We start from the raw sequence: 42470 nt of genomic DNA, 5'->3' as shown, positions 1-42470 counted from the left end.
TGTGTGAGAGGCCCCCAGCCAGACCACTGGGTTGATAGGCCGGATGTGGAAGCGAGGACTAACGACTCGTGAAGCTGACCGGTACTAATAGGCCGATAACTTACACCACACACCAATGCGTGAACGGCATTCAAAAGACGTTCACACCAATGCATTGGTAAAAAGAAACAAGACTGCTTGCGTCCACTATGTGGTTCCCAAACAACAAACCCGACACCACGGGCACGTTGCACAGGAACCAACAACTGAATAACAACACCACACCTGCCATCACCGGCAGGAGCATGTTGTAACCACAGATTTCCCACACACACCACTGGTGCGTGACGGGTAGAAGGGTTACGGCGGTCATAGCGTGGGGGAAACGCCCGGTCCCATTCCGAACCCGGAAGCTAAGACCCACAGCGCCGATGGTACTGCACCCGGGAGGGTGTGGGAGAGTAGGTCACCGCCGGAACATCATTAAGGTCGAGAGCCTCCAGACACAGTCTGGAGGCTCTCCCACTTTAACCACCCGCCCCCGCTGAACCCCCACGGTGAGGGAGCATCCACCCGAAACCCCCCCCAACAACCGCGAGAGGGTTGCTGGAAAAGCCGCATCAACTGCGAGAGCTTCCTGGGTGGGAAAATCGCCACGGCTGCCCCGCGGGTAAAGTTGCTGTCCATGGATAACCTCTTCAGCCACGCAAGTGGCCCCACCCAGGATCCTGCGGACACTCCGGACGCCCTGGACCCTTATATCCTCACGGTGATCGTTCCCGGCCACGTGGCCCAGGCCTTTGCCGGGTTCACGGACCACACGCACCTCTGGTGGCCGCTGGAGTCCCACGGCGTCTACGGAGCCGGGTCCTACGTGGAATTTGAAGAAAACCTGATCCTGGAAACCGCTGACGATGGCCGGACGTCGATCTGGGGGACCATCGACGACTGGCAGCCGCCCCTGTCGTTCCATGCGACCTGGCACCCCGGAACCACGGCGTTGTGGTCCACGGAACTGCGTGTGGCCTTCAGGGCCGTCGCTGAGGGCACTGAGGTCCGGCTGGTGCATGACGGCTGGGAGGGTGCCGAAGACCCGGCGCGTGCCCGGGCAGAGTACGCCGCTCGTTGGCCAATAGTGCTGGAACGGTACGTGCGCTTTATGGGCGGCACTCCGGTGGATACGACGGCGGAACAAGCTTAAGCAGGCGGTACGGCCGTACTTGTGCGAATAACCAGCTCCGTCGGGTACTCCCGGTCAGTTGCCCCGCGAGGAGTTGCGGCACCATCATTACCGGCGGCAGCGCCGGCGTCGAGTGTTTCCAGCAGGAGCCGGGCTGCGAGGGCCCCCTGGCCGCGGGCATCCTGGTTAATGGTGGTCAGCCCAAAGACCTCGCCGAGCTCGTGGCCGTCCATGCCGATAACGGACAGGTCGTGCGGAACCCTGAGGCCAAAGTCGCGGGCGGCGAGAATGGTGCCGATGGCCATTTCGTCCGACGCCGCGAAGACAGCCGTGGGCCGTTCGGTCCCCATGCCGAGGAGCCGGCGCGCACTTGCATACGCGCCTTGGATGGTGAAATCGGCTGAGATCTGCCATTCAGGGCGGACGGGCAAACCCGCGTCCTTCATCGCGGCCTCAAAACCGGCCTGGCGGATTCCGGGAAGCTTGAAGTCCTGGTTCAGTGCGGGATCACCGGTCAAGTGGGCTATGCGCGTGTGGCCCAGCTGGATCAGATGGTTGGTTGCCATCCGCGACAGTCCGGAATCATTGATCCGGATCGTCGATGCGCCGGCCAGCGCCCCGCCGATGCCCACGATGGGACGGTGGATGGCCAGGAGCTGCTGGATCTCGTCGTCCGTAAGTACTAAGGCAACGGCGATCACAGCATCGAGCCGTTTGCGCAGCAGGAAGTCGTTCAGGACGCTCTCGCGCCGCACCGCCTGGTCCCCCACGTTGTACAGGGTGAGGTCGTAGCCGGCATCCAGCAGCGTGGCTGAGACACCCTCCAGGACTGATGAAAAGTACCAGCGGTGCACGGACGGCAGCACGAGGCCAACGTTGTGGTTCCGCCCAGATGCCAGGCTTGAGGCATGGTAGGACGGCACAAAGCCAAGCTCCGCGGCGGCCGTTTTGGCCAGCTTGCGGCTCTTCGCCGAAACGTTGGCCTTCCCGCTGAGTGCCCGCGATACCGTGGCAATGGAGAGGCCGGCCCGGTCGGCAACGTCTTTGATGCCTGCCATGTGGTCTACTCCGTGTCGCCGCGCACCAATTGCAGCCAGACGGTTTCGCCGGAGGCGAGGAAGTGGCCGGACTCCGGATCCGCGCTGCGGAGGAGCACGTCGCCCGCGGGCATTTCCAGTGGCTCGTGGTTGAGGTTCATAAGCACCAGCGTAGTGCCGTTCACGAAACCAAGGGAGGAGCCCGTGCACCATTCCTCGGCCCATGCGAGGGAGCCGCGGCCCAAGCCCAGTTCCCGCCGCGCAGCCAGTGTGCGGCGGTACAGGTTCAGGTGCGACGACGGCGTGGCGGCCTGGACGTCGCGCGCCAGTTCCTTGAAGGAAGCCGGCAGGGGAAGCCACGGCTGCTGTCCGGAGCCGAAGCCCAGGTGCGGTTCCGCGGCACTCCAGGGCAGCGGCACACGGCACCCGTCGCGGCCCAGGCGTTCCCCGCCGGTCCTTGCGAACGTGGGATCTTGGCGCATGCCTTCCGGGATGTCGATGCCGTCCGGAAGCCCGAGCTCTTCGCCCTGGTACAGGTATGCAGCGCCGGGGAGGCCGAGCATAAAGAGGGAGGCTGCGGCCGCACGGCGCCGGCCCAGCTCCGTGTCCGGCTGCTGGTCCGCGGGGCCGATGCCGTCGCCGTCGCGGGGGCCGGAGCCGTTGTAACCGAAACGGCTGGCGTGCCGCACGACGTCGTGGTTGGACAGCACCCAGGTGCTGGGCGCACCAACGGCATCGAGCACTGTCAGGGAGTCCGTGATGACCGACCGCAGCCGGTACACGTCCAGGCCGGCGTGCAGGTACGGGAAGTTGAAGGCCTGGTGCATCTCGTCGGGCCTGACCCAGTGCGCCAGGCGGGGGAGGTCGACGCTGGCTTCGGCGCACAGGATCCTGTCCGGGCCGTATTCGTCCAGGATCAGGCGCCAGGCGCGGTAGATGTCGTGGATGGCCGGCTGGCCGAACATGGGGGCCTCGTGGCCCGGGAAGCCGTCCGAACTGCCACCGTCGGCCCGGCCGCCCCAAGCCGGAAGCCCCGGAGCCTTGACCAGTGCGTGGGCCACGTCCACGCGGAAACCGGACACGCCGCGGTCAAGCCAGAAGCGGAGAACGCGCTCAAACTCGGCATGCACGGCAGGGTTGTCCCAGTTGAAATCCGGCTGGGACGAATCGAAGAGGTGCAGGTACCACTGGTCCGGCTGGCCGTCGGGCCCGATGACACGCGTCCAGGCAGGTCCGCCAAAGTGGGACTGCCAGTTGTTGGGCGGCTCGTGCCCCTCGGGGCCGCTGCCGTCGCGGAAGATAAACATGTCCCGCTCGGGGCTTCCGGCGGGTGCGGCCAGGGCAGCCTGGAACGCGGCGTGCTGGTCCGAGCAATGGTTGGGGACCAGGTCCACGATGACCCGCAGGCCCAGGCGGTTGGCTTCGGCCATCATGATGTCGAAATCGCCCAGGGTTCCGAAGATCGGGTCCACGTCGCAGTAGTCGCTGACGTCGTAGCCGGCGTCGCGCTGCGGAGACCGGTAAAAAGGGGACAGCCAGACTGCGTCCACATCCAGGTCTGCAAGGTGCGGCAGTCCTTCGGTGATGCCGGCGATGTCCCCGATGCCGTCGCCGTTAAGGTCGCGGAATGACCGCGGGTACACCTGGTAGATGACGGCAGAGCGCCACCAGCCCGGAGCCTTATCGGCGTCGTGGATCAGGGTCAGCGGTCCAGCCAGCGCTGCTGTGGCGGAGATCACGGAATCAACAGACATGGGAATTACCCTAGACGAGCAGGCAAAGAAATGAAAACGCTTCCAGCCGAGTTCGGGCGGCCATTGTCCCCGCCTTCTGGGCGACCTGGGCCTGACCTGTGGAAACGCTTGCAGTCATCGTCGAAGTGGGATTATGACGCGGGCGCGTCATCCAGCCGGCCCTAGACTGGAAGGACATGTGCGACGACGGGACTGGAGGCTGCGTGGGCAGCATAGTTGAGGAGCTGGAGACTGCGCTCGGGCCGGGCAGGGTCAGTACGGAGGAGTCCACGCTCGCCCGGTACGCAGTGGACCAGGCACCCGTGCTGGACTTCCAGCTGCCGCTGGCGGTGGTTTTCGCTGAATCAGTGGCGGACGTCCAGGCCGCGGTGAGGTGTTGTGCCGGCCGGGGCATATCGATAGTTGCCCGCGGCGCCGGGACCGGCGTCTCTGGCGGCGCCCACGCCAGCAGGAATTCCGTGGTCCTGTCCCTGGAACGGATGGACCGCATCCTGGACCTTAATCCCGACGACGAGACCGCCGTCGTCGAACCCGGCGTGGTGAACGCCGTCCTGAACGAGGCGGCGGCCGCCCACGGGCTGATGTACGCGCCGGATCCGGCGAGCTTCCGCACATCCACGATCGGCGGAAACGTCGCCACGAATGCCGGCGGCCTGCGCTGCGCGAAGTACGGGGTCACGCGGGATTCGGTCCTCGCGCTGGACGTGGTGCTCGCGGACGGGTCCCTCATCCACACCGGACACCAGACGTTCAAGGGCGTGGCCGGCTACGACCTTACCGGGCTTATTGTGGGTTCCGAGGGCACCCTGGGAATTGTGGTGGGCGTCACGGTGCGGCTGAAGTACCTGCCCCGCGACGTGCACACCATCGCCGCGTTCTACCCCGACTTCAGGCAGGCCGCCGCCGGAGTCCTGGCCGTTGGCAGGGCCCGCGTCCAGCCGGCCATTATGGAATTGCTCGACGGCGGCACGCTGGCCCAGCTGGACAGCATCCACGGATCGGATCTCACCACGCGCGGACGCGCCCTGCTGCTCATCCAGACCGATGGCTTCGGCGTTGCCGCGGAGGCCGACGTCGTCCGGGCCGTGCTGGCGGACGGCGGGGCGTTGGTCACCACCGAATCCACCGCCGAGGCCGAGCAGTTGGTGGAGCTGCGCCGCAACAGCCGCGGTGTGGAGGTCGACGACGAATACCGGGTGGGTGAGGACGTCGCCGTGCCCCGCTCCCGCCTGGTGGACTACGTGGCCGCGCTGGAGGCCATCGCCGCTGCCCACGAGGTCAGCCTCAAGGTGGTGGCCCACGCCGGGGACGGCAACCTGCACCCGACGTTCTGGGTGGACCGGCTGGACGATGCCGTGGATGAGGGCGCCATGCAGCGCCTGAACCTCGCACTGGACGCGTCGATTGACGCCGCGCTGGAAATGGGCGGCACCATCACCGGCGAACATGGCATCGGGCAGTACAAACTTCGCTGGCTCGGACTGGAGCAGCCGGAACCGGTCAGAGAGCTGCAGCGCCGGATCAAAGCGCTCTTTGACCCGGCCGGCATCCTGAACCCGGGGAAAGCCATCTAGGCCTGCGCCCATCCCGGCTGATTTAACACAGCCGTGCTGCGACCGGCGGGCGGCTCCACGGGACCTCGTCAGTCGTCGACGTCCGGGTATTCGTCGATGTCTTCGTCGGCGCCGTACCTGGACTCCTCTGTTTCCACTTCGAGGATCTTCAGCATTTCCGTGTCCGGGTTCAGCATGATGGCTGCCTCGTCCCGGCGGTGCCGCAGGATGGAGTCGATGTAGGACTGCACTGCTTCCGCCAGCGGGATGTGCCGTTCCTGCTTCTCGGACATGTACCAGCGGTGTTCGAGCACCTCGTGGACGGCTTCGGCGGGTTCGAGCTTGCGGGACAGGTCCCGCGGGATGGAGCGGACGATCGGTTCGAAGACCTGGCTGACCCAGAGGTGGGCACTGTATTCCTCGTCCATCTTCGGGTTGTTGTCCGCCCGGAAGGAGTCCATGTCGTTGAGCAGTCGGCGTGCCTGGTTCTCCTGGGCGTCCAGCCCGGTCAGGCGCAGCAGCCGGCGCATGTGGTGGCCGGCGTCCACGACCTTGGGCTGGAGCTGGATGGTGGAACCGTTCTGCGTGGTTTTGATGGCGTATTCCTCGACGTCGAAACCCAGCTCGTTGAGGCGGCGGATGCGGGCGCCCACGCGCCACCGTTCGCCGAGTTCGAAGGATTCCTTCTCCGTCAGCTCGGTCCAGAGGCGGCGGTAGCTGTCCATGATGAGTTCGCTGGTGGCAACGGGGTCCACCTTCTCCTCGATCAGGCCGCCGTCCAGCAGGTCCATCAGCTCGCCGGCGATGTTGACCCGGGCTATTTCGAGGTCGTATTCGCGTTGCCCCGTGGACAGGTCCGGATACAGTTCGCCGGTCTCTGCATCCACCAGGTACGCCGCGAAGGCCCCGGCATCGCGTCGGAACAGGGTGTTGGAGAGCGAGACGTCGCCCCAGTAGAAGCCGATCAGGTGCAGGCGCACCATCAGGAGTGCCTGGGCATCGATGAGACGGGTGAGCGTGTCCTTGCGCAGCATCTGGGAGAACAAGGCGCGGTAGGGCATGGAGAACTTCAGGTGGCGGGTGACCAGAACGGGGTTCAGGGGCCGGCCGTCCAGCGTGGTCCGGCCGGTGATCACGGCTACGGGCTCGACGCAGGGGACGTCCAGCCGGGCGAGCTTGCGGAGCATGTGGTACTCGTGGCGGGCCACGTGCTCGGAGGTTTCCTTGATGGCGATGACGGAGCCGCCCAGGTGGGCAAAGCGCACGATGTGCCGGGAGATGCCGCGGGGGAGTGCTGCGAGGTTCTCGGCGGGCCAGTCCTCGAGCGCGATGTGCCAGGGGAGGTCCAGGAGCTCCGGATCGGCGGCGGCCGCCGTGATGTTCAGCGAGCTGGAGACCGCGGAGAGCTTGCTGTCATTGGCGCTGGCCGCCTCAAACCGGGGCAGTTTGCCGATCTGCGCGTAGTCGGTGGGTTCGTCGTGCCACTGGGCGCTGTTTTCCTCGGTCATGGGTCAATTCTTCCGTACATAGGGGCGGCTGGCCTAAACATCGTGGGTTAACGCCGACGGCGGCCCGTCCAGGAAGGAGGGCCGCCGTCGGTTTAGATCTCGACAGGCTCGATCACCTGTTTGATGTTAGTCGCCCAGGCGCAGACCGGTCTTGGTGTCGAACAGGTGCACGTGGCCCGACTGCGGACGGACGTGGATGGACTCGCCCTTCATCGGGGGGCGGCGGCCGTCGACGCGGGCCACGATGTCGTGGCTCTTGCCGTCCAGGAGGGTGTGGCCGTAGACGTAGGCGTCAGCGCCGAGCTCTTCGACGACGTCGACCTCAACCTGGAGGCCTTCGCCTGCGGCAACCTGCTCGAGGTCCTCGGGACGGCTGCCCAGGGTGACGGTGCTGCCGTGTGCTTCTTCGAGGACGTTGCGCGGCACGGGGTAAACCGTTCCGCCGAACTGGACGCCGCCGTCGACGACGGGCAGTTCCAGCAGGTTCATGGCGGGGGAGCCGATGAAGCCGGCAACGAAGACGTTCTTGGGCTTGTCGTAGAGGTTGCGCGGGGTGTCAACCTGCATGAGCAGGCCGTCCTTCAGCACAGCCACGCGGTCACCCATGGTCATGGCCTCGACCTGGTCGTGGGTCACGTAGACGGTGGTGACGCCCAGGCGGCGGGTCAGGGATGCGATCTGCGTACGGGTCTGGACACGGAGCTTGGCGTCCAGGTTGGAAAGCGGCTCATCCATGAGGAAGACCTGCGGGTTACGCACGATGGCGCGGCCCATGGCGACACGCTGGCGCTGGCCGCCGGAGAGTGCCTTCGGCTTGCGGTCCAGGTACGGCTCGAGGTCAAGAAGCTTGGCTGCTTCGCGGACACGCTCGGCGCGCTCTTCCTTGCTGACGCCGGCGATCTTCAGTGCGAAGCCCATGTTGTCTGCAACCGTCATGTGCGGGTACAGCGCGTAGTTCTGGAAGACCATGGCGATGTCGCGGTCCTTCGGCGGAACGTCGGTGACGTCGCGGTCGCCAATGAGGATACGGCCGGCGTTGACATCCTCAAGGCCTGCGAGCATGCGCAGCGAGGTGGACTTACCGCAACCGGAGGGTCCAACGAGGACCAGGAATTCGCCATCGGCGATGTCGATGTTGAGCTTATCGACGGCGGGCTTTTCTGTGCCCGGGTACAGACGCGTAGCGTTATCAAAAGTAACTGTAGCCACAGTTATCAATCCCTTCACCGGCAGGTACGTGCCGGACGATCCGTTGTGAATGGTTCATGTTTGTTCAGTTGTCCACGGTTTTTCAGCCGTGTACTCCCCGGCCGAAGCCGAGGAGTATCGCGTGACGCCGCACGGTGTCTGTGCGCCACATCACAAGCAAGAGTATGTCAGATGAATGGCGAAAAGAACCAAATGTTACGGACGTCACATATGAGCTTGGCTACTGTCCGTGTCCGCCGAAGTTTTCCGGTTCCTCTTCAGCCACCGCCAGGCTCCGTTCCTGCAGCAGGGCCTCCAGCAGTTCAGCGACGTGCACCGGAGCTTCCACCCTGAACTCGGCCTGGGTAAAGTCGAGCCCCACCTTCACGCCGACATCGCCGGACTCCAGCCGGGCCAGGGCGTCCTCGTCCGTGGTGTCGTCCCCGGCGAACAGGACCGCCGTTGCCCCGGTGATCTGCCGGAGGAAGGTCACGCCCTCACCCTTCGAGGCGTTAACAACGGACGTTTCGAGGACCTGCTTGCCGTTCTTGAGGAACACGCCACGGCGTTCCTGCAGCACGGCCCGGGCGGCTGCCACGGCGTCCTCGGCCACGTCCGGGGTGGCCAGCCTGGTGTGCAGGACGACGCCGGCAGGCTTGTCCTCCAGCAGCGTGCCCGGTGCCTGTTCAACGATCTCCTCCAGGATGCCCCGGACTTCAGCGAGCAGCGCGCGCTGGTCCTCGTCCAGGGTCAGTTCCGTGGATCCGGGACCGAGCCAGGCCTCGGCGCCGTGGCTGCCGATCAGCAGCGTGTCCACCGGGGGTGAAGCCACGGCGCGCAGGCTGGCGAGGGCGCGCCCGGAGATGAGTGCCGTCGTCGTGCGCGGCAGGGCGGCGAGCCCGGCAAATGCGGTGGCGGAGCGCGGCAGCGGGCGGGCGTCGCCGGCGTGGTCCACCAGCGGCGAGATGGTGCCGTCGAAGTCCATGGCCACCAGGAGGTGTTCGGTCCGGGCGATGCGCCGGACGGCCTCGAGGAGTTCAGGGGATAGCGTCAGCGGGCCTTTTGCGCGGCGGGCATCAGGAGTCATCGCGGACCACCTTTTCGTTGAGGGCCTGGAGGAAGTCCGCGGACCAGTGGTCCACGTCGTGTTCCAGGATCTGCTTGCGCATGGACCGCATCCGGCGGGCGGAATCCTTGGGGGGCAAGTTGACGGCCCGCATGATGGTGTCCTTCAGCCCGTCGATGTCGTGCGGGTTCATCAGGAGGGCCTGCTTTAGCTGGTCTGCCGCGCCGGCGAACTCGCTCAGGACCAGCGCGCCGTCGTTCTGCGTGCGGGCCGTGACGTATTCCTTGGCCACGAGGTTCATGCCGTCCCGCAGGGCAGTGACCAGCATGACGTCGGCGGCGAGGTAAAGCGCCACCATTTCCTCCACGGGGTAGCTGTGGTGCAGGTAGCGTACGGCCGTGTTCTGGATGGTGTCGTAGGTGCCGTTGATGTGGCCGACGGTGCCCTCGATCTCCTCGCGCAGGAGCCGGTACTGCTCCACGCGCTCACGGCTGGGGCTGGCCACCTGGATGAGTGTGGCGTCGCCGACGGTCAGCTTGCCCTCGTTGAGCAGTTCCTCGAAGGCCTTGAGCCGGTGCCGGATGCCCTTGGTGTAGTCCAGCCGGTCCACGCCCAGGAGGATGGTTTTGGGGTTGCCGAGGTCCTGGCGGATCTGGCGGGCGCGCTCGATGATCTCCGGCTTGTTGGCCAGTTCGCTGATCTGGGCGACATCGATGGAGATCGGGAAGGACTGGGCCCTGGCGATGTGGGTGATTTCGCCGTCGTGCCCCTTGACGTGCACCTGCTGCTGCTTGACGCTTGCGCCCAGGAACCGCCGGGCGGAGCGCATGAAGTTGCCGGCATCGCTGGGGCGCTGGAAGCCCACCAGGTCTGCGCCCATGAGGCCGTCGATGATGGCGTGCCGCCAGGGCAGCTGGGCGAAGATTTCCGGCGGGGGAAACGGGATGTGGTTGAAGAAGCCGATCCGGAGGTCGGGCCGTGCCTCGCGCAGCAGCCGGGGTACCAGCTGCAGCTGGTAGTCCTGGATCCATACGGTGGCGCCGTGGTCTGCATGGCGTACGACGGCGTCCGCGAACCTCTTGTTGACCCTGCGGTAGGCGTCCCACCAGGTCCGGTGGAACTCCGGGGGAGCGATCACATCGTGGTACAGGGGCCACAGAGTGGCGTTGGAGAAGCCCTCGTAATACAGCTCAACATCGTCGGTGCTGAGCTGGACCGGGACGAGATCCATGCCGCCATGGCTGAACGGTTTGACCGTCTCATCCGGGGCGCCGTGCCAGCCCACCCAGGCGCCGTCGGTCTTGGTCATCATCGGAGCCAGTGCGGTCACCAGGCCGCCGGGCGAGCGCCGCCAGCCCGAGCCGTCGTCGCCGCTATCTCCCGGGGCGCAACGGTCTACGGGCAGTCTGTTGGACACCACCATGAAGTCGTATTTTGTGCCATCGCCCTGGCCGTGTCCGGCAGGTCCGGAGTCAGGCTCGGAGGTAGGTTTTTCCTGGACAGGTGTTTGCATTGCGGCCCCCTGGGGTTGCTTGTGCCTCTAAGCCCACCCTAACGGGGCGGAATCTTCCTTGCTATTCATCCGTTGGTCAACTGGAGGAATAGTTGAAAGCGCAAGCTCTCAGGTTTCTCCCCTAAAATGATGGAGTTGCCACTGAGTGGTCCCCCCACGTCGATCGACCCAAGGAACACATGAGCCCCGCAAATGAAGTACGTAAGTCCAAGGCTGAGCGAACATCGGAGGCACGCGAGAAGGCGCGCCTGATCCGCGAAGCGCAGCTTAAGAAGGACAAGCGAAACAAGCTCCTGATCGGCTGGGGCATTGTGGTGGCAGTGGTGGCCATCCTGGCGGTTGTGGCTCTCGTGGTGACCACCACCATGCGGCAGAACGCCCCGATCGCAGACCAGGGACCGACGCCGGCCAACGGCAACGTGCACGGCGGCATCACCTTGCTCGCCAACACCGAGGTGGCGAAGCTGGATGCGTCCACTGTGGACGCTGCGTCCGTGGGAAACCCGCCGGAGACCGCCCCGGCGGAAGTTGTTGCCCCCGGTGCCGAGGCTGAGGCCGGCAAGCCCGTGAAGGTGGTCCTTTACGTCGACTTCATCTGCCCGGTCTGCAAGAACTTCGAGGCACAGTACAACGAGCAGCTGACTGCCCTGCGCAATGAGGGCAAGATTACGGTGGAATACCGCGCGCTCGGGTTCCTCGACAACCGGTCCTCCACGAACTACTCCTCACGCGCGGCCAACGCCGCTGCGTGCGTTGTGAACCAGTCACCGGAAAAATACGCGGAGTTTGTGGACTCCCTGTTCGCGAATCAGCCCGCAGAAGGCGGAGCCGGCCTCTCTGACGACAAACTCAAGTCCATGGCCTCTGACATGGGCGTCAACATCGACGCCTGCGTGAACGACAAGACCTACCGGCCCTACGTGAAGTTCACGACCAAGGAAGCTGCAGCCATCGGCGTCACCGGCACCCCGTCCGTCTTCGTGGACGGCAAGCAGTGGGGCAAGGGCGACAGTGCCCAGACCCAGTTCCCCGACTTCCTGCAGGCAGCGATCGACGCGAAGGCATAAGCCGCCCCAGTACATGTTGAAGGCCCGGCCCCGGTTCTGCTCCGGGGCCGGGCCTTTTCGATTGGCCAGATGTCCGGGTTGCGGCGGTTTTTACCAGCGGGCGGACTTGGGCTAACCTTATCTAGCGCCGTTCAGGCGCAGGCCCTTCAGGGCACGCCTCCTTAGCTCAGTTGGCCAGAGCACCGCTCTTGTAAAGCGGGGGTCGTCGGTTCGAATCCGACAGGAGGCTCCATTTCTGCCAGATTGAGATCTGGGCACTGGAGCTAACCGGTCCGCCTTGGTAGCTTCAACGGATGGCCATCAAACTTGAAAACGTCGGTATCGCCGTTAGGGACCTCGAAGCAACCATCGCCTTTTTCACCGACCTTGGGCTCACGGTCGTTGGCCGTGACACCGTCAGCGGCGAGTGGGCCGACACCGCCGTCGGGCTTGATGGCAACCACGCGAAAATTGCGGTGCTCCAAACCCCGGACGGTCATGGTCAACTGGAGCTTTTCGAATACATCCACCCTGAAGCGATCGAGACGAACCCAACCCGTCCCAACGACATCGGCATGCACCGTGTGGCTTTCTCGGTCGACGACATCGACCAGGCCCTTGAGATAGCTGCGAAGCACGGATGTACTCCGCTGCGCGGCGTGGCGACCTACGGCGACGTCTATAAGCTCACGTACCTCCGCGGTCCCAGCGGAATCCTCGTGATGCTCGCCCAGAAGCTGAAGAAGGACTGACGTCCGGATCGGCCCGGTCCCTGGACGACGCCGGCGAACCTCTGGACCCCGGCCAGGCGTTGGCCTATCGTTGGGGAACCGATCAAAGTCGACCGGCAGTCTCCGCAGCGGAGGTGCATGATGGGCATTATCTCGTCTGGTTTTCACGGAAAACGGCATGCCGGCAACCCGGCATTACCACCCGGTCAACACGAGACGGACACCTTTCCCGTTTTGACGGCAGGCCCGGCACCCAATATCGCCACAGCAGACTGGGAATTCTTCATTACAACTGGCGCGGGGCAACGCCACACGTGGTCCTGGGACGCGTTCATGGCACTGCCGCAGGTTGAGATCCGGACCGACATCCACTGCGTCACCAGCTGGTCCCAGCTTGGCACCACGTGGCGGGGCGTATCCCTGGACACGTTGTTCGACGAGGTGGAAACAACGTCCGAGTTCACGATGGCCCATTCCTACGGCGGCTATACAACCAATGTCCCGCTTCAGGACCTCCTTGACGGCCAGGCCTGGGTGGCGTGGGAATTCGGCGGCCGGCCACTGGAACGGGCCCACGGCGGCCCGGCCCGCCTGCTGGTGCCCCACTTGTACCTTTGGAAGAGTGCCAAGTGGATCAACGGCATCGAACTGATGAACGAGGACATTCCCGGTTTCTGGGAATCGAACGGCTACCATCTGCACGGCGATCCGTGGCGCGAACAGCGCTACTCATGAGGCCACCCAGATGAGCACGCTCTGGCGCGTCGCCGAGGTGGTGAGCGGCGTTCCCGAGTCGGAAACGTCCAGGACCATCGGGCTGCGGGTCGACGGAATGAACGGCAACCTCGCCGGCCAGCACATCGATATCCGGCTTACAGCCGACGACGGTTACACGGCTGTACGGTCCTACTCCCTGGCCACGGCAGGCATGGACGAAATCATTGAGATCACGGTCGACGAGTTGGCCAATGGTGAAGTCTCTCCCTATCTGGTCAGGAACCTGATGGTCGGCGATCAATTAGAGATCCGTGGCCCCGTGGGCGGCTGGTTCGTCTGGCGGCCAACGGACCCCAACCCGGTCCAGCTGATCGCCGGAGGATCCGGCATCGTGCCGCTCATGTCCATGATCCGTGCGCACGAGGCCGCGGATAATTCGTCGCAGTTCCGGCTGCTGTACTCCCTTAAATCGCCGGGGGCGGGGTTCTATCGGGAGGAGCTGCTCACTCTCAGCCGGGAGTCCGCCAAACTCGTGGTCGACTACGCCTACACGCGCCAAGCGCCGCAGGGCTGGCCTGATCCTCCCCAACGGCTCTCGGAAGAAGCGCTGCTGGCAACCATCCTGCCGGTGGAAGCGGCCCCCGCCGTCTTCATCTGTGGCCAGACGATATTTGTCGAAACGGTCTCAGGATGGCTCGTGCAGGCGGGCTACCCGGCCGCCTCCATCAAGACCGAACGCTTCGGCGGAACTGGAGGATTACGGTGACTGGAACAAATGGTTCGCCCTCCCAAGGCGCCGGAGACCCGCGCTTCGAGGACCAGGATATCGCCGGAATTGCGGGCAATCCGATACCCCACCTCGACGGAAATGCGGTGGCAGGCCCGTTGTGGGAAGTGTTCCGCATCGACATCATTGCAGCGATCGGCCGGTGCAGGAACTGCGGCGCTGTCCGGGCTTTCGGAGAAGCGCTGGTCTACACCGATGCCCCGGGAATCGTTGTGCGGTGCAAGTCCTGCGAGGGCGTCCTCCTTCGCCTGGTGGAAACCCCCACCAGCTACTGGCTCGATGTGAGCGGACTGAGCTACCTCCAGATTGACCGGGAGGGCCAGGATTTGGCCTGATCTCCTCTGCTTCAGTGGAGGCCGAGCTCGGCGAAGGCTGCAACGAGGCCCTCCTGCCCCGGACGCCCGGCGGTGCGGTCCGCGATGGCCATCAGTTCGGGGATGGATCCTTCGATGGCGACGCCGATGCCCGCGTAGGCGATCATCTCCAGGTCGTTGGCGCCGTCGCCGATCGCAATCGTGTCCTCGCGGGCGATGCCCAGGTGGGCGATCACGGCCGCGACGCCGTCGGCCTTGCTGATCCCGCGCTGGAACAGCTCACCCGCGTGCCGGCCCTCGTCGGCGACCGAGTTGGCGACGACGGCAATGTCGTCGCCGATTTCGCGCACCAGGTCTTCCATGGCAACGGGGGAGTCAAATACGGAGACCTTGGCGAACGACACCGCCGCGCGGTCCGCCGTTTGCTGCACGGCGCCGAGGATGGCGGACGAACCCACCGGGCCTCCGGGTGCCTGCCGGAAGTGGGCGTCCAGGATGGCCTGCAAACGCTCCGCTGCGGCAGGCGGAACGTGCAGCGCTTCCTGGGACTCGAGGATGTACACGGCGTCGTGCGCGTCCAGCGCCGCGACCGTCCTGGCCGCGAGGTCTGCGGGAAAACGCCGGTCCACGAGCACCTCCCCGGCCACCTCCGCATAGGCGCCGGCGCTGGCTACCAGGCCGTCGAAGCCCGCGGCGAGGATACTCTGGGGCAACATTGACACCGGCCGGCCGGTGCACAGCAGGACCCGGTGGCCGGCCTCCCGCGCAGCCCGTACAGCGCGCACGTGGCCCTCGGGGACAACGCCGTAGTCCGCGTAGGTGCCATCCACATCGAGGAAGACAGCGCGGACAGTTCCTGCAGTACTCGGCTTAGCGCTCATGAACCCGGATCATACCGAAGTAGCGCCGTCCCGCCCCAACCGGGCGGGGTTGGGGTGGGCTTGGCGTAGTGCAGGCAGGAGCCGGGGTCGTTGCTGCGCAGCCTTACTCCGTATCGATCAGCTCCAGCAGTTTTTTCGCGGCGTCCCGGATGTCGTCATGGCCGTATTGGGCTGCCCGGCTCTCCAGGGAAATGACGGCGCAGCGGTGGACTTTCTTGAAGTCCCCGAACGGAAAGCTCACGCTGCCTTTGGTTTCGTCCGACTTATCGTCATCGCGTCCCAGATGCCATTCGGCGAAGTCAGCAAAGCCGTGCTTGTCGATGAAGGCGTTCTCGTCGTCGGCCGATGGTGCGTGTTCGCTCCAGTCATCGCGGACGTCGCGTTGGACTTTCCCGTCCTTGATGAGCTGGCGGGCGTGCGTGAGGGCCTTGCGGTTGAGTTTGACTGCCATGGTGCCTCCTCAGGTTGCATCTGAGTTTGCTTGCCCTATCAGGGTAGGACCGGCAGGCGCGTGGCGCCACAGCGGGACGCCCACCCACGGCCAAGGCTTTACGGCCCCGAGACTGGCGCGAAACGAGCCCACAACATTCGGCCCGTACCGTCGGTGCATGACTCCTTCGCTGCTGGCCTCTGTCCGTTCTTGGCTTGCCGATGCCTTCTTCTGCGACACGGTCGAGGAGGCTGCGGACGCCATGGCTGATGCCACCCGCTGGGGCTGGCTGCCGGCGCTCAGCGGCATCGCCGTTGCCGGCGACCATGCCCGCGCCGCGCACGCTTCAAGGCCTGCGGAATGAGCCGGGCAGTAGCAATATGTCTGCTTAAGCACACTATTCTCCAAGTCACGGCATAATGACCTAAACTGCTTCACTGAGGTGCCTGAAATGGCGCTGCGCAGCAACGAAAGTGAACATGCCATGGCTACCGATTACGACGCTCCACGTAAGCAAGAAGAAGAGTCTCCCGCAGAATCGCTGGAAGCCCTCCAGGCCTCCCGTTCAGGTGCTGCCCAGACCGCGGTTATCGACGTCGATGAGAACGACACCGCCGAAGGAATTGACCTTCCGGGCGCCGACCTCTCCAACGAGGAACTGACGGTCATTGTTGTTCCCGAGCAGTCCGACGAATTCACCTGTTCGTCCTGCTTCCTGGTCCGCCACCGGTCCCAGATTGCCCGCGAAAAGAACGGCATGAAGTACTGCCGCGACTGCGAAGGCTAGGCAGCACCCACGCCCGTTGAAAGGCGCCGTCCGCGTTCGGTGGACGGCGCCTTTCTGCTGTCCGGGGCAGGACGCCAGGAGCCGCGTGCCGGCGTCGTTACCTGCATAACGGTAGCGTCCAGAAACGGTGTAAATAGGGATTCTTTCCGGCCACAAACCGTACCGGATTTACGCCCGCGTGACCGGAAACAGGTGCATTTAACGGTTCCGCGCCGAAGGGGATACAACCCTGCTTAAGGGTGGTTTGGGCTCCTACGCTTGAGCTATCCAATCACTCGAAAAGGTGGCCCACAATGAAAAAGATTCACACGTGGCTGGCAGTCATTCTGATGGCTGTCGGATTGGGTTTCCTGGCTCCGGGGCCCGCCTCGGCAACCACGTCCTATTGCGGACTTGTTTGGGGATCGCTGGCCGAAACAAATCCAGCGATGAGCACCGCATCTGTAACCAACGTCCGGACGGGGCAGCACTACTGCTTCGACCGGATGGTGGTTGATCTCAACGGCCCTGTGGCCGGCCACACCGTCCAGTACGTTCCCGTAGTGGTCCAGGACGGTTCAGGTTTCAGTATCCCGCTGCAGGGCAGCGCGTTCCTCCAGGTCACTGTGAACGCTCCGTCCTACGACAACGAGACCGGCAACGTCACGTACAGCCCGGCAGCAAAAGCCGAACTGTCCAACGTGGCTGGTTACCAGACGTTCCGTCAGGTAGCTTACGCAGGCAGCTTTGAAGGCTACACAAGCATCGGCCTCGGCGTCCGTGCACGGCTCCCGTTCCGGGTCTTCACCCTGGACGGACCGGGCTCCGGATCGCGGCTGGTAGTGGACGTGGCGCACTTCTGGTGACCTCCGGTTCAATGGCGAACCGGCGTTGAGATAAGCACGGCAAACCCAAGAACGGCACCCTGATCCGGAAATCCGGGCCAGGGTGCCGTTCGGTGCGGGCAAGCTACTCGGGCACCACCAGTGCCGGAGTGTCGCGGCGGATGGTCTCGCCCCGGAAGAACCCGGGGCGGAGGCGGGCCATGACCAGCATGAACACCGCCCCGAGCAGCAGGATCCCGATGCCCAGGACAAACACCAGACCCACACCAAAAACCTCCGAGCCGCTGCCGAACTCCGGCGCCCAGCTGTCCACCGCCGTCTGCAGGAACACCACAAACAGGCCGACGCCGCCCAGCACCGGGCAAACGAGCCGCAGCATGAAGTTGCGGACGCTGCTGAAGACGCTGTTCCGGAAGTACCAGGCGCAGGCGATGGCGGTCAGGCCGTAGTAGAAGCAGATCATCAGGCCAAGGGCCAGGATGGTGTCGTTCAGGACGTTCTCGCTGATCACGTGCATCACGGCGTAGAAACCGGCGGACACGACGCCGGCCGCAACAGTGGCGAAGCCCGGCGTCGCGAAACGCTTGCTCAGGTGGCTGAACGGCCTGGGCAGGGCGCCGTAGTGGGCCATGGCCAGCAGGCTGCGCGACGGCGACGTGAACGTTGACTGCAGGGATGCAGCGGAACTGGAGAGGACCGCGAGGGACATCAGGATGGCGAACGGCCCCATGATCGGGGACGCAAGCGCCGTGAAGAGGTTCTCGTGGTTCTCCGGGTTGTTCAGCCCCACCCCGGTATCGCCGACGCCGGCGAACATCATGGTGGCGATGCTCACCAGGAGGTAGATGCCCAGGACTGCCACCGCGGTGAGGGTACCGGCCAGGCCAGCGGTCTTTTTGCCGTTGGCTGTTTCCTCGTTCACGGTCAGGCACACGTCCCAGCCCCAGTAGACAAAGATCGACAGGGAGATGCCGGCAGCGATCTGCCCGAACGTCTCGATTTTGGTGACGTCGAACCACTCCCAGCTGAACGGGATGGCCGTTTCGGAGGTGGACCAGTTCGCGAACGCCAGGCCCACGAACAGCCCCAGAACCAGCAACTGGAAGCCCACGAGCCCGTACTGCACCAGCTTGGTGGTGTGCAGGCCGCGGTAGCTCACCCAGACGGCGAGGGCCACAAAAACGAAGCACGTCAGGACGTTCAGTGGCTTGTTGGCCGCGAGGTCGGCAAGCTCGGGTGAGCCGGTCACCTGTGACAGGAAGAGGTAGAAAAAGTCCACGGCCACGCCCGCGAGGTTGGACAGGACGATGATGTTGGCGGCGAGGAGTCCCCAGCCGCCCATCCAACCAACCCACGGTCCGAAGGCCTTGGTGACCCAGGTGAACGTGGTGCCGCTGTCCGGGGAGTCGGCGTTGAGCTCCCGGTAGGCGAGGGACACCAGGATCATGGGGATAAAGCCGATGAGGAAGATGACCGGCAGCTGGAGCCCGGCTTCGTTGATGGTGGGGCCCAGTGCACTGGTGAGCGTGTACGCCGGCGCGATGGTGGAGATGCCCAGGACCACAACGGCGAGGAGGCCCAGCTGCCCGCCCTTGAGGCCCTTGGCCGTGATGCCGTGCGCCGTGCCGGCTGCGTCAGCCCCCGACTGCTGGCCGGCGGAGGTGCCCTTGCGGATGGTTTGCGTCATTGTCCAGCGCTTTCTACGAAGCAGCAGGCTGCTGTTGGGTGATGCAATGGATACCGCCGCCGCGGGCGAAGAGCTCGCGGGCGTCGATCCCGACCACACGCCGGCCGGGGTAGGCCTCTGCCAGGATCTGCAGCGCCTTGTCATCGTTGGCGTCCCCGAACGTACAGGCAATGACGCCGCCGTTGACCACCACGTGGTTGATGTAGCTGTAATCCACAAAACCCTCGTCATCCCACAGCGTTTCCGGGGCGGGGACTTCGATGATGTTCCACTCCCGTCCGGCCGCGTCCTTCGTGGTGCGGAGGTGCTCGATGACCTCTCGACTCACCTGGTAATCAGGGTGCCGCGGGTCCTGCTGGGAATGCACCAGCAGCGTACCGGGGGAGGGGATGGCTGCGACGATGTCCACATGCCCGCGGGTGCCGAACCGTTCCGAGTCCCTGGCCAGGCCGCGGGGGAGCCAGACGACATGGGTTGCACCGATGGTCCGGGCAAGCTCGGCTTCGACGTCGGACCGGCTGAGTCCGGGGTTCCGGCCCGGATCGAGCTGCACGGTTTCGGTCACCAGGACGGTGCCCTCGCCATCAACCTGGATGCCTCCGCCTTCGTTGACCAGCGCGGACACGATGTGCGTTGCGCCTGCGCGGCCGGAAACCTCGCCGGCGACCAGCGCGTCCTTGTCCCAGCGGGCCCAGTCCTGGGCGCCCCAGCCGTTGAACACCCAGTCGACGGCGCCGAGGCTCCCGTCCCTGTCCAGCACAAAAGTTGGGCCGATGTCCCGCATCCACGCATCGTTGAGCGGGGCTGCAAGGACCTCGACCTCCGGGTGGAGATAGCGGGCGGCGATGCCGACGTCGGCCGGGTCCACCACCACGGTGACCGGCTCAAATTCGACGGCGGCGTTGGCCACGGCTGCCCACGTGGACCGGGCAGCGTGGGCATCCTCGTCGGTGTCGCCCAGGGTGTAGCCGCCGGTGGGGAACGCCATCCAGAGCCGCTCCTGCGGAGCGGTCTCGGCGGGCATGCGCCAGGCGCTCATGCGGTCAGCTCCTGACCGGTGATTGAGCCTGCCGAAATCCCGATCCCCGCCTCCTCGCCGCCAAGCGGCTGGTCACGGCGCACGGGTTCGGTCAGCCGGCCGTAGGTGTCGGGGCGGCGGGTGGCCAGGAACGGGAAGAGCGTGAGCCAGTCCCGGCGCTGGTCCAGGTCGAGGTCTGCCACCAGGACGGCGGACTCGTCGCGCGGGGCCTGGACCAGGATCCGGCCGTAGGGGTCGGAGATGAACGAGGAGCCGTAGAAGTCCAGTGTTCCCTCGCTGCCCCAGCGGTTGGGGGCAATCATAAAGAGGCCGTTGGCGATGCCGTTGCCCACAATGACCTGCTGCCACAGCGGCTGCGTGTCGAAGTCCGGGTGGTCCGGTTCGGAGCCGATCGCGGTGGGGTACACCAGGATCTCGGCGCCGCCCAGGGAATAGAGCCGGGCTACTTCAGGGAACCATTCGTCCCAGCAGGTGGGCATGCCCAGCCGCGCGCCACCCAGTTCCTCCGGCGCGTGGACCTCGTAGGCATCCGCTGCCGCCGGCCCCTGGCGGAAGAACTTGTCCTCGTAGTAGCCGGCGGTGACCGGGATGTGCAGCTTGTGCGTCCGGGCGAGCAGTTCCCCCTCCGACGACACCAGGATGGCGGTGTTCAGGCCCAGGCCGTCATCGCTGCCGTCCGGGTCCGGCGCCTGCTGGTACAGCGAGGCGTGGACGGCCACGCCGTGGCGGCGGGCCGACTCTGCGGCGAACCGGAACGTGGGCCCGGTGAGCAGGTCCTCAGCGGTGTCCGACGGCCGGGGCCGCACCGCTCCGGGCCGGGAAATGTCATTTTCGGGGCGGGCGTCCGCGGGGTAGCGGGAGAGCGTGAGCTCGGGCAGGAACACCACTGTGGCGCCCAGCCGGGCGGCACGGCCGATGCCTTCGTCGAGTTCGGCCTGCAGGACGTCAGTGTCTGCATGCCAGCGGTGCTGCACCACGCCCACGCGGAGGGCGGGGCGTTCGGACGGCGCTGTCCGAGCCAGGGAAGCGGGGGAGTCGAGACAGGAAATTTCAATCATGGGCTTACTTCCAGTGAGACGATCGTCACTAAATGAATGACGTTCATTTAGTATGGACGGTGCCGGGCTTTCGCGCAAGAGCTTAAATGAATCGCGTTCTTTTATGTCGCCCGGCACAAATTAGTAAGCTCACTGAGAAATTTTGCTCCGGGCTGCCAAAGCGGCTGATAGCGTCAGGATCACTGGACCAATCGAGGAGGATTCATGAAAGCTTCACCGACGCTGACCAACAATCTTCAGGCCGTTCTTGCGGACCTGATCGAGCTGCATATCCAGGGCAAGCAGGCCCACTGGAACATCGTGGGCACCAACTTCCGGGACCTCCACCTGCAGCTCGACGAAATCGTTGATGCCGCCCGCCAGTTCGCCGATGACATGGCCGAAAGAATGCGTGCACTGCATGCCCTTCCCGACGGCCGCAGCTCGACGGTGGCCAAGAGCACCAGCCTGGCCCAGTTCCCTGAAGGCCTCATCAACACCAAGGACGCCATCGAGCGGATCGTCGCCGCCCTCGAGGCTGCCGTCGGGACCATGCGCAAGGTCCATGACGAAGTGGATGAAGAGGATCCCACCACCGCTGACCTGCTGCATGCATTCATCGCCAAGCTGGAGCAGTATGCCTGGATGGTCAATGCGGAGACCATGAAGGCCTCCGCCAGCGTCACCGCGCCGGACGCAAAGTAGCGCAGCGCTCGCAGAATAGGTACAGAAGCGCCCGGTGCCGGAAGCAATTCCGGCGCCGGGCGCTTTATTGCGCGGCGCCTTTGCTGCGGGTCGGATTCTTGGCCGGAACCGGGTCGCCTAGTGCGCCTTGGGGACCCGGTGAAGCGCGACGGCGGCAAGGACGGCCGCGCCGGCCATCAGTACCAGCGCGATCCCCGCAGTGATGTGCACACCGGAATCGAACGCCGCGCGCGCTGCGCCGCGGAGCGCCTCCGCGAGCGGAGCAGGCAGGGTGGCAGCAAGCTCCATGGCTCCCGCCAGGGTTTCGCCCGCCTGGTGTGCGGCTGTGCCGGACGTGGCCTCTGCGAGCCCCGCGGGGAACAGCAGGTTGTGCTGGTACGAAGCCGTCAGGATGGAGCCCAGGACTGCCGTCCCCAGCAGGGACCCCACCTCGTAGCCCGTCTCGGAGATGGCGGCTGCCGCCCCTGACTTTTCGGCGGGAACGGCGCCCAGGATGAGGTCGTTGGAGATGGTTTCGGCCGTGCCAACGCCCAGCGCCAGGATGAGCAGTGCTCCCAGCAGGAGGGCCGGACCCGCGCTGTGGTTGCCGAAGGCCACCAGCCCATGGCCGGCGGCGCTCAGGGCCAGGCCTCCGGCCACCACGAATCCCGGACGGACCTTCCGCACCAGCGGCACCGCCACCAGTCCGGCCACCACCGTGGCCAGCAAGGCCGGGATCATGGCCACGCCGGACGCGGACGGTGTCATGCCCTCCAGGAGCTGGAGGTGCTGGGCCAGGAACAGGATGAAGCCGTTGAAGGAAAACAGCGCCAGGACGTTGGCCGTGATGGCCGTGCTAAACACCCTGTTGCGGAACAGCGACATGTCCAGGAGGGGGCTGGCAAGCCGGAGCTGGCGGCGGACAAATACAAACCCCATGGCCAGGCCAAACCCTATGAGGAGCACCGGAATTGTTCCAAAACCCTCAGTGGCCAGCTCCTTGATGCCATAAACCACCGGCACCATCACCAGCAGGGACAGCAGAATGCTGGGCACGTCCACCCGCCCAGGGCGGGGGTCCCTGGACTCGGGGATGAAGGATGGGCCGAAGACCAGCAGGGGCAGCATGATGGGCACCGCGACCAGGAGGATGGCGCCCCACCAGAAGTGCTCCACCAGCCAGCCGCCGAAAATGGGGCCCAGTGCGGCGCCGCCGGAAAAGCCTGCCGCCCAGATGGCAACAGCCAGCCGGCGCCGGTTGGGGTCCGGAAAGATGTTCCGGATCAGGGACAGCGTGGACGGCATCAGCATGGCCCCGAAGAACCCCAGCATCGCCCTGCCAGCGATGAGCCACTCGGCGCTCGGCGCGAAAGCAGTCACGGCCGAGACCGCCGCGAAGCCGACGCTGCCAATCAGGAGCAGCCGCCGGCGCCCTATCCGGTCACCGAGGCTGCCCATGGCAACCAGTAGCCCGGCAAGCACCAGCGGATAGGCATCCACGATCCAGAGGAGCTGGACGCCCGATGTTTCCAGGCTCCGCGCAATGGCCGGCAGTGCAAACGTCAGCGCCGTGTTGTCCACCGCAACAAGGAGTACCGGGAACATCAGCAATCCCAGTGCGAGCCAGTCGCGCCATCGGTTTCTGGCGGGAACCGGGGCCTGATCGTGAGCCGGCGTGGACGTGGCGGACGACGGGGTGGCGGAGGTGATGTTGGTGTTCTGCCGGGAGGCTGCGGACGTGGTCATGTAATAACTATACCGTCTGGACGGTATAGTTAAGAAATCAAAGCCCCCGAGGATGCATGATTGGAACCATGGCCAGAAAACCCGTCGCGCATGATGCCGTCCTCGACGCCTTCGAAGAACTCCTCATCGACGTCGGGGAGCGCGCAGCCACGCTGGATGCCGTGGCCAAAAAGGCCGGCGTGTCCAAGGGGGGACTGCTGTACCACTTCCCGAACAAAGAGGCGCTGATCACCGCCACCCTTGAGCGGCTGGACCGCCTGGCCGGGGAGGACCTTGCCGCCATGGAGGCGGCGCCCGAGGGTGCCGCCGCATACTTCATCCGGTCATCGCTCTGGTCCGACACCCCCATGGACCGTTCGTTTGTTGCCGCCACGCGACTGGCCGAGGTGGCGCACGAGGAGGCCCGCCGCCGTTTTGCGGCCATCCAGCAGCAGTGGCTGGAGCTGATCGGCGCCGACGTCGGCAAGCCGATGGCCAAGGCTGTGCTGTATATGGGGGACGGGCTGTACTTCAACGCCATGTGGGAAAGCGGGCCGTCCGGGAACGCCGACGGCAGGGAGGGGGACGTGGCGGAACTCCTTGCCGCGGTGGAGCGGCTGCGGGGCTGAATGCCATCAGGGCCGGCCGTGCCTGACCGGGGCGGTCACCATTTGCCCGAAAGCCCGCGGCATAGGACAATTGGTGATGGCTGTCACCGGCCACGCAAGATGTCAATCCCAAATGAATAAGCCTTTGATCTGCGGCGGGAGAGTTCTGCTAGTAGGTACAAGCAGGCGCCGTAGGAGCAAATCCTCCCCAGGAATCTCTCAGGCCCATGTACCGCCGCGGCGAGGCAACTCTGGAAAGTAGCAGGCTGTCCGCCTGACGTGTCCCGGATCGCTCCGGAACACCAGGACCGCTGTGCTCACCGACGGTGCAAGCGCCGGCCCCGCAGCAGCGGACCGCGCGGAAACTCTCAGGTCCAATACAGAGTGGGGAGGAACCCGAATCGATGTGGCGTACCCTGCGCCGCCTGAGTTATGGAGTTCCTTTTGACTGTCAATTCAGCCTCTACGTCTTTCGTTGACCGGCACATCGGCGCCCGCCGCCAGGCCGACATCGACGCCATGCTCAAGGCTGTCGGCTACGACACCGTCGACGCGCTCGTGGATACCGCGGTCCCGAAGGACATCCGCCAGGACTCCGGCCTCCAGCTGGCAGAGGCACTGAGCGAGGTGGAAACCCTCGCCGAACTGCGCAAGCTCGCCGCGAAGAACAAGACCGCCGTGCAGATGATCGGCCAGGGCTACTACGACACCGTGACGCCCGCGGTAATCCGCCGCAACATCCTCGAAGGCCCGGCCTGGTACACCGCATACACGCCGTACCAGCCGGAGATCTCCCAGGGCCGCCTCGAGGCGCTGCTGAACTTCCAGACCATGGTCCAGGACCTGGTGGGCCTGCCCATCGCCAACGCCTCGCTGCTGGACGAAGCCACCGCCGTGGCCGAAGCCGTCCTGATGATGCGCCGGGCCAACAAGAACAAGGACGCCCGCGACGGCAAAACGGTGCTCGACGCCGACTGCCTGCCGCAGACTATCGCCATCGTGAAGGGACGCGCCGAGGCGCTGGGCTTCGAGGTGGAGGTCGCTGACCTCACCAACGGACTGCCCGACGGCGTCATCAACGGTGTTGTGCTCCAGCAGCCCGGGGTTTCCGGCCGGGTCTTCGACCACTCCGCCGTCATCGCCGACGCCAAGGAACGCGGTGCCCTGGTGACCGTTGCCGCCGACCTCCTGGCCCTCACCCTCATCACGCCTCCCGGCGAGCAGGGCGCCGATATCGCCGTCGGCTCAGCCCAGCGCTTCGGCGTCCCGCTGTTCTACGGCGGACCCCACGCTGCCTACATGGCTGTGCAGAAGGGCCTCGAGCGCTCCATGCCGGGCCGCCTGGTAGGCGTCTCCAAGGACTCCGCCGGCGTACCCGCCTACCGCCTGGCGCTGCAGACCCGCGAGCAGCACATCCGGCGCGAAAAGGCCACGTCCAACATCTGCACCGCGCAGGCGCTGCTGGCCATCGTGGCGTCCATGTACGCCGTGTACCACGGCCCGGACGGCCTGAAGGCGATCGCCCAGACCGCCCACGGCCACGCGAAGACCCTGGCCGCGTCCCTGAAGGCCGCAGGCCTGGACGTGCTCCACACCAGCTTCTTCGATACCGTCACCGTGTCCGTACCGGGCAAAGCGGCCGGGATCGTTGCCTCCGCCGAGGCCAAGGGCATCAACCTGCGCAGCATCGACGCGGACACCGTTGGGTTCTCCACGGATGAAACCACGACGGCGGCAATCGTCGACGGCGTCCTGGCCGCCTTTGGTGCCGCCCCGGCAGAGGTGACGGACGCGTTCGCCCTGGATGCCGCCGTCGAGCGTTCCTCCGACTACCTGCAGCACCCCGTGTTCAGCACGCACCGTTCCGAAACCCAGCTGCTGCGCTACATCCGGAAGCTTTCGGACCGCGACCTCGCGCTGGACCGCACCATGATCCCGCTCGGCTCCTGCACCATGAAGCTGAACGCCACGGCCGAAATGGAAGCCATCTCCTGGCCGGAATTCGCCTCCATCCACCCGTTCGCGCCTGACTCCCAGACCGAAGGCTGGCGGGAACTGATCGCGGACCTGGAAGCCCAGCTCACCGAGATCACCGGCTACGACCAGGTGTCCATCCAGCCCAACGCCGGCTCCCAGGGCGAGCTCGCCGGCCTGCTGGCCATCCGCGGCTACCACCTCTCCCGCGGGGACGACCAGCGCACCGTCTGCCTCATCCCGGCGTCGGCCCACGGCACCAACGCGGCCTCCGCCGTCCTCGCCGGCATGAAGGTAGTAGTGGTGGCCACAGCTGCCGACGGCACGATCGACCACACGGACCTGTACGCCAAGATCGAGGCCAACAGGGACGCGCTGTCCTGCATCATGATCACCTACCCGTCCACCCACGGTGTGTACGACGCCGACGTCCGCGAGGTCTGCGACGCGATCCACGCCGCCGGCGGCCAGGTCTACATCGACGGTGCCAACCTCAACGCCCTGGTCGGCCTGGCCCAGCCGGGCCAGTTCGGCGGCGACGTGTCGCACCTGAACCTGCACAAGACCTTCTGCATCCCGCACGGCGGCGGTGGACCGGGCGTGGGCCCGGTCGCGGCCAAGGCGCACCTGGCACCGTTCATGCCGGGCAACGCGGCCACCTGGACCGAAGGCAACGACGTCCCGATCTCCGCCTCCCGCTTCGGCTCCGCAGGTGTGCTGCCGATTTCCTGGGCCTACGTGAAGCTCATGGGCGGTGCGGGCCTGACCGAGGCCACCAAGTCGGCGCTGCTCGCGGCCAACTACATCGCCGCCCGCCTGAACGACTTCTTCCCCGTGCTTTACACGGGCGAAGGCGGACTGGTGGCGCACGAGTGCATCCTGGACCTGCGCGAGCTGACCGCCAAGACCGGCGTCACGGCCGAGGACGTGGCCAAGCGCCTCATCGACTACGGCTTCCACGCCCCCACCCTGGCGTTCCCCGTGGCCGGCACGCTGATGGTTGAACCCACGGAGTCTGAGGACCTGCACGAGATCGACCGCTTCATCACCGCAATGATCGCGATCCGGGCCGAAATCGACCAGGTGGCCGACGGCGACTTCACCGTTGTGGACAGCCCGCTGCGCAACTCCCCGCACACCGCGGCCGCCGTCATCAGCACCGACTGGGACCGCGCCTACCCGCGCGAACAGGCCGTCTTCCCGGTTGCCTCGCTCAAGCAGGACAAGTACTTCCCGCCCGTGGGCCGCATTGACGGCGCCGCCGGGGACCGGAACCTGATCTGCTCCTGCCCGCCGCTTTCCGAGTTTGAAAACTAGATCTCGACAAGCTCGATCACCGGAAGGTTTTACACATGACTGAGAACTACACAGCGCTCTACGAAGAGCACAAGAAGCTCGGCGCCTCCTTCACCGACTTCGGTGGCTGGCAGATGCCGCTCAAATACAGCTCCGAGCTTGCAGAGCACCACGCCGTCCGCAAGGCCGCAGGCATCTTCGACCTCTCCCACATGGGCGAAGTGTGGGTGACCGGTCCGGACGCCGCCGCGTTCCTGGACTACGCCCTGGTGGGCAAGATTTCCGCGATGGCCGTGGGCAAGGCCAAGTACTCCCTGATCTGCAACGAGGACGGCGGCATCATCGACGACCTCATCACCTACCGCCGTCCGGCCGCTGCCGATGGCACGGACCGCTTCCTGGTGGTCCCCAACGCCGGGAACGCCAAGACGGTGGCAGCTGCGCTGGCCGAGCGGGCCGCCGGCTTCGACGTGGTGGTTGACGACGTCTCCGCCGAGACGTCCCTGATCGCCGTCCAAGGCCCCAAGGCAGAGGAACTCCTCCTCCGCCTGGTCCCCGCCGCCCAGCACAGCCTGGTCACGGAGCTCAAGTACTACGCCGCCGTCGAAGTCCCCTTCCTCGTGGCCGGAGCCGGCCAGGACCTCCTGCTGGCACGCACCGGCTACACCGGCGAGGACGGCTTCGAGATTTTCGTCGCCAACGACGACGCCGCTGCGCTCTGGCAGGCCATCGTCGCCATCGCCGATGAAGGGGAACTGGTGCCTGCTGGCCTCGCCTCCCGCGACTCGCTCCGCCTTGAGGCCGGCATGCCGCTCTACGGCAACGAACTCTCCCTGGAAGGCGACCCGTTCGCCGCCGGCCTGGGACCCGTCGTCGCGCTGTCCAAGGAAGGCGACTTTGTGGGCAAGGCGGCGCTCGCCGCCAAGAAGGAAGCCGGCGCCGGAACCACCGCCGGCCGCCGGCTGGTGGGCCTCAAGGGCCTGGGCCGCCGTGCCGGACGCGGCCACTACCCGGTCCTCAAGGACGGCGCAGTGGTTGGCGAAGTCACCTCCGGCCAGCCCTCACCCAGCCTGGGCTACCCGGTAGCCATGGCCTACGTCGACGTAGCCCTCATCGGGCCCGGCACCGCCCTGGACATCGACCTCCGCGGCAAGACGGAGCCGTTCGAAGTGGTGGCCCTGCCGTTCTACAAGCGCCCGAAGTAGGTTTTCGGGGTCGGCTTCGGACCGGCAGACCGGACTTTTCACGCGTGCTGCTCCTTCGTCGCTTTGACGCACGCTGCCGGATCCCAGCCCCAACGCTCTCGCACTTTTCGCGGGTTTTGAACCGACGCTCTTTCATTTTTCGCAAACCTAACTGAAGGAAAAACACATGGCTAAAGTTGCCGTTGAACTGCAGTACTCCGAGGAACACGAGTGGGTCTCCCGTGAGGACGGGAACGTGGTGTCCATCGGCATTTCCGCCGTGGCCACTGACGCCCTCGGCGACATCGTGTACGTGGACCTGCCCGAGGTTGGCTCGACCGTGACCGCGGGGGAGACCTGCGGCGAGGTGGAATCCACCAAATCCGTTTCGGACCTGTACGCCCCGGTGACCGGCGAAGTCACGGAAACCAACCCGGCTGTGGTCGATGACCCCGCACTGATCAACAGCGACCCGTACGGCGCCGGCTGGCTGTTCAAGGTGGCTGCCGAGTCCGACGGCCCGCTGCTCTCCGCACAGGACTACGCGTCCAAGAACGGCGGCGAGCTGTGAGCGGCGCCGCTGCCACGACCGCAGTGTTCGAGCAGGTTGTTTCGCCGAGCCTGGACGCGGACCTGTCCGTGCTGGACCCGGAGATCGCAGCCAAGATCGACGACGAACTGGGCCGCCAGCGTGACGGCCTGGAGATGATCGCCTCGGAGAACCACACCGCGGTGGCTGTTATGCAGGCGCAGGGCTCTGTGCTGACCAACAAGTACGCCGAAGGCTACCCGGGCAAGCGCTATTACGGCGGCTGCGAGCACGTCGACGTCATCGAGCAGCTGGCCATCGACCGGGTCAAGGCCCTGTTCGGTGCCGAATTCGCGAACGTCCAGCCGCACTCCGGTGCGCAGGCGAACGCCTCGGTGATGCACGCGCTGATCAAGCCGGGCGACACCATCATGGGCCTGAACCTCGCCCACGGCGGGCACCTGACCCACGGCATGAAGATCAACTTCTCCGGCCGCCTGTACAACGTCATCCCGTACCAGGTCCGCGAAGAGGACCACCGGATCGACATGGCCGAGGTGGAGCGCCTGGCCCAGGAGCACAAGCCGCAGCTGATCGTGGCTGGCTGGTCCGCGTACGCCCGGCAGCTGGACTTCGCCGAGTTCCGCCGGATCGCCGATTCTGTGGGCGCCTACCTGATGGTGGACATGGCCCACTTCGCCGGCCTGGTCGCGGCCGGGCTGCACCCCTCACCGGTGCCGCACGCGCACGTGACCACCTCCACCACGCACAAGACCCTCGCCGGTCCGCGCGGCGGGATCATCCTGACCAACGACGCCGCGATCGCCAAGAAGATCAACTCGGCCGTGTTCCCGGGCCAGCAGGGCGGGCCGCTGGAGCACGTCATCGCCGGCAAGGCCGTGGCCTTCAAGATCGCCGCGTCCGCCGAGTTCAAGGAACGCCAGGAACGCGTCCTGGCCGGCGCCCGGATCCTCGCCGACCGCCTCGTCCAGCCGGACGTCACCGCCAAGGGGATCAACGTGATCTCCGGCGGCACCGACGTGCACCTGGTCCTCGTGGACCTGCGCAACTGCGAGCTCGACGGCCAGCAGGCCGAGGACCGGCTCGCGGAGATCGACATCACCGTCAACCGCAACGCGGTGCCGTTCGACCCCCGCCCGCCGATGATCACCTCCGGGCTGCGCATCGGCACCCCGGCGCTGGCCACCCGCGGCTTCGGCGAGGCCGCGTTCCGCGAGGTCGCGGACATCATCGCCGAGGCTTTGATCTCCGACGCCGGCGCGGACCTTTCCGGGCTGCGTCACCGCGTCGAGGTCCTCGCCGCAGCCCACCCGCTTTACCCGGGCGTCGCCAACCTCGCCTGACGTGCTCTGGCGACGGAGGGGCTGACATCCTCGGCGTGCTGCTCCTTCGTCGCTTTGACGCACGCTGCCGGATGCCAGCCCCGCCGTCGTGCTGGGACCGCACCCTTGGTAACCACCCAACCCCGACCAACTGCACATGCGTCACAAATGAGTAAGGATTAGTTATGGCTGTTGGTGTCTTTGATCTGTTTTCGATCGGAATTGGACCTTCGAGCTCGCACACTGTCGGGCCGATGCGGGCTGCCGCTGTGTTTGCCGAGGAGCTCAAGGAGTCCGGCGCCCTGGACCGTGTGGCGGGCCTCCGGGTTGACCTGTACGGCTCCCTCGCCGCCACCGGGCACGGGCACGGGACGATGACCGCGATTTTGCTGGGCCTGGAGGGCTTCCACCCCGAGAAGATCCTCCCTGACGAGGTGGAGGACAGGCTGGCCGCCATCGCCGAAACGGGCACCCTGCAGCTGGCCGGTTCCGTCCCCCTGCCCTACGCCGTGAAGGACATGGTCCTGCGCCCGCTGACCATCCTGCCGCGGCACACCAACGGCATGACCTTCACCGTCTCCGACGCCGACGGCGAAGTCCTCCACAGCGCCACCTTCTTCTCCGTGGGCGGCGGCTTCATCGTCCGTGAGGGGGAGGAAGATGCAGCGCTGAAGGAACTCGATGAATCAAAGAAGGAACTTCCCCTGCCGTTCCGCACGGCCGCAGAACTCCTGGGCCGCTGCCAGTCCAAAGGACTGTCCATCGGCGAGGTCATGTTCGTCAACGAACGGGCCTCCCGGTCCGAGCAGGAAATCCGCGACGGGCTGCTCCACATCTACTCCGTCATGGAGAGCTGCGTCCAGGTCAGCCTCAAGCGCGAAGGCCTGCTGCCCGGCGGACTGAGGGTCCGCCGTCGCGCCCCCGACTGGCACGAGCGGCTCCTGAAGGAAAGCCGGGACCACGACCCCGACTACCGCGACCCCAAGTACTGGCAGGAGTGGGTGAACCTGATCGCTTTGGCGGTCAACGAGGAGAACGCCTCCGGCGGGCGGGTAGTCACCGCTCCCACCAACGGCGCCGCCGGAATCATCCCGGCCGTGCTGTACTACGCCCTGCACTTCGCCCCGGGCATGGACAAAGCCACGCAGGAAGACCGCGACGACGTCGTGGTGAAGTTCCTGCTCACGGCCGGGGCCATCGGGGTGCTGTACAAGGAGCAGGCGTCCATCTCCGGCGCGGAGGTGGGCTGCCAGGGCGAGGTGGGCTCGGCGTCGTCGATGGCCGCCGCAGGGCTGGCCGAAGTGATGGGCGGGACCCCTGCCCAGGTGGAGAACGCGGCAGAGATCGCGATGGAGCACAACCTGGGCCTGACCTGTGATCCGATCGGCGGGCTGGTCCAGGTGCCGTGCATCGAGCGCAACGCCATCGCCGCAGCCAAGGCCATCAACGCCGCGAAAATGGCGCTCTGGGGCGACGGTTCGCACCGGGTGTCCCTCGACGAGGTTATTGTCACCATGCGCGAAACCGGCCGCGACATGAGCTCCAAATACAAGGAAACAGCCATGGGCGGCCTCGCCGTCAACGTCGTCGAATGCTAATTGTGCAGTGCCGCCCAGACGTTCAGGGATGACGCGAACACAATCCAGGTGACATAGGGCAGCAGGAGCAGTCCGGCTGCCGGACTGATCGGTCCAAAACGGAGCACCGTCACCGTCACAGCCACGATCAGGGCGAGGATGATCGCGAAGGCCAGCCACAGCGCAACCGTGCCGAGCGCGGGGTAGAGGCCAAAGAACACTGGCGTCCACAGCAGGTTGAGCACCAGCTGGATGCCGTAGGCGGTCAGTGCCGGGCGCGACTCCGGGACACGGCGGCGCCACACCAGCCAGGCGGCCACCGCCATGGCCGCATAAAGCGCTGTCCAGACCGGACCGAACACCCAGTTCGGCGGGGTCCACGGAGCCTTGTCGGCGCTGACATACCAGCCGTTCACGTTGTTTACCGTGGCAAAGGCCCCGAGCCAGGCGACCAGCGCGGAGGCTCCCAGGAAGACGGCGAGAGCCAGGACCTGCGCACCGGTCCCATATTTCCCTGCGGCGGTCGCTGACGGGCTGGACTGGTCAGGGGGCGGCTTCATGCGTCAACCCTTGCGAAGCGCGGACACCGAGTCAAGGCGGGCCCCGGCAGACCGCGCTGGAATGCCCGGACAGGATCAGGCTTTAGACTTGTGGCTACATGTCCGCACGCAGCCACACATACAAAACCGCGCACAAGACCAACAGACGGGACACGGCCCCCTTGCGAGAATTCACCGCCCGCTTTGCCACAGGCGAGGAAATTGAGAACTGGGACAAGCACGTCACCGCCAACCCGAACGGCGGCAACATGCTGCAGTCCGCGGCCTACGCGTCAGTGAAGAACGGCAACGGCTGGGACGTCCGCTTCCTGGTCCTGGAGTCCGGCGGGGCCGCCAGCTACAACCTGGTGATGGAGAAGAAATTCCCGGTCCTGGGCCGCCTCTGGTACCTCATCAAGGGACCCGACGTCGGCGCCGCGGCGGACCTCAAGCCGGCGCTGGCCGCCTGCGCCGAATTCGTGAAGGCCGCAAAGCTGAACGTCTTCGCGATCAAGGTGGAGCCGGACATCGTCGACGCCCCGGAAGTCCAGTCGCAGCTGGCTGCCGGCCTGGTCAAGGCCCCCAACATCCAGTCCAACGACTCCACGGCCCTGCTGGACATCTCCGCGCCGGAGAACGAAGTGTTCCGGTCCATTTCCTCCCGCGCCCGCAACGCCATCCGCCGCGCAGAGCGCGAAGGCTGTGAAGTGGTCCAGCGGGAGCAGGGCCCGGAAACCTACCGCGCCCTCTACGACCTGATGGCGGACACCGTAAACGCCAAAGGGTCCATGCCGCTGCGCAGCTACGAGTACTACGCCCGGTTCTGGGACGAATTCTGCGACCGCGGGCAGGGAAGCTTCTTTTTTGTCTACGAAGATGGCAAACCCAGCGTGGGCGCCTTTGTGATCAACTACGGATCCAAAGCAACGTACAAGGACGGCGGCTCCACGCAGAACCGGAAGCAGTACGGCGACTCACACCTGGTCCAGTGGGCTGCGATCCGCAGGATGAAGGAGCTCGGCTGCACCGAGTACGACTTCTGCGGCACCCCGCCCGCTGCCCGGATCAAGGACAAATCCCACACCCTTCACGGCATGGGCATGTTCAAGACCAGCTTCAGCAAAACAGTCACGGACTTTGTGGGCTGCTACGACTTTGTCCTGGCACCCGTCCGGCACCGGCTTTGGGTCCAGGGAGCCGAACGTGTTTTCCGGCGCCTCGAAACCATGCGCACCGGCAACCAGTTCTACTGAGCCGCGCCACCCATCCACGTCCACAACAGGTCAGCGCTGCCACCATCCCGGCAGCACATCCACAGGTGAGGAATTTTTCCGTGAATTCAATCAAGGCCGGAACCGAGCTCGAGTTCGCTGTCCTCAGCGACGCCGATTTCGAGGCCTTCTCCGTCACCCACCCGCAGAACAGCTTCATCCAGTCCGCCGACTTCGCCCGGTTCCAGCGTGCCCGCGGGCAGGCGGTGGAGCTCTTCGGCGTCCGGCGCAACGGCGAACTCGTGGCCGCCGGCAAGCTGAACTACACCACCAACCGCTGGGGCTACACGGTGTGCGAGTGCGCCAAGGGCCCGCTCATGGACTACACCGACACTTCCCTGGTGCGTGACGTCGTCGAACTCCTCAAAGCCAGGGCAACGGAGCGCAAGGCCGCCGAGCTGCGGATTTCCCCGAACCTGCCCTTCGTCGCCCGCGACGAGGACGGCGCCGAACACCCCGAGATCACGGACAACCGGCCGCTGGTGGCTTCACTCGCTGGCCTGGGATTCGCCCACCAGGGCTCGGAGATGAACTTCGCCAACGTGAACTGGATGTTCATCAAGACCCTCGCGGGCACCCAGGACTCCGAAGAGCTCATCATGGGCACCAGCTACCGGACGCGCAAAGCCATCCGGAAGGCAGAAAAGAACGGCGTCTTCCTGGAGCAGGCCACCCTGGAGACCCTGGACGAGTTCTACGGCGCCCTGAGCACGGCGGGGGATGAAAAGGGCTTCATCTACCGCGAACGCGAATACTACGAGCAGCTGCTGCGGACCACCTCGTCCGAGTTCACCAAGCTCATGATGGCCAAGATCGACATCCCCGCGTACCGCAAGTCCATCACCGAACGCCTTGAATCCGAGTCTGCTGCGGCGGCCGAACTCCGCCGCGAAGTGGAGGAGACCGGCAGCAAAAAGAAGGCCAACCGGCTCAAAGTGGTGCAGGACCTCGTGGACAGCTACGAGCGCAGCCTCAAGGACATTGAGCGGTTCCCGGATTCCGTGGGCGTGGCCACGGTGGCCGCCATCCACTTTGTCTGCTTCGGCGACGAGCTGGTGTGCGTCATCGGCGGCACCAAGCAGGACTACATCTACTTCAACGGCGCCACGTCCCTGTACTGGGGCATGATGCTGCACGCGCTGGAAAAGGGCTATACGCGCTACAACTTCTATGGCACCTTCGGCATCGAGGGACAGGACGAGGAAGGCCACGGCGGCTACGCGTTCAAGAAGGGCTTCGGCGGGGAAGTGGTCCAGCTGCTGGGAGACTTCGTGATGCCCGTACGGCCGGTCCTGTTCCAGGTCAACCGCGTGGCCCGCGCCGCAGTGTCGGCGGCCCGGACCCTGCTGGGCAGGCTGCCGCTGAAACGCAAGGCTCCTGCCGAAGACAGCACACCGGCCGAAAATACCGCTTAACCACGATCCCCCGGGAGGAGGACCAGCGTGACAGATCGACCCGAGGAACCCCGGAAGAGGCCGCCAACTGACGGCCTGCCCAAGACCGAGCCGCTCTCACCCTCCCAGATCCGCCAGAACGTCGCGGCCAAAAGAATGCTCCGCCGCCTGGTCCAGGGGGAGAACCCTCCGACGGCGCCGCTGAGCATTGTGGACAGGCTCGCCGGCAGCCCCTACGCCAACCCGATGATCCAGGTGGGCGGCGTGGACACCTCCGCGCGCAAAACCCTCGACTTCGCCCTGCACCTGGCCGAGACTATGTTCCGGTACGGCGCCGGTGCCCTCGAAGTGGAGACCAGCATCATCGCCGTGACGGCTGCCCTGGGGCTCAAGAACATCGAAGTGGACATCACCAACCAGTCGGTGGGAATCAACTACGCGCCCAAGGACCAGACGCCCATAGCACTGCTGCGGGTGGTGCGGTCCTGGACCAACAACTACGCCGGACTGGCCAAGGTCCACCAGCTGGTCACGGACATTGTGGCCGGGGGAGTGGGCCGTGACGAGGCCATCCGCCGCCTCGACGAGGCCATCACCAGCCCCAAGCCCTTCCCACGCTGGATGGTGACGGTGGCCTTCGGCGTCTTTGCCGCGGCTTTTGTCGGCGTCCTCGGCGGCGGTCCCGTGTCGTCAGCCATCGCCTTTGTCGTCAACATCGGCGTGAGCCTCCTGGCACGCCGGCTGGGCCGCTGGCGGGTGCCGGACTTCTTCACCACGGCAACGTGTTCGTTTGTGGTGACGTTCATGGCACTTCTGCTCTGGCAGTTCAACCTCACCACGGCACCGGCCATTGTGGTGGTGGGAGGCATCCTGCTGCTCCTGCCCACCGGGCGCCTGGTCTCCTCCGTGCAGGATGCGATCAACGGCTTCCCGGTGACGGCCGCCGGAAGATTCCTGTCCACCGTCCTGACCTTCGGCGCACTCGTGGCCGGCATCGCCGTCGCGTTTGTGGTGGGGTCCATGACGGGAATGCAGGAAATCGACGTCACGGAAACGTTCGCTCCCGCCTACGACCTGTGGGTGCTGGTGATCCTGACGGCCCTCGCGGTGATGGCCATCGGCGTGACCGAGCAGACCGCGTGGAAACTCCTCCTGCCAACAGCGGCCGTGGGCGTTGCCGGCTACCTGGTGCTGCTGGGCGCTGGCGCCCTGGGCATCGGCGACAGGTTCTCGCCGGCACTGTCCGCCGTGGTGATCGGCCTGCTGGCGCGGGTGGTGGCCCTGAAGATGGGTGCCCCGCAGTTGGTGGTCGCTGTGCCGGCAGCCCTGATCCTGCTGCCGGGCCTGACCATCTTCCGCTCCATGTATGTGCTGACCATCGAGGAGTCCGAGATCCTCCTCGGCGCAGGCGGCATGCTCAACGCAGGCGCCATCGTCCTGGGGGCGGCCGGCGGCATCGTGCTGGGCGATACCCTGGCCAGGCCGCTGACCCGCAGCCTGGCGAGCAACGAGCGCAGGCGCGCCCGCCGCCGCTAGATCTGCCCGATGGGCAGTTTCTTTTCGGCCTGGAAATCGTCCTCGACCCGGCCCGCGGCCCAGTAACCGGACAGTGACACCTGCTTGCGCTCGAGGCCCCGCTGGACAAAAAACACGTCGCGCAGGCCCTTCATGTAGCCGCGCTCGCCGTGCGCAAATACATCGACTTTCCCGGCTTCGGGCCAGTTGGCGTTGGCGACGGCCGACACCAGCAGGTCGCCGGCGCCGGCGGGAGCGCCGTTACGCCGGAGCCAGGTGACTTCCACGCCGGCCGGGGCCGTGACGGGCTGGATGTCGGCGTCGCTGTCCACCTCCAGGAACGCCACTCCCAACGCGGACGCGGGCAGGGACTCCAATGAAGCAGCGATGGCGGGAAGCGCGGCTTCGTCACCGGCAAAGAGGTACCAGTCGGCATCCGGCGCCGGGTTGTAGGCGCCGCCGGGTCCGGTGAAAGTCAGCGAATCGCCGGGCTGCGCGGAGGCCGCCCACGGGCCGGCCAGGCCCTCGTCGCCGTGGATCACAAAATCGATGGCCAGTTCCCGTGCCGCCGGGTCCACCCAGCGGACCGTGTAGGTGCGCGTGAAGGGCCACTGCTCGCGGGGCATGGTTTCCCGGATCTTCCAGAGGTCCAGCGGCTGCTCGTAGTCGACGCCCGGCTGGGGAAACGCGATCTTCACGTAGCGGTCAACAAAATCGTTGTTGACGTAGTCAGCGAAGCCGTCGCCGCCGGCAACGATCCTGACCATGTGCGGCGACAACTCTTCGCGGCGGATCACGGTGAGGCTGATCTGCGGACGGGTCTTTTTGGTAGCGCTGGTGGCGGCGGGGACTGTGCTCATAAGGCAAGCCTAAGCTAAGGGACCGGCGGGAGTTCCCAGGTTACGCCCGGGCTTCCCTGCTGTTCCAGCAGTGCGTTGGCCTGGCTGAAAGGCCGGGAACCGAAAAAACCGCGCGACGCCGACAGTGGGCTGGGGTGCGCGCTGGAGACTATCGCGGCGCCGGACAAAAGGGGCCGGACTGATTCCGCGTCCTTGCCCCACAGCACCGCCACCAGCGGGGACCTGCGGCCGTCCGCGCGCTGCCGGCCGGCCACCGCGGTGACTGCCGCCGTCGTGATTTCCTCCCAGCCCTTCCCGCGGTGGGATCCCGCGGCGCCGGCACGCACGCTCATCACCCGGTTGAGGAGCAGCACGCCCTGTTCCGTCCAGGCGGTCAGGTCGCCGTGGACGCGTGCGGGGAACCCCATGTCGGCTTCGAGCTCCTTGTAGATGTTGGCCAGGCTCCGGGGAATGGGGCGGGTGCCGGGGGCCACGGCGAAGGACAAGCCGACGGCGTGCCCCGGCGTTGGGTACGGGTCCTGCCCGACGATCAGTACTCTGACGTCAGCCAGCGGCTGCCGGAACGCGCGGAGGACGTTCGACGGCGACGGCAGCACCTGGTGCCCGGCCGCGACGTCGGCGGCCAGGAAACGCAGGACGGCACGCAGGTCCTCTTCCACCCCCGCCAGGGCGGCAGCCCAGTCGCCGGCCATCAGGTCGGCGAGCGGCAGCAGTGCCATATCGGCAAACCCGACAGCCTCCGCCGCTTCCGGCTCCAGCTCGAAGAGGGGCTCTGAATCAAACACGCCCCCATTGTCTCAGCATGCCCCCCGGGTCCGCGGAGGACGTAACGCGGCGTAAATGACAAGGCTGTTATTCGTCCGTAGCATGGGGGTGGGACTTTTAACCTTATCCAGCGAAATCCAGCGAAGGAGTGTGCCGTGGCGGAACCAGCTCGGGAACACCTGCCGGAGCCCGAAGAACGTGGCTCGCTGCTGGCTGACTTTTCCCTCCGTGACTCGCCGCTGGGCGAGCGGGAGCAGCAGATGCTCGCCCTGGAGCGGCAGTGGTGGAAGTACGCCGGAGCCAAGGAACAGGCCATCAGGGAACTCTTCGACCTCTCCGCAACGCACTACTACCAGCTTCTCAATGCGCTGATCGACACCGAGGATGCGCTGGCCCACGATCCGATGCTCGTCAAGAGATTGCGTAGACTACGAACGTCGCGACAGCGGGCACGTACTGCACGCCGCCTCGGTTCGGACGCGTAACCACGCTCGTGCTGAGCCATCAGCAGCAATCAACAAGGATGTCTCGCCACCATGACCAGATACGCTCGGGATGAATTCGACAAGGTTCCGGAGACCGCCTCGCGCCAGGGCGTCCACCGGGCAGCTTCCGCGCCGTCGAGGCCCCGCCTGTGGCCGATGCTTGCCGTTGGCATCGTAGCCCTGGCCATCGGCGTCGTCTCCTTCCTGTTCCTCCCGCAGCTGGGCTTCACCCAGGCAGGCAGCCAGGCCGCCACGAGCCTGGAGACGCCGGCCGCGCCGGAGGCCGGCACGGACCCGTCCGCCAGCGCCGAACCGTCTGCGGGCTCCGAGGCTTCCCCCAGCGCGGAGCCTTCCGCCAGTACCGTGCCTGAGCCGAGTGCAACGCCCTCCGCTACTGCCTCCGCCGCCGCAGTGAACAAGTCCCAGGGCCTCGCGGTCTACAACGGGGCCGGTACGGCCGGCCTTGCGGGCAGGGTCAGCTCGATAGTCCAGGCGGACGGCTGGACGCTGGGGCAGGTAGGCAACTGGGGCGGCACGCCGCAGCAGACTTCGGTGATCTTCTATGCCGGTGCGGCCCAGCAGGCCAACGCCGAGGCACTTTCCAAACTCCTGAACATTCCCACGATGGTCAGCAGCACCGAATTCCAGGTGCCTCTGGTTGTGGTGCTGGGGCCAGGCTTCAAGTAGGGATCCGGGTTACACCTGAATAACTATTGACGGCCAGCCCGGCCCTGCCCCTCGGCCGGTCCGGCGGCCATTGGCTAGAGTGATTTCAGGCTTCGGTTCGTAAAAAGCGGCACACCGTGGCGTGGGCCTTGCGGACGCTACTGAAAGAGTGGGCATCATGGCACTGGGAACCGTGAAATGGTTCAACGCTGAAAAGGGCTACGGCTTTATTACCGTGGACGGCTCCGGTGACGACGTCTTTGTCCACTGGTCCGCGATCCAGGGTGAAGGCTACCGTGCACTCGACGAGGGCCAGCGCGTTGAGCTGGAAATCGGCGAAGGCGAGAAGGGCCCGCAGGCCGAAAGCGTCCGGCCGGCCGAGTGAAGTCCTTGAGTTTCCGGTCGTCCCTTGTCCGCATACCCGCAACGTCGGCGCTCCTGCTTGCGCTGGCCGGGTGCGGCGCCGCGGCGGGAAATGCCCGGCTGGATTCGGTGGAGGCCTCGGGTGACGGAACACTGCGCGTCGGGCTGATCCTGGACAGCACCGGAGCGCAGGACTTCCTCAACGACTCTCAGCTTGCCGCGGCCAAACTTGCCGTGCAGGAAATCAACAGCACCGGCGGCCTCAAGGGCAAGCCGGTTGAACTGCTGCCCCAGCCAGCAGGCGAACCCGACGCGCAGGCCAGGGAGCTGGCCGCCGCCAAGGCCGACGTCGTTATCGGACCCACCGATTCCAGCCACGCTGCCGCCGTCATTGACGTTCTGTCCGCTGCACGGATTCCGCTCATCTCACCGGCCAACTCGGCGGCAGGGCTGAGCAAGTACAAAAGCGGCGGCTACTACTTCCGCACCGCGGCTGCCGACGTCGCACAGGCCTCGGTGCTCGTCAAACTCGCCAAGGACGGCGGCGCAAAGACCCTGGCGATTGTCCACCAGGACAGCACCTACGGCAAGGATGTCTCTGCCGCGGTGGCCAGTGCGGCCAAGGGAGCCGGGCTGGAAACCTCCAGCACATCAGCGTTCAAGCCGGGCGAGGCGCGGCAGGCCGCCGCAGCGGCCCGGACGGCTGCGCCTGATGCGGTGGTGCTCATCGCGCGGGACGACGCGCAGGGGGCCATTGCGGAGCTGAACAATGCGGGACTGTCCGGGAGCAAGATCATCCTCAGCGACGGCGCGTTCGGCCAGTATGGTTCGGGACTGGGATCCAAGGCGCTCGACGGCGCCCGGGCTGTGGTGCCGGGCTTGTTCCCCTCCGTGGAGTTCCAGGCCCGCCTCCTTGCCGTCGATCCGTCGCTGAAGGACCTCTCCTACGCTCCCGAGGCCTACGACGCCGTGACGCTGGCTGTCCTGGCAGCAGCGGCGGCAGACGACGACTCGGGCCGGTCCATCGCGGCAAACCTGATTTCCGTCTCCGGCGGCACGGCTCCGGGGACGGAACCGAAGCAGGCTGCCCCCTGCTCGTCCTACAAGGACTGCGTGTCAGCGCTTAGGACCGGAGCCGGCGCCAACTACGACGGGCAATCCGGTCCGATCGGATTCGACGCCAGCGGGGACATCACCTCCGCAAACTTCACGGTGTTCACCTACGGAGCCGACAACAAGGCCAAGCTGAGCGGCCGTGAATCGGCGGGGCGCGCCGCAGGCTGATCGCCGGGAGCGAAACGAGGGCCCGCAGACACTGGTTTCCGGGACTATTCGCTTGCACTCTCACCTATGGAGTGCTAATTATTGACTTAGCACTCTTACGCACCGACTGCTAAAGCGACGCCCGGCCCAGGCCGGTCCCGGAGCCCAGGCGCCGGTCGAGGAGCGAAAGAAATACCTTACTGGAGTGAGATCCGGATCCTGCGGCGTACAGAGGCCGCCGGTCAAGGATCGTCCGTCGCGGGCACTGCAGTGGGTTCATTCTTAACGTCTGTCCCGAAAGGACTACTGCCGTTATGGCCAAGATCATTGCATTTGATGAAGAGGCACGCCGCGGCCTTGAGCGGGGCCTGAACATCCTCGCCGACGCCGTTAAGGTCACCCTCGGCCCGCGTGGACGCAACGTCGTCCTCGAAAAGAAGTGGGGCGCCCCCACGATCACCAACGATGGTGTTTCCATCGCCAAGGAGATCGAGCTGGACGATCCTTACGAGAAGATCGGCGCCGAGCTGGTCAAGGAAGTTGCCAAGAAGACTGATGACGTCGCAGGCGACGGCACCACCACGGCCACCGTCCTGGCCCAGGCACTGGTCAAGGAAGGCCTGCGCAACGTCGCGGCCGGCGCTGACCCGCTGTCCCTCAAGCGCGGCATCGAGAAGGCTGTAGAAGCCGTCACGGTGGAGCTGCTGGCTTCGGCCAAGGAAATCGAAACCAAGGAAGAGATCGCCGCCACGGCTTCCATCTCTGCCGGCGACGACGAAATCGGCGCCCTCATTGCCGAGGCCCTGGACAAGGTTGGCAAGGAAGGTGTTATCACCGTCGAGGAGTCCAACACCTTCGGCCTGGAGCTGGAACTCACCGAAGGCATGCGCTTCGACAAGGGCTACATCTCCGCGTACTTCGTCACCGACGCCGATCGCCAGGAAACGGTCCTTGAGGACCCGTACATCCTGATCGTCAACTCCAAGATCTCCAACGTCAAGGAACTGGTTGCTGTCCTGGAAAAGGTCATGCAGTCCAACAAGCCGCTGCTGATCATTGCCGAGGACATCGAGGGCGAGGCCCTGGCCACCCTGATCGTCAACAAGATCCGTGGCACCTTCAAGTCCGTCGCCGTCAAGGCTCCGGGCTTCGGCGACCGCCGCAAGGCACAGCTGGCCGACATCGCCGTTCTGACCGGCGGCCAGGTCATTGCAGAGGAAGTCGGCCTCAAGCTTGAGACCGCCGGCCTGGAGCTCCTGGGACGCGCCCGCAAGGTTGTTGTCACCAAGGACGAAACCACCATCGTTGAAGGTGCCGGCGACGCCGACCAGATCGCTGGCCGCGTTTCCCAGATCCGCGCCGAGATCGAGA

40 protein-coding genes, 1 tRNA gene, 2 rRNA genes and 1 riboswitch (1 of these 44 cut by a window edge) are annotated in these 42470 nt (G+C 65.7%); of the genes, 28 read left to right on the top strand and 15 right to left on the bottom strand.

What is annotated here, in order from left to right; translation table 11 throughout:
• The 3 genes from EYS21_RS15965 to EYS21_RS15955 all read left to right on the top strand — a co-directional run.
• Positions 1 to 109: ribosomal RNA gene (locus EYS21_RS15965) — 23S ribosomal RNA — on the top strand; the annotation flags it as partial.
• 231 nt (positions 110 to 340) lie between these two features.
• A 5S ribosomal RNA gene (gene rrf, locus EYS21_RS15960) occupies positions 341 to 457 on the top strand.
• Between the two features lie 207 nt (positions 458 to 664).
• Positions 665 to 1180, top strand: a complete 516-nt coding sequence (locus EYS21_RS15955) for a hypothetical protein (protein WP_131134192.1) — start codon at positions 665 to 667, stop codon at positions 1178 to 1180.
• Here EYS21_RS15955 and EYS21_RS15950 read toward each other — a convergent pair.
• Together EYS21_RS15950 and EYS21_RS15945 are read right to left on the bottom strand one after the other, a co-directional pair.
• Entirely contained in the window at positions 1177 to 2217 is a 1041-nt protein-coding gene (locus EYS21_RS15950) for a LacI family DNA-binding transcriptional regulator (RefSeq protein ID WP_131134190.1), read from the bottom strand. The two genes, EYS21_RS15955 and EYS21_RS15950, sit on opposite strands and share 4 nt — an antisense overlap.
• Before the next feature lie 5 nt (positions 2218 to 2222).
• Positions 2223 to 3950, bottom strand: a complete 1728-nt coding sequence (locus tag EYS21_RS15945; protein WP_131134188.1) for a glycoside hydrolase family 13 protein — start codon at positions 3948 to 3950, stop codon at positions 2223 to 2225.
• A gap of 203 nt (positions 3951 to 4153) precedes the next feature.
• Here EYS21_RS15945 and EYS21_RS15940 point away from each other — a divergent pair, with 203 nt between their 5' ends.
• On the top strand, positions 4154 to 5524 hold the full coding sequence (locus EYS21_RS15940; protein ID WP_131134187.1) for an FAD-linked oxidase C-terminal domain-containing protein: 1371 nt from the start codon (positions 4154 to 4156) through the stop codon (positions 5522 to 5524).
• A gap of 68 nt (positions 5525 to 5592) precedes the next feature.
• Here EYS21_RS15940 and EYS21_RS15935 read toward each other — a convergent pair whose 3' ends face one another.
• The 4 genes from EYS21_RS15935 to EYS21_RS15920 all read right to left on the bottom strand — a co-directional run bounded on the left by EYS21_RS15935 (position 5593) and on the right by EYS21_RS15920 (position 10778).
• Entirely contained in the window at positions 5593 to 7011 is a 1419-nt protein-coding gene (locus tag EYS21_RS15935) for a DUF4032 domain-containing protein (RefSeq protein WP_131134185.1), read from the bottom strand.
• A gap of 126 nt (positions 7012 to 7137) precedes the next feature.
• On the bottom strand, positions 7138 to 8220 hold the full coding sequence (gene ugpC, locus EYS21_RS15930) for a sn-glycerol-3-phosphate ABC transporter ATP-binding protein UgpC (protein ID WP_131134184.1): 1083 nt from the start codon (positions 8218 to 8220) through the stop codon (positions 7138 to 7140).
• A gap of 220 nt (positions 8221 to 8440) precedes the next feature.
• Positions 8441 to 9286: a trehalose-phosphatase gene (gene otsB / locus EYS21_RS15925; RefSeq protein ID WP_131134182.1), complete on the bottom strand. Its 846-nt coding sequence runs from the start codon at positions 9284 to 9286 to the stop codon at positions 8441 to 8443.
• The gene (locus EYS21_RS15920) at positions 9276 to 10778 is read right to left on the bottom strand and encodes a trehalose-6-phosphate synthase (RefSeq protein ID WP_131134180.1); all 1503 of its coding nucleotides are present in this window, start codon (positions 10776 to 10778) and stop codon (positions 9276 to 9278) included. The genes otsB and EYS21_RS15920 overlap by 11 nt, the downstream gene beginning before the upstream one ends.
• A 179-nt stretch (positions 10779 to 10957) precedes the next feature.
• Here EYS21_RS15920 and EYS21_RS15915 point away from each other — a divergent pair, with 179 nt between their 5' ends.
• The 6 genes from EYS21_RS15915 (at position 10958) to EYS21_RS15890 (ending at position 14394) form a co-directional block, all read left to right on the top strand.
• Complete coding sequence (locus tag EYS21_RS15915; protein WP_131134179.1) at positions 10958 to 11845, top strand: thioredoxin domain-containing protein; 888 nt, start codon at positions 10958 to 10960, stop codon at positions 11843 to 11845.
• A 155-nt stretch (positions 11846 to 12000) separates the two neighbouring features.
• A tRNA-Thr gene (locus tag EYS21_RS15910) sits at positions 12001 to 12077 on the top strand.
• A gap of 61 nt (positions 12078 to 12138) precedes the next feature.
• On the top strand, positions 12139 to 12576 hold the full coding sequence (locus EYS21_RS15905; RefSeq protein ID WP_131134178.1) for a VOC family protein: 438 nt from the start codon (positions 12139 to 12141) through the stop codon (positions 12574 to 12576).
• 120 nt (positions 12577 to 12696) lie between these two features.
• Positions 12697 to 13290 (top strand): sulfite oxidase-like oxidoreductase, encoded by a 594-nt coding sequence (locus tag EYS21_RS15900; RefSeq protein WP_131134229.1) that lies wholly within the window; start codon positions 12697 to 12699, stop codon positions 13288 to 13290.
• A 10-nt stretch (positions 13291 to 13300) separates the two neighbouring features.
• On the top strand, positions 13301 to 14038 hold the full coding sequence (locus EYS21_RS15895; protein ID WP_131134177.1) for an FAD-binding oxidoreductase: 738 nt from the start codon (positions 13301 to 13303) through the stop codon (positions 14036 to 14038).
• Complete coding sequence (locus tag EYS21_RS15890; RefSeq protein ID WP_242633452.1) at positions 14035 to 14394, top strand: DUF6510 family protein; 360 nt, start codon at positions 14035 to 14037, stop codon at positions 14392 to 14394. The genes EYS21_RS15895 and EYS21_RS15890 overlap by 4 nt, the downstream gene beginning before the upstream one ends.
• An 11-nt stretch (positions 14395 to 14405) precedes the next feature.
• On the opposite strand, the gene EYS21_RS15885 is transcribed toward EYS21_RS15890, so the two are convergent.
• Entirely contained in the window at positions 14406 to 15254 is an 849-nt protein-coding gene (locus EYS21_RS15885) for an HAD family hydrolase (protein WP_131134176.1), read from the bottom strand.
• 103 nt (positions 15255 to 15357) lie between these two features.
• On the bottom strand, positions 15358 to 15705 hold the full coding sequence (locus tag EYS21_RS15880; protein ID WP_131134174.1) for a hypothetical protein: 348 nt from the start codon (positions 15703 to 15705) through the stop codon (positions 15358 to 15360).
• A 157-nt stretch (positions 15706 to 15862) separates the two neighbouring features.
• Here EYS21_RS15880 and EYS21_RS15875 point away from each other — a divergent pair, with 157 nt between their 5' ends.
• The 3 genes from EYS21_RS15875 (at position 15863) to EYS21_RS15865 (ending at position 17316) form a co-directional block, all read left to right on the top strand.
• Positions 15863 to 16048, top strand: a complete 186-nt coding sequence (locus tag EYS21_RS15875) for a hypothetical protein (protein WP_131134173.1) — start codon at positions 15863 to 15865, stop codon at positions 16046 to 16048.
• Between the two features lie 120 nt (positions 16049 to 16168).
• Positions 16169 to 16471: a DUF4193 domain-containing protein gene (locus tag EYS21_RS15870; protein WP_131134172.1), complete on the top strand. Its 303-nt coding sequence runs from the start codon at positions 16169 to 16171 to the stop codon at positions 16469 to 16471.
• A 293-nt stretch (positions 16472 to 16764) separates the two neighbouring features.
• Positions 16765 to 17316 (top strand): hypothetical protein, encoded by a 552-nt coding sequence (locus EYS21_RS15865; RefSeq protein WP_131134171.1) that lies wholly within the window; start codon positions 16765 to 16767, stop codon positions 17314 to 17316.
• Between the two features lie 103 nt (positions 17317 to 17419).
• On the opposite strand, the gene EYS21_RS15860 is transcribed toward EYS21_RS15865, so the two are convergent.
• The 3 genes from EYS21_RS15860 to EYS21_RS15850 are packed head-to-tail and all read right to left on the bottom strand — an operon-like array spanning position 17420 to position 21079.
• Positions 17420 to 18982: an APC family permease gene (locus EYS21_RS15860; protein ID WP_131134170.1), complete on the bottom strand. Its 1563-nt coding sequence runs from the start codon at positions 18980 to 18982 to the stop codon at positions 17420 to 17422.
• A gap of 13 nt (positions 18983 to 18995) precedes the next feature.
• Positions 18996 to 20021 (bottom strand): agmatine deiminase family protein, encoded by a 1026-nt coding sequence (locus tag EYS21_RS15855; protein WP_131134169.1) that lies wholly within the window; start codon positions 20019 to 20021, stop codon positions 18996 to 18998.
• Complete coding sequence (locus tag EYS21_RS15850) at positions 20018 to 21079, bottom strand: nitrilase-related carbon-nitrogen hydrolase (RefSeq protein ID WP_131134168.1); 1062 nt, start codon at positions 21077 to 21079, stop codon at positions 20018 to 20020. The genes EYS21_RS15855 and EYS21_RS15850 overlap by 4 nt, the downstream gene beginning before the upstream one ends.
• A 204-nt stretch (positions 21080 to 21283) precedes the next feature.
• Between EYS21_RS15850 and EYS21_RS15845 the strand changes: the two genes are divergently transcribed.
• Positions 21284 to 21763 (top strand): DNA starvation/stationary phase protection protein, encoded by a 480-nt coding sequence (locus EYS21_RS15845; RefSeq protein ID WP_131134167.1) that lies wholly within the window; start codon positions 21284 to 21286, stop codon positions 21761 to 21763.
• Between the two features lie 117 nt (positions 21764 to 21880).
• Here the strand turns inward: EYS21_RS15845 and EYS21_RS15840 are convergent, their stop codons facing one another.
• The gene (locus EYS21_RS15840; RefSeq protein ID WP_131134166.1) at positions 21881 to 23488 is read right to left on the bottom strand and encodes an MFS transporter; all 1608 of its coding nucleotides are present in this window, start codon (positions 23486 to 23488) and stop codon (positions 21881 to 21883) included.
• Positions 23489 to 23556: 68 nt separating this feature from the next.
• Here EYS21_RS15840 and EYS21_RS15835 point away from each other — a divergent pair, with 68 nt between their 5' ends.
• The 6 genes from EYS21_RS15835 to EYS21_RS15810 all read left to right on the top strand — a co-directional run bounded on the left by EYS21_RS15835 (position 23557) and on the right by EYS21_RS15810 (position 31999).
• Complete coding sequence (locus EYS21_RS15835; RefSeq protein ID WP_131134165.1) at positions 23557 to 24096, top strand: TetR/AcrR family transcriptional regulator; 540 nt, start codon at positions 23557 to 23559, stop codon at positions 24094 to 24096.
• Between the two features lie 125 nt (positions 24097 to 24221).
• Positions 24222 to 24320, top strand: a riboswitch (glycine riboswitch).
• Between the two features lie 199 nt (positions 24321 to 24519).
• Positions 24520 to 27366, top strand: a complete 2847-nt coding sequence (gene gcvP / locus EYS21_RS15830; RefSeq protein ID WP_131134164.1) for an aminomethyl-transferring glycine dehydrogenase — start codon at positions 24520 to 24522, stop codon at positions 27364 to 27366.
• Between the two features lie 35 nt (positions 27367 to 27401).
• Positions 27402 to 28550: a glycine cleavage system aminomethyltransferase GcvT gene (gcvT, locus tag EYS21_RS15825; protein WP_131134163.1), complete on the top strand. Its 1149-nt coding sequence runs from the start codon at positions 27402 to 27404 to the stop codon at positions 28548 to 28550.
• Between the two features lie 166 nt (positions 28551 to 28716).
• Entirely contained in the window at positions 28717 to 29100 is a 384-nt protein-coding gene (gene gcvH / locus EYS21_RS15820; protein ID WP_131134162.1) for a glycine cleavage system protein GcvH, read from the top strand.
• Positions 29097 to 30422, top strand: a complete 1326-nt coding sequence (glyA, locus tag EYS21_RS15815) for a serine hydroxymethyltransferase (protein WP_278184748.1) — start codon at positions 29097 to 29099, stop codon at positions 30420 to 30422. Before gcvH ends, glyA begins: the two co-directional genes overlap by 4 nt.
• A 164-nt stretch (positions 30423 to 30586) precedes the next feature.
• Positions 30587 to 31999 carry an L-serine ammonia-lyase gene (locus EYS21_RS15810; protein WP_131134161.1) on the top strand — a complete coding sequence of 471 codons (1413 nt, stop codon included), beginning with the start codon at positions 30587 to 30589 and terminating at the stop codon, positions 31997 to 31999.
• On the opposite strand, the gene EYS21_RS15805 is transcribed toward EYS21_RS15810, so the two are convergent.
• Entirely contained in the window at positions 31996 to 32538 is a 543-nt protein-coding gene (locus EYS21_RS15805; protein ID WP_131134160.1) for a TspO/MBR family protein, read from the bottom strand. The two genes, EYS21_RS15810 and EYS21_RS15805, sit on opposite strands and share 4 nt — an antisense overlap.
• A 98-nt stretch (positions 32539 to 32636) precedes the next feature.
• Between EYS21_RS15805 and EYS21_RS15800 the strand changes: the two genes are divergently transcribed.
• From EYS21_RS15800 to EYS21_RS15790, 3 genes are all read left to right on the top strand, one after another.
• Entirely contained in the window at positions 32637 to 33770 is a 1134-nt protein-coding gene (locus EYS21_RS15800) for a peptidoglycan bridge formation glycyltransferase FemA/FemB family protein (protein WP_131134159.1), read from the top strand.
• Positions 33771 to 33850: 80 nt separating this feature from the next.
• A complete protein-coding gene (locus EYS21_RS15795) occupies positions 33851 to 35203 on the top strand; it encodes a peptidoglycan bridge formation glycyltransferase FemA/FemB family protein (protein ID WP_131134158.1) in 1353 nt (450 codons plus the stop codon).
• Positions 35204 to 35230: 27 nt separating this feature from the next.
• Complete coding sequence (locus EYS21_RS15790) at positions 35231 to 36718, top strand: threonine/serine exporter family protein (RefSeq protein ID WP_131134157.1); 1488 nt, start codon at positions 35231 to 35233, stop codon at positions 36716 to 36718.
• On the opposite strand, the gene EYS21_RS15785 is transcribed toward EYS21_RS15790, so the two are convergent.
• A complete protein-coding gene (locus EYS21_RS15785; RefSeq protein ID WP_131134156.1) occupies positions 36715 to 37557 on the bottom strand; it encodes a siderophore-interacting protein in 843 nt (280 codons plus the stop codon). The genes EYS21_RS15790 and EYS21_RS15785 overlap by 4 nt on opposite strands.
• 14 nt (positions 37558 to 37571) lie before the next feature.
• Positions 37572 to 38342: a uracil-DNA glycosylase gene (locus tag EYS21_RS15780; RefSeq protein WP_242633451.1), complete on the bottom strand. Its 771-nt coding sequence runs from the start codon at positions 38340 to 38342 to the stop codon at positions 37572 to 37574.
• Positions 38343 to 38477: 135 nt separating this feature from the next.
• On the opposite strand from EYS21_RS15780, the gene EYS21_RS15775 reads away from it, so the two are divergent.
• From EYS21_RS15775 to groL, 5 genes are all read left to right on the top strand, one after another.
• The gene (locus tag EYS21_RS15775) at positions 38478 to 38807 is read left to right on the top strand and encodes a DUF3263 domain-containing protein (RefSeq protein WP_131134155.1); all 330 of its coding nucleotides are present in this window, start codon (positions 38478 to 38480) and stop codon (positions 38805 to 38807) included.
• 51 nt (positions 38808 to 38858) lie between these two features.
• Entirely contained in the window at positions 38859 to 39494 is a 636-nt protein-coding gene (locus EYS21_RS15770; protein ID WP_131134154.1) for a LytR C-terminal domain-containing protein, read from the top strand.
• A gap of 157 nt (positions 39495 to 39651) precedes the next feature.
• Positions 39652 to 39858, top strand: coding sequence for a cold-shock protein (locus EYS21_RS15765; RefSeq protein ID WP_131134153.1), 207 nt, complete (start codon positions 39652 to 39654; stop codon positions 39856 to 39858).
• A complete protein-coding gene (locus EYS21_RS15760; RefSeq protein WP_131134152.1) occupies positions 39855 to 41120 on the top strand; it encodes an ABC transporter substrate-binding protein in 1266 nt (421 codons plus the stop codon). The genes EYS21_RS15765 and EYS21_RS15760 overlap by 4 nt, the downstream gene beginning before the upstream one ends.
• A 293-nt stretch (positions 41121 to 41413) precedes the next feature.
• Positions 41414 to 42470: the 5' portion of a chaperonin GroEL gene (gene groL / locus EYS21_RS15755; protein WP_131134151.1), read on the top strand. The gene runs 572 nt beyond the window's last position; 1057 of the gene's 1629 nt are visible here — the first part of the coding sequence; the start codon lies at positions 41414 to 41416; the stop codon falls past the right edge of the window.

Source organism: Arthrobacter sp. S39 (assembly GCF_004320525.1).
GTDB lineage: Bacteria > Actinomycetota > Actinomycetes > Actinomycetales > Micrococcaceae > Arthrobacter.
This window is presented reverse-complemented; position numbering and strand designations above follow the sequence as displayed.

Coding starts and splice junctions, on each gene's coding strand:
- EYS21_RS15870 (WP_131134172.1), top strand. CDS start 16,169: ATGGCTACCGATTACGACGCTCCACGTAAGCAAGAAGAAGAGTCTCCC.
- EYS21_RS15855 (WP_131134169.1), bottom strand. CDS start 20,021: ATGAGCGCCTGGCGCATGCCCGCCGAGACCGCTCCGCAGGAGCGGCTC.
- EYS21_RS15920 (WP_131134180.1), bottom strand. CDS start 10,778: ATGCAAACACCTGTCCAGGAAAAACCTACCTCCGAGCCTGACTCCGGA.
- EYS21_RS15865 (WP_131134171.1), top strand. CDS start 16,765: ATGAAAAAGATTCACACGTGGCTGGCAGTCATTCTGATGGCTGTCGGA.
- EYS21_RS15845 (WP_131134167.1), top strand. CDS start 21,284: ATGAAAGCTTCACCGACGCTGACCAACAATCTTCAGGCCGTTCTTGCG.
- EYS21_RS15880 (WP_131134174.1), bottom strand. CDS start 15,705: ATGGCAGTCAAACTCAACCGCAAGGCCCTCACGCACGCCCGCCAGCTC.
- EYS21_RS15840 (WP_131134166.1), bottom strand. CDS start 23,488: ATGACCACGTCCGCAGCCTCCCGGCAGAACACCAACATCACCTCCGCC.
- EYS21_RS15950 (WP_131134190.1), bottom strand. CDS start 2,217: ATGGCAGGCATCAAAGACGTTGCCGACCGGGCCGGCCTCTCCATTGCC.
- EYS21_RS15875 (WP_131134173.1), top strand. CDS start 15,863: ATGACTCCTTCGCTGCTGGCCTCTGTCCGTTCTTGGCTTGCCGATGCC.
- EYS21_RS15765 (WP_131134153.1), top strand. CDS start 39,652: ATGGCACTGGGAACCGTGAAATGGTTCAACGCTGAAAAGGGCTACGGC.
- otsB (WP_131134182.1), bottom strand. CDS start 9,286: ATGACTCCTGATGCCCGCCGCGCAAAAGGCCCGCTGACGCTATCCCCT.
- EYS21_RS15905 (WP_131134178.1), top strand. CDS start 12,139: ATGGCCATCAAACTTGAAAACGTCGGTATCGCCGTTAGGGACCTCGAA.
- EYS21_RS15945 (WP_131134188.1), bottom strand. CDS start 3,950: ATGTCTGTTGATTCCGTGATCTCCGCCACAGCAGCGCTGGCTGGACCG.
- gcvT (WP_131134163.1), top strand. CDS start 27,402: ATGACTGAGAACTACACAGCGCTCTACGAAGAGCACAAGAAGCTCGGC.
- EYS21_RS15900 (WP_131134229.1), top strand. CDS start 12,697: ATGGGCATTATCTCGTCTGGTTTTCACGGAAAACGGCATGCCGGCAAC.
- EYS21_RS15955 (WP_131134192.1), top strand. CDS start 665: ATGGATAACCTCTTCAGCCACGCAAGTGGCCCCACCCAGGATCCTGCG.
- EYS21_RS15785 (WP_131134156.1), bottom strand. CDS start 37,557: ATGAGCACAGTCCCCGCCGCCACCAGCGCTACCAAAAAGACCCGTCCG.
- EYS21_RS15770 (WP_131134154.1), top strand. CDS start 38,859: ATGACCAGATACGCTCGGGATGAATTCGACAAGGTTCCGGAGACCGCC.
- EYS21_RS15800 (WP_131134159.1), top strand. CDS start 32,637: ATGTCCGCACGCAGCCACACATACAAAACCGCGCACAAGACCAACAGA.
- EYS21_RS15885 (WP_131134176.1), bottom strand. CDS start 15,254: ATGAGCGCTAAGCCGAGTACTGCAGGAACTGTCCGCGCTGTCTTCCTC.
- EYS21_RS15810 (WP_131134161.1), top strand. CDS start 30,587: ATGGCTGTTGGTGTCTTTGATCTGTTTTCGATCGGAATTGGACCTTCG.
- EYS21_RS15835 (WP_131134165.1), top strand. CDS start 23,557: ATGGCCAGAAAACCCGTCGCGCATGATGCCGTCCTCGACGCCTTCGAA.
- gcvH (WP_131134162.1), top strand. CDS start 28,717: ATGGCTAAAGTTGCCGTTGAACTGCAGTACTCCGAGGAACACGAGTGG.
- EYS21_RS15805 (WP_131134160.1), bottom strand. CDS start 32,538: ATGAAGCCGCCCCCTGACCAGTCCAGCCCGTCAGCGACCGCCGCAGGG.
- EYS21_RS15860 (WP_131134170.1), bottom strand. CDS start 18,982: ATGACGCAAACCATCCGCAAGGGCACCTCCGCCGGCCAGCAGTCGGGG.
- EYS21_RS15935 (WP_131134185.1), bottom strand. CDS start 7,011: ATGACCGAGGAAAACAGCGCCCAGTGGCACGACGAACCCACCGACTAC.
- EYS21_RS15915 (WP_131134179.1), top strand. CDS start 10,958: ATGAGCCCCGCAAATGAAGTACGTAAGTCCAAGGCTGAGCGAACATCG.
- EYS21_RS15850 (WP_131134168.1), bottom strand. CDS start 21,079: ATGATTGAAATTTCCTGTCTCGACTCCCCCGCTTCCCTGGCTCGGACA.
- EYS21_RS15895 (WP_131134177.1), top strand. CDS start 13,301: ATGAGCACGCTCTGGCGCGTCGCCGAGGTGGTGAGCGGCGTTCCCGAG.